Here is a 54,260-nt window from a genome sequence, read left to right on the forward strand (position 1 = left end):
TAAATTCAATTACTGAAATTCATTTTTAACTCAGCCCGGAGGCTTTGTCTTTTTAGAATTTTCAGGGTTGTTTCACTGTTTAGTTATCAATGTTCTTTGTGTTCCTCTGACAGGCTCTCTGGCGCGTCAGCAATATATATAATACTATATACATCTTTGTTTGTCAACACTTTTTTTATTACTAATTATTACTTAATTATTAGTCTATTAAAATGTTACAAACTACGGAGAAAGAGGGATTTGAACCCTCGCGCCGCGCAAACGACCTACACCCTTAGCAGGGGCGCCTCTTCAGCCTCTTGAGTATTTCTCCATCACTGAACTTTAGTTCAATATTTATTTATGCGTCAAACGCAAGGATTAGTATATCAAAACAAGTTTTACTTGTCAATGACTTTATTGCTATTTTTTTAATTTTTTCAAAAAATAGCAATATATAATCAGTAAATAATAAGTTATATTGTTGAAATATGTCTATATCACCTATATTCCTGCGTTTCTAATTTTCACAAAATTCTCTTGGAGCTGTTTCATAAAGATTATTACCTTCACAATCATTCACAACAATAACAGGAAAATCTTTTACATATAATTCTCTAATTGCTTCTGTACCTAAGTCATCATATGCTATCACTTTAGAACTTACGATGCATTTAGAAAGTAAGGCACCTGCCCCACCTACAGCTGCAAAATATACTCCGTTATTTTTAATAATAGAATCTATAACTTCTTTGTTTCTTTTTCCTTTTCCTATCATACCTTTTATTCCATGATCCAGCAAAAGAGGTGAGTATTTGTCCATTCTACTACTTGTAGTAGGTCCGGCTGATCCAATCACCTGTCCCTCTCTTTCAGGAGTAGGACCTAGATAATATATAATATTATCTTTTAATTCAAATGGCGGTTTTTCTCCTTTTATCATAGAATCATACATTCTTTTATGAGCGGCATCTCTAGCAGAGTATATAATTCCTGTAATATAAACATAATCCCCAGCTTTTAAGTTTTTAGTTATTTCTTCATTTATTGGAGAATTAATATATTTATCCACTTTTTTTCCTCTTTTCCATAATATTATGCACATTATTAATTTAATTTATTACTTCTTTAGTATAAATTAAAAGTATCTATAAATATAACAATAATCCTGATACCTTTATCTCTAATAAAATAATACTAAACTAATATTTGATTTATTTATATAATTCTTCTTACATGTCTATTAACATGACAACAAATATTGACTGCCACTGGCAAACCGGCTATATGTGTTGGATAGGTCTCAATGTTGACTCCTAGAACTGTAGTGTTTCCCCCTAGTCCTCCCGGTCCAATACCTAATTTATTTAATTTTATTAATAATTCTTCTTCTGTATCTCTAATATGTTTAATTTCTGAATGTTTATTTAAATCTCTTGTCAGTGCCTTTTTTGCTAAGTAGGTACATTTTTCGAAATTACCTCCGATTCCTACTCCAACAACCATAGGAGGACAGGCATTTGGTCCCGCATTTTTTACTGTTTCAATCACAGCTTCTTTTACTCCTTCAATTCCATCTGAGGGTTTTAGCATAAATACTTTACTCATATTTTCACTGCCGAATCCTTTTGGAGCTACAACAATTTCAACTTTTTCACCTGGTACAATATTATAATGAATGACTCCTGGTGTATTATCTTTTGTGTTTTCTCTTTCTATAGGATCCTTTACAATTGATTTTCTAAGATAACCTTCTTTATATCCTTGCCTGATACCTTCATTAATCGCAGCTTCAATGTCCAAGCCTTTGATATGGATATCCTGACCAATATTCATAAATACAACAGCCATTCCCGTGTCCTGGCAAATTGGTATCTGTTCATCTTTTGCTATTTTAATATTTGTTTCCAATTGATTTAATATTTGCTTTCCTAGAGTAGATTTTTCTTTGGCATAAGATTCAATAATAGCCGATTCAACATCTTTTGATAAAAAATAATTTGCTTCTATACACATTTCTTTGATATTTTGTGTTATATGTTCTGCATCTATAATTCTCATTTTTACTCTCCTGTAATTGTTATACTAAAATATTATATTAAATAGCTTCCTTAGTATTTAAGAATAGAGTGGTATTATATCTAAGTTTATTAAGGCTGATTTTCTTAATTAAAACAATAGATTTAATACCACTCTATTATAATTTTATTTAAAATTGTAATATAAAAGATTATAAAATTCAAATAAGAATCTTTTATAAACTATATTACTATAGATTTTAAATTAGAGAAGATTATCATCATTTGAAGGAATTACTATTTCATTATTTATATCTTCCTCTTCTAATTCCTTTTCAAGATTTTGAATTAATTCATCTTCTGATTTATTTTCACTTTCTCTGACTTTAGTGAATTTTGCTACGGATACGTCTGGATTTAAATTAATTAATTTAACACCGGAAGTAATTCTGCCAAGATCTGATATATCACCAACTGCCAATCTAATGATGATTCCTTCTGTAGTTATAATCATTATTTCATTATCATCATTTACTACTTTTACTCCTACAACATATCCTGTCTTTTCAGTGATCTTATAACATTTAACACCTTTACCACCTCTATGCTGCACTGTAAATTCGTCTATTTTTGTGCGTTTTCCCATACCTTTTTCAGATACAAATAATAAATAATCTCCTTGTGTATCCAGCTGCATTCCAATAATCTCATCACCTGAAACTATATTCATACCAATAACACCCATAGATGTTCTACCGGTAGATCTGACATCCTTTTCATTAAATCGGATACATTGTCCATATTTCGTTACCAAAATAATATCTTTCTTATTATTGGTTGATTTTACTTCAATTAAATCATCGTCTTCTCTTAAGTTAATTGCTTGAAGACCAGACTTTCTAATATTTTCATAATCTTTAATAGGAGTCTTTTTCACAATACCCTTTTTCGTTGCCATAAATAGGTATCTGTTTTCCTGATATTCTCTTAACGGTATGATAGCAGTAATCCTTTCTTCTGGTAATAACTGAAGAAGATTCACAATCGCAGTTCCTCTTGCAGTTCTTCCAGACTCCGGAATTTCATACGCTTTTAATCGATATACCCTTCCTTTATTAGTAAAAAACATAATATAATGATGAGTCGTTGTCATTAAAAGATCTTCGATAAAATCTTCTTCGATTGTCTGCATACCCTTAATACCTTTGCCGCCACGATGCTGACTCTTAAAATTATCAATTGTCATTCTCTTAATATAACCAAGTCTTGTCATAGCAATTACGGTATTTTCTTTTGGTATTAAGTCTTCCATTGAGATATCGAATTCATCAAATCCAATAGATGTTCTTCTGTCATCACCAAATTTATCACGAATTATAATTATTTCTTCTCTTATTACTGCTAAAAGTTTCTTACGATCTGCTAGAATTGCTTTGTATTCTGCTATTTTTTCCATAAGTTCTTTTAATTCTGTTTCAAGTTTTTCTCTTTCTAATCCCGTTAAAGCACGAAGTCTCATATCCACTATTGCTTGTGCTTGTACATCATCTAATCCAAAACGTTCCATTAAACTTATTTTTGCAATAGAAACATTCGCTGATGATCTGATAATGTGAATGACTTCATCAATATTATCAAGAGCAATCATTAAGCCTTTTAATATATGAGCTCTTTCTTCTGCTTTATTTAAATCATACTGGATTCTTCTGGTTACTACTTCTTCCTGATGTTTTAGATAATAATCTAACATCTGATGTAAATTTAAAACTCTTGGTTCATTATTTACCAGTGCTAACATAATAACACCAAAAGTATCTTGTAATTGAGTATGTTTATATAATTGATTTAGTATAACATTTGCATTGGCATCTCTTCTTAGTTCAATGCATATTCTCATTCCTGTACGATTAGATTCATCTCTAAGTTCAGTAATTCCATTAATCTTTTTATCACGAACTAATTCAGCAATCTTTTCAATCAATCTTGCCTTATTGACCATATAAGGTAATTCAGTAACAATAATTCTGTTTTTTCCATTTGGCATTGCTTCAATATCTGTTACTGCTCTTACTCTTATCTTACCTCGTCCAGTTCTGTATGCTTCATCAATTCCCCTGGTACCTAATATTGTTGCACCTGTAGGAAAATCCGGACCTTTCACAATCTCTAATAATTCTTCAATGTCAGTATCACGATTTTCCTCAATGTTATTATCTATAATTTTTACGACAGCATTAATAACCTCACGTAAATTATGAGGAGGTATATTAGTAGCCATACCAACAGCAATACCAGAGGTCCCATTTACTAAAAGATTTGGAAATCTGGATGGAAGTACAACTGGCTCTTTCTCTGTTTCATCAAAGTTTGGAATAAAATCTACTGTATTCTTGTTGATATCAGATAACAATTCCATAGATATCTTACTCAGACGTGCTTCTGTATAACGCATCGCAGCTGCACCATCACCATCTACAGAACCAAAGTTACCATGTCCATCAACTAGTGGATACCTTGTAGACCATTCCTGGGCTAAATTTACCAATGCTCCATAAATAGAACTATCTCCATGAGGATGATATTTACCCATTGCATCACCAACAATACGTGCACATTTACGATGTGGTTTGTCCGGTCCATTATTCAATTCTATCATTGCATATAATATTCTTCTTTGAACTGGTTTTAATCCATCTCTTACATCAGGAAGGGCACGTGCGGCGATTACTGACATGGCATAATCAATATATGATGTTTCCATTGTCTTTTTCAAATCGACCTCATGAACCTTATCAAAGATATTCTCGTCCATTTATATTCCTCCGGTTTTCTTGGCTTAATTAAAAATTCCCATATACTATATATCTAAATTTTTAACGTACTTTGCATTTGCTTCAATAAATTCACGTCTTGGTTCAACTTTATCTCCCATTAATGTTGTAAAAGTTAAATCAATTTCAGATGATTCTTCTTCATCTATGGTTACACGAAGAAGAACTCTTCTTTCTGGATCCATGGTCGTTTCCCATAATTGTTCTGCATCCATTTCCCCTAAACCTTTATAACGTTGAATTTTGTTATTACCATCTCTGCCTAGTTCAGTCAAAATTTTATTTAATTCTTCATCACTATAAGCATATTTTACTGTTTTATTCTTCTCTATTTTGTATAAAGGTGGCTGAGCTAAATATATATATCCTTCTTTTATTAATTCTGGCATAAAACGGTAAAGGAATGTGAGTAGTAAAGTACTTATATGGGCACCATCTACATCCGCATCTGTCATAATTATAATTTTATGATATCTTAATTTTGTAATATCAAAATCTTCTGAAATCCCCGTACCAAAAGCAGTAATCATAGCTTTTATTTCATTATTTACAAGTATTTTATCAAGACGTGATTTTTCTACATTAAGAATCTTACCTCTAAGAGGTAAGATAGCCTGAGTTGCTCTAGATCTTGCAGTTTTAGCACTGCCACCTGCAGAATCACCTTCAACAATATAAATTTCACAATTTTTAGGATCTTTATCTGAACAATCTGCTAATTTTCCAGGAAGAGTCATACTATCAAGAGCCGTTTTTCTCCTTGTTAAATCCCTTGCTTTTCTGGCTGCATCTCTTGCTCTTTGAGCTAAAATTGCTTTTTCACATATCATTTTAGCAACATTAGGATTTTGTTCCAGAAAATAAGTAAGTTGTTCACTTACTACGCTATCAACTGCTCCCCTGGCTTCACTATTACCAAGTTTTTGTTTTGTTTGGCCTTCAAATTGAGGTTCTGGTATTTTTATACTTATAATTGCAGTAAGACCTTCTCTGATGTCTTCACCAGAAAGGTTTGCTTCATTTTCTTTTAAATATTTTTGTCCTCTGGCATAGTCATTAAAAGTTTTTGTTAAAGCATTTTTAAATCCTGCAAGATGAGTTCCACCTTCAGGTGTTGTAATATTATTTACAAAACTATAACAACCTTCTGTGTATGAACTATTGTGTTGCAATGCAACTTCTACATACACCTCATCTTTTTTACCCTCACAATAAATAATACTATCATAAATTGGATCCTTATGTCTGTTAAGGTATTCCACATATTCTTTGATTCCACCTTCATAGTGGAATTCTTTTACTTTTTGCTCTTCTTCCCTGTCATCCCTTAGAACTATTTTAATATTTTTTGTAAGGAAAGCCATCTCTCTCAATCTTTGTTTTAATATTTCATAGTCATAAATAGTTTCTTCAAATATTTCTTTATCTGGTAAAAAAGTTACCTGGGTACCAACTTTATCCGTTTCACCTATTACTTCCAGTTTTTTTATTACCTTACCTCTTTCGTATCTTTGATAATGCTTTTTCCCATCTTGAAATACAACTACTTCCAGCCATTCAGATAATGCATTCACTACGGATGCACCAACTCCATGAAGTCCACCGGATACCTTGTATCCTCCTCCACCAAATTTACCACCGGCATGGAGTATTGTAAATACAACCTCAACTCCTGAAAGCCCGGATTTGTGATTAATACCAACAGGTATCCCACGTCCATTATCAATTACAGTGATGGAATTATCTTTATTAATTGTAATATCAATAGTATCACAAAATCCTGCTAATGCTTCATCTACGGCATTATCTACTATCTCATATACTAAATGATGTAATCCTTTTGTTGAAGTACTGCCAATATACATACCTGGTCTTTTTCTAACAGCTTCTAAACCTTCTAATATCTGAATCTGATCTGCACCATATTCTGTACTCATATATATCCTCCTATTTGTAAAATCTATATGGCTATATTAATCTCATTCATTATGAAATTAATATAATTTTATTATCTTTTTTCATTTATTACTGTTCCTTCAATCACTTTAAAGATTTTATTAATCTGAAATCGATTATTTATAAACTCTTCAAGACCAGTACAAGTAATAATCGTCTGGATTCCATCTATACTGTTTAATAAGTGATTCTGCCTGTTTCTATCAAGTTCTGATAGAACATCATCCAACAAAAGGATAGGATTTTCATTGATTGTATTTTTTACTAATTCAATTTCTGCAAGTTTTAATGATAACGCTGAAGTTCTTTGTTGACCTTGGGAACCAAAACGTCTAATATCATTATCACTTATAATAAAACACATATCATCTCTGTGAGGCCCCACATTTGTTGTTTTTAATTCTATATCTTTATTTTCAAATTTTTTAAGTTTATTTTCAAAATTATCCAATATGACGTTAGGTTCATATTTTATTATTAATTCTTCTTTGTCTCCAGTTAGCTTTCTATGTATATCAAAAACAATTTGATTTAACTCTTCGATAAACTCAGAGCGCCGTTTAATTATTTTTTTTCCATATTCCAATAATTGGATATTCCATATGTTTAGTGTATCCAATAATGATTTATTAAAACTTATTTGTTTTAATAAATTATTTCGCTGATTAACTATTTTATTATATTTTGTCAGATTATACAAATAAACTTTATCTAACTGGCATAATTCTAAATCAATAAATCTTCTTCTTTCACTTGGACCATTTTTAATTATACTTAAATCTTCAGGTGAAAAAAATACTAAATTGACCATACCAAATAATTCACTTGATTTTTTAATTGGCAACCCATCAATGGCTACACCTTTTGCTTTATTCTTTTTTAAGTGCATATCTATCTTGTGGATTATCTCTTTTTTTTCTATAAAAATTCTTATATGAGCTTCTTCTTTTTGAATTTTTATCACTTCTTTATCTTTACTGCCTTTATGAGATTTTGTTGTTCCACATAGATATATTGATTCAAGAATATTAGTCTTGCCTTGAGCATTATCACCATACAATATATTTGTCCCATTATTAAATTGCATCGATAATTTTTCGTAATTTCTATAATCACTTAACTCAAGAGATTTTATGATCATTTTAACACCTGTTTTTTCTATTTTGTTATTTTAATCTGCTCATTTTCATATTCTACAATATCACCATCAACTAGTTTTTTTCCTCTTTGGTATTCAACTTGTCCATTTACTTTAACTAAACCGTCTTGAATGACCATTTTAGCATCAACACCTGAACCTACCAGTCCAGCTGCTTTTAAAGCCTGTCCAAGTTTAATATATTCATCTCTTAATTTTATTGTTTCCATAATTTGAAACACGTCCTTTTCACACTAGTTAATATTTGCATTAATGTTCACTGGTAATATTAAATATATATACGTTTCCTCTTTATCCTTTATAAAACAAGGTGCTTTTGGATTAAATAAATAAATATCAACTTCTTCGTCATCAATAACTTTTAGAGCATCTATTAAAAAACGTGGATTAAATCCTATTAATATATCTTTTCCTTCTTTTTTGATATCAATATCTTCATTCATCGATCCAATATTAGAATTAATTTTTAATTCCATATTATTATCTGTAATATTAATAATAATAGGCTTTTTCTCATTTTCTTTAATTAAAAGAGTAGCTCTGTCAATACAACTTAAAAATTCTTTTTTATTAATTGTTAACTTAGTTTCATAGTCATTGGAGAGCATCTGGCTTATTTTATAAAATTCACCTTCTATTAATCTGGATAAAACAACAGTATCATCAAATTCAAATAATATATGTTTATCAGTAAAGAATAAATTAACCTGATCAGAAATTTCACCCGATAAGATTTTACTCACTTCATTTAAAGTTTTACCAGGAACAATCACTTTTATATTATCATAATTATCTTTTAATTTTATATTACGGATGGAAATTCTATGTCCATCTAAAGAGGTTACTTTTAATTCATCCTCATTAATCTCGAATAATTCACCTGTCATAATTTTATTGCTTTCATTATCAGAAATAGAAAATACAGTTTGTCTTATTATTTCTTTTAATGAAAATTGAGATATTGTAATATTTTTATCTTTCTGAATATTTGGTAAGAAAGGAAATTCCTCACTTGCTTTTCCTGATATATTAAAATTAGCCTTCTCACAAGTAATGGTAGCCTTATAATTACTATCTGTTTCAATTGTTACTTCATTATCTGGTAGTTTTCGAATAATTTCAGAAAATACTTTTGCATTAATTGCAATAATCCCATTCTCTAAAATATTACCTTTAACTATAGTTTCGATTCCAAGTTCCATATCATTAGATATTAATTTGATTACACCAGATTTGGCATCAATAATCAAGCATTCTAATATAGGCATTGTTGTTCTGGATGGTATTGCTTTTAAAACTATATTAACACTATTTAATAAATCATTTTTTTGACATATTATTTTCATAATTGTGTATAACTCCCTTCGAGGTATTTTTAGTATATAAATAATAAAAATTTAGTAGAAGCAGTAGTAGGGGGTGTTAATTTGTTGATAAGTGTTATTAAGTTAGTTAATAAGCTACTTTAATTTAAGAATAACCATGTGAACAAGTTTTAATTTTTTTATATGTAAATATCAAGTTATTCACAATGAATTTCAAAAAATAAAAAATTACACACAAAAACAACAGAATATCAACAACTAAATGTGAATAAAATTTAAAGCTATTGAGGACTTATTTTTTTACTTAATACTTCTACAGTATTTTGCAGCTGGCTATCCTTTTGGATATCTTTTGTAACTTTATCAATACCATGGAGAACTGTGGTATGATCTCTATTTCCAAGCTTTTTTCCAATATCAGAAAGGGATAATTCAGTTAAGCTACGGCATAGATACATACACATTTGTCTTGGATATGCTATATTTCTACTCTTTTTCGTAGAACATAAATCAGGAACTGTAATATTAAAATGTTCTGAAACAATCTCCATAATAAGTTCTGCAGTAATATTTTTCTGGTTATTAGGTGAAATTAAATCTTTTAAAGCTTCTTCTGCTAATTCAACATTAACTTCTCTTTTCTTAAGCCTTGAAAGTGCAACGATTTTAGTCAAGGCTCCTTCTAATTCTCTAATATTAGATTTTACATTTGTGGCAATATATTTCATAACTTCATTATCTATGGATAATCCATCTAATTCTTCTTTTTTCTTTAGAATTGCCATTCTTGTTTCATAATCTGGAGATTGAATATCAACGGTAAGTCCCCATTCGAAACGAGAGCGTAAACGATCTTCGAGAGTTTCAATATCTTTTGGAGGTTTATCAGATGATATGATTATTTGTTTTTTGGATTCATGTAAGGTATTAAAAGTATGGAAAAATTCTTCCTGTGTACTTTCCTTTCCTATTATAAATTGAATATCATCAATAAGCAGAACATCAATATTTCTATATTTTTCCCTAAACTCAGCGGTAGAGGAATTTTCATTACGATTACGGATAGATTCAATCAACTCATTGGTAAATTGCTCACTGGTAACATATAATACTTTTGCTTTAGGATTATGTTCTAATATAAAATGTGCTATTGAATGCATTAAATGAGTCTTACCAAGTCCAACACCACCATAAATGAACAAAGGATTATAAACTTCAGCTGGTGATTCGGCTACTGCTAATGAAGCAGCGTGTGCAAGGTTATTATTTGTTCCTACTACAAAAGTGTCAAATGTATATCTTGGGTTAAGAAAGGGATAAGGATTCTTTTTTGTAATTTCTTTCTTTGGTGATACTTCATTTTTAACTTCTATATTAGAAGTAGCACTTTCAAGAATAAAATCTAATTCATAATTTAGATTTGTAATTTCTTCAATTGCTACCTTAAGGGGTAATCCATATTTACGCTTTATGAAATTGATACTATCTGAACCAATTAATTTATCATCAATCATTATTGTAATAATATCATCAGATACAGAATATACTTTTAGTGGTAATAACCAAGTACGAAAAGAAACATCTGAAATATCATGTTCATTCTTAAGGGCTTCTAATATCTCATCCCATTTTTCTTGAATTATGTTTTTCATCATAATCCCCCTAATTATAAATTTTCATATAAATATATATTATAACATAATTGTGGAATTTTCAATGGTTATTATTAGTTCTTGTTGATAACTTTGTTTATATAATAGAAAGTTAGAAAAAATCGATTTGATTATCCACAACATTAAGCCTTACATCAACATATATGTGTATAAATTATCAAAAAGATAAACAATATTCAAATTACTAAAATATTAATGAAATTTTACATATTGTTTTAATAATTAACATTAATTAAAAAACTTATCCACAATTTATCAACAATTTGTGGATAAGTCAAATTTTCAACATGTGAATGAATTGTTTGAATGTATAATTGTGGATATTAAGGACGGGATTAAATTAATTTATATCCATATAAATTAATAGAAATCATTCATAACTAACAGAATAATCATATAGGGCTAATAAACTAATTAGAAATAGTAAGGATTTATAAATAGATAATTTTATTTATTTCTAATTAATCTAAATTTTAAAGATTGTATAATTATAAAATAAAATTAAATTGACAAGAATTACTTGACGAAATGGGATAATACTAATATAATAGAGCGTGATATTTTAATAAAATAGACTAAATACGCTTAACTATATATAGTTTGGTATTAATAAGGAGGTGCCCTCGTAATGAAAATGACATTCCAACCTAAGAAAAGATCAAGAGCTAAGGTTCATGGTTTCAGATCTAGAATGAGTACTGCTAATGGTAGAAAAGTATTAGCTAGAAGAAGAGCAAAAGGAAGAAATAAATTATCAGCTTAGGTCGCATTAACTGTGACCTTTTCTTCTCTCAACAAAAGGTTTTATATTAATTAATTTTAATGAACAGAATAACATTTGAAGTAAAATAATCAGGAGATTTTGAAGTTGTCAGAATCAATTAAAAGTAATAGTGATTTTCGTAATGTATATAATAACGGAAGATCATATGCAAACAAATATTTAGTTATGTATGTACAAAAAAATGGGCTGGACAGGAACAGATTAGGTGTATCCGTAAGTAAAAAAGTCGGAAACAGTGTGGTAAGACACAGAATTACCAGATTAGTAAGAGAAAGTTATCGGTTGAATGAGAATATGTTTAATAGTGGTTTAGACATAGTAGTAGTTGCCAGATCAGGAGCAAAAGGTAGAAGTTACAATGAGATTAGTAATGCACTCATACATTTGGGAAAAATCCATAAAATTTTAAAAGAGATGATGATGTCGTAATGAAACGATTTTTGATATTTTTAATTAAAATGTATAGAAGATTTATATCTCCTTTAAAGGGAAGGCCTTCTTGTATTTATGTGCCTACCTGCTCTTCATATGCAATAACAGCATTAGAAAAATATGGTGTAATAAAAGGAACCTATTTAGCAATAAAAAGAGTACTTAGATGTCATCCATTTGCAAAAGGTGGATATGATCCGGTTCCATAAATAAGGAGGAAATGTAATTGTTTAATGTATTTTTAACTCAGTATAGTGGTCCAATATTAGGGCCAATTGCGAGAATTTTGGGTATTATACTAAATATGATATATGAATTTTTAGATATATTTCATATAGCAAATGCAGGTTTAAGTATTATTTTATTTACTTTTATTGTAAGGGCTTTAATGATACCTTTAACAATTAAACAACAGAAGTTTTCAAAGTTATCATCATTAATGAATCCGGAATTAACTGCCATTCAGGCAAAATATAAAGGTAAAAAAGATGAAGCTTCATTAAAAAAACAACAGTTAGAGACTCAGGCAGTCTATCAGAAATATGGAGCTAGTCCAACAAGCGGCTGTCTTCCAATGTTAATTACATTACCAATTATGTTTGCTCTTTATAGAGTAATCTATAATATACCGGCATATGTTGACTCTATTTATGGATTATATGAAAATATAGCTTCAGGTATTCAAGGAATCAGTGGTTATAGTCCAGTTATGATGGATTTTGCTAAAGAATTTAGTATACAGACATCTAAGTGGGATGATATAAGTAAACTTTCAACAAATCATGTAATTGATATATTATCACAATTCCAAAGAGGAACTTGGCAGGAATTAACAAGTAAATTTCCTAATATTACAGAAGTAATCCAAACAAATTCAGCAGAAATAATTAAACTTAATAGTTTTTTAGGTGGCTTAAATATTGCAGATAAACCAGGGCTTACCTGGCCGGGAATTTTAGTTCCTATTTTTGCTATGGCATTCCAATTTATACAGGGAAAACAAATGGAAACACAAACACCGGTGGATCCTAATAATCCTACTGCAAATACAATGAAAACAATGAATACAGTAATGCCTATTATGTCAGGTGTATTTTGTATATCATTACCTATTGGTGTTGGCCTATACTGGGTAGCAGGTAGTGTATTCCAAATTATTCAACAGTTTTTTATTAGTAAATACATGGAAAAAGTTGATGTAAATGAATTAATTGCTAAGAATGTAGAAAAAGCGAAGAAGAAAAAAGCGAAACTTGGTGTTAGTCCTGATGCATCATTAGAAGATTTAGCAAAAAAACAAACAAAATCAATTTCAGAAACAACAAATGTATCAAGTAAAACTGCAAGTTATGCAAACTTGAAAACAAATAATGAATCTTCCAATAAAAATAGTAATGTATCCTTTAAGAAAGGAAGTATAGCAGCAAATGCTAACCTGCTTAACAGGGATAAAACCGATAAGGGGGATAAATAATATGATGGATTGGGTCGTATATTCAGCTAAGACAGTGGATGAAGCATTAACAGAAGCTCTGATAGAAATGAACACAACCAGTGATAAAATTGAATATGAAGTGATTGAAAAAGAAACAAATGGAATTTTAGGTTTCTTTAGTAAGCCAGCTAAAATCAGAGTTAGAACTAAAAATACAATAGAAGGTATTACAAGAACTTTTTTAGAAAAACTTTTTAAAGCTATGAATATTGATTCTAAAATAGATATTGTTTATGATGAAGAAAATGGATCTATTGATATTGATATAAGCGGTGAAGATATGGGCATTCTTATTGGTAAAAGAGGACAAACATTAGATTCACTTCAATATTTAACAAGTCTTGTAGTTAATAAGGAAAGTAATAGTTATCTTAAAGTAAAAATTGATACAGAAAATTACAGGGAAAGAAGAAAAGAAACTCTTGAAAATCTTGCTAAAAACATTTCTTTTAAAGTAAAAAGAACAAAAAGAGCGGTTTCTTTAGAACCAATGAATCCTTATGAAAGAAGAGTAATTCACTCAGCTTTGCAAAATGATAAATTTGTGGAAACACATAGTGAAGGTGAAGAACCTTTTAGAAGAGTTGTAGTAACTTTAAAGAAAACAGCAAACAGTTATAAGAGTAATACAAATAAAAGTTATAATAAAGACTATAATCGTAGTTATAAAAGAGATAATAATTATTCAAAAGAAAGTAATAAAGAAAAATCATATTTTAATAATACAGATGATAATGTAAAATATGCTCAAGTAGAAAGAAACAATGATTAATCATTAATTTTAAATTATTAGATATTAGAATAATTATATTATTAAGGGATAGCGATATGAAAATGGCCGATGGAAATATTTCTATCGGCTATTTATATATTATGCTAAATAAAAGCAGTACAGATTGATTTTATTTAGTTTGGAGGAAATTTTATGAGAACAGAGACAATTGCTGCAGTAGCGACCGCTATGAGTAATGCTGGTATTAGTATTGTTAGAATAAGTGGCAGTGAAGCGATTGATATTATTAGTAAAATATTTAAACCGAAGAACAAAGATAAAGATATTAAAAAAGCCAACAGCCATACGATTCATTATGGATATATCATTGATGGATCAATTACTATAGATGAAGTTCTGGTATTAATAATGAAGGGACCAAATAGTTATACAAGGGAAGATATTGTTGAAATAGATTGTCATGGCGGAGTAACAGTAACAAAAAGAATTTTGGAAACAGTATTAAAATATGGAGCAAGAGCTGCAGAACCAGGAGAATTTACAAAAAGAGCTTTTTTAAATGGAAGGATTGATTTGTCACAGGCAGAGGCTGTAATAGATATTATTAATTCCAAAAACGAGTATGCCTTAAATAATGCCATGAATCAATTAAAAGGAAATATACTGACTAAGGTAAAAGATATCAGAGAGAATATCTTACATGATATAGCTTATATTGAAGCAGCTTTAGATGATCCTGAACATATTAGTTTAGAGTATTTTAGTGAAGAACTATTAATTCATATAAATGATAATCAAAAAGAATTAAGGAGACTTCTAGATTCTGCTGATAATGGACGAATCTTAAAAGAAGGTATAAAGACTGTTATACTAGGGAAACCAAATGCAGGAAAATCTTCTTTATTAAATATTCTTGTTGGAGATGAAAGAGCGATTGTAACAGATATTGCCGGAACAACAAGAGATACATTGGAAGAATCCATAAATATTAATGGAATTAGCTTAAATATTGTTGATACGGCGGGAATAAGAGATACAGAAGATGTTGTTGAAAAAATTGGTGTTGATAAAGCGAAGAGTTTTGCAAATTTTGCGGACCTTATTATATATGTAGTCGATGGTTCAACTACCCTTGATAAAAATGATCGGGAAATCATAGAAATGATAAAAGATAAAAAAGCGATTATTTTATTGAATAAAACGGATTTAGATATTATAACAAGGGAAGAAGATTTGAGAAAATATTTGACACAGCCTATTGTTTTAATTTCAGCGAAAGAAAATAAAGGAATTGATATTTTAGAAAATTTATTAAAAGATATGTTTTTTAATGGAGAGATATCATTTAATGATGAAGTATATATAACAAATATACGACATAAAGAAGCATTAAAAGAAAGTATTAATAGTTTGGAGCAGGTGGAAAAAAGTATAGAAGATAATATGCCAGAAGATTTCTATTCTATTGATTTAATGAATGCATATGAAGAGCTTGGTCATATTATAGGAGAATCTGTAGAAGATGACTTAGTTAATAAAATCTTTCATGAATTTTGTATGGGTAAATAGTAAATGTGTTTTTTAGAGGGAAAAGAGGAAATGTAATGTCATATATTTATGAAGATTATGATGTAGTTGTAGTTGGAGCTGGTCATGCAGGATGTGAGGCAGCATTGGCATGCGCCAGGTTATCATTAAATACTATTTGCTTTACAGTTAGTATGGACAGTATTGCTTTAATGCCATGTAATCCAAATATCGGGGGTAGTTCAAAGGGACATTTAGTAAGAGAAATAGATGCGTTGGGCGGTGAAATGGGTAAAAATATTGATAAGACATATATTCAGTCAAAGATGTTAAACCAGTCGAAAGGCCCTGCAGTTCACTCTTTGCGTGCTCAGGCAGATAAACAGGATTATAGCAGAGAAATGAGACTCACTCTTGAAAATACGCCAAATCTTACTTTAAAGCAGGCAGAAATTGTAGAAATATTAATTGAAGATAATAGAATAACAGGAGTTAAAACATATTCAGGAGCGATATATCCCTGTAAGGCAGTTATTTTAACAACAGGAACTTATTTAAATGCAAGATGTGTGTATGGAGATGTAAGTAATTATACAGGACCTAATGGTTTATCCTCAGCTAAATTTCTAACAGATTCTTTAAAAAACCTTGGTATTGAGATGTACCGTTTTAAAACCGGGACACCAGCCAGAATTGATAAAAGATCCATTGATTTTAGTAAGATGGAGGAACAATTAGGAGATGAGAATATCGTACCATTTTCATTTACTAATAAGCAGGAAGATATAAAAAAAGAACAGGTATCTTGTTGGTTAACATATACAAATGAGACAACTCATGAAATTATTAGAGCGAATATTAATCGTTCTCCATTATATAGCGGAGATATTAAAGGAACAGGACCAAGATATTGTCCTTCTATCGAAGATAAAGTAGTGCGTTTTTCAGATAAAGAGAGACACCAGGTATTTATTGAACCAGAAGGTAATTATACAAATGAAATGTATGTTGGAGGTATGTCCAGTTCCCTTCCGGAAGATGTTCAATATAATATGTATCGATCCGTTGCTGGATTAGAAAATGCTAAAATAGTAAGAAATGCATATGCTATAGAATATGATTGTATTAATCCTAATCAGTTAAAAGCCACATTAGAATTTAAAAATATCCATGGTTTATATAGTGCAGGACAATTTAATGGAAGTTCAGGATATGAAGAGGCAGCTGCACAAGGATTAATCGCTGGTATAAATGCATCCTTATCAATTCTTAATAAAGATCCGATTGTATTAAATCGCTCTGAAGCTTATATAGGTGTACTAATTGATGATCTAGTTACAAAAGAAAATCATGAACCATATCGAATGATGACTTCCCGGGCCGAATATCGTTTAATATTAAGACAAGATAATGCTGATCTAAGACTTACTAAGATTGGATATCAAGCAGGATTAATCGATCAAAAACGATATGATAATCTTATTTTAAAAGAAAAGCAAATTGAAGAAGAAATTATTCGTTTAGAGAATACCAATATAGGTGCAACGAAAGAAGTTCAGAAATTATTAGAATCTTTAGATAGCACACTTCTTAAAACAGGAACTACTTTAGCTGAATTGGTGAAGAGACCTGAATTGGATTATTATCTAATAGCACCTATAGATAATAAAAGACCTGAATTATCGGAAGAAGTTATTGAACAAGTTAATATTAATATAAAATATGATGGATATATTAAAAGACAATTAAAACAGGCAGAACACTTTAAGAAATTAGAAAATAAGATAATTCCTGAAGATATTGACTACGAAAATATTCAAAGTTTACGATTAGAGGCAAAACAAAAATTGGCCCGGATCAGACCTTTATCTATAGGACAGGCTTCAAGAATTTCAGGTGTTTCTCCTGCAGATATTTCAGTACTATTAGTTTATATGGAACAATTAAAACGAGGATGAAATCTATAGAAATAAAGATAGGTGGTAAGATTATGAAAGATGCTAATATGTTAATTAACGAGTTAAGAAAAATAAACATTGAATTAAGTCAAAATCAGATAGATCAATTATTAACTTATTATGATTTACTTATTGAAAAAAATAAAGTAATGAATCTTACCGCTATTACAGAATTTAAAGAGGTAGTTTATAAGCATTTTATTGATTCATTAATATTAAATAGAATATGTGATTTAAAAGAACCATATAGTATTTTAGATTTAGGTACGGGTGCCGGTTTTCCTGGAATTCCTCTTAAAATTGCATATCCTAATTTAGAAATTATACTTCTAGATTCCTTAAATAAAAGAATTAAGTTTTTAGATGAAGTTATTCTAAAGTTAAACCTGAATAATATTAGGACAATTCATGGAAGAGCAGAGGATTATGGAAATGATCCTTTGTATAGAGAGAAATTTGATTTATGTGTATCAAGGGCGGTAGCAAATCTTTCTACATTATCTGAATATTGTCTCCCTTTTATAAAAAAGGGAGGTAAGTTTATACCTTATAAATCAGGAAATATCAATGAAGAAATTAATATCTCTAAAAAAGCAATTAAAGTTTTTGGCGGTAACTTAGAAAAAGTTGATACTTTTATTATACCAGGAACAGATATTGAAAGATCACTGGTAGTTATAAGTAAAGAAAAGGCAACACCAAAAGAATATCCAAGATCTGCAGGAAAACCACAAAAAGAACCGATTATGGGGGATTAATATGATACAAGGAAAATACTTATATTTTACAGATGATTTATCGGAGTTAATAAAAATAAGAGAGAAAGTTCTTCATAACAAGGAATATTATCCTAAAAATACAGATAAAAATAATATGGACGAAAGCTCAGTTCATGCTGTAGTTTATGCTGATGACAGGCCTGTTGCAACAGGAAGAGTACATTCAGAGAAACAAGTATATTATATTGATGAAATAGCTGTTTTAGAAGAAGAACAAGGAAAAGGATATGGAGATTTTATTGTAAGAATGCTCATTGATAAAGCATTTATATTAGGCAGTGAAGAAGTAGTTGTATATTCACCGCCAGAATTAGAATTATTTTTTAAAAAAATAGGTTTCAGAATATATGGAAATGATATAAATAACAATGAACATGTTTTTATAAAGTTAAAAATATGTCAGGAAGATTTACTAAAAAAATGTCGAAAACAAGGATAAGTTTTCTTATTAAAAAATGATGATAGGAAATGGTAAGAAAAGAACATATTTTTAATATCAAAAAATGTCGACAGGTACAGGAAAAGGAAAAATATGGTCAAAAATTGTAAAAACATCATTTTTTTACTATTAATTTGTATTTATTAACAAAAATAAATATTTTTACTATTTATCTTCCAAATTCTTCGAATTTGTTGTAATATATATATAGTTGATATATTTGTTAATAATTAAATTATGAGGATTTAGGGTATAATGGGTAAAGACGATATTACAATAAACGACAATATTAGAGAAAATTCTAAAAAAATGGAATCATATTTAAATGAAATAGCAGATTATTTTTCAAATGAGTCAAGTGTTTTGAAGTTAAAAGCAGATGAAACAACAATGAATATAAATAATTTGCAGGATGATTTAGATATTACATTTGTGAATGAGAATGAAAATTATAATTTATTTTCTCCAATGGATAAAAGTGTATTAAATCAAAAAGAAAAGTTAAAATCTGAAGTCTCTTTATACAAACTACAACTCAATGAATGTATGGAAGAAATTGAGCGCCTTAATAGAAATAAAGAAAATATAAGTAAAGTTAAAAATTATATCATGATGTTAGAAGATGTAATTAATCAAAATTGTAAGTCTGTTTCTAATATAACTCATGTTGAGAAAAGTGATAATAAAAAGGATATCTATAAAGGTATTCAAATTTTAAATACACAAGAGTTAGAAAGAAAACGTATTGCCAGGGACCTACATGATTCAACTGTTCAAAACCTTACTAGTTTAATTCACAAAACTGAATTATGCTCAAAATATGTGGACATAGATAATATAAGAACGAAACTTGAATTAGAAATTATGAAAAAGACTATTCGAACAACAATTAATGATATGAGAGAGATAATATTTAATTTGCGTCCTATGTCTTTAGATGATTTAGGATTAATTCCAACAGTTGAAAGATATATAGAACAAATAATGAATAATAATGATATAAAGATAATATTTACTTATTTGAAGGATGAAAATAATATTTATTCAATTATCAATTTTACTCTATTTAGAATTATCCAAGAGGCTTGCAATAATGTATTAAAACATGCAAATGCCAATACTATAAAGATTCATTTAACTTATAACGAGTCTAATATCAATCTTTCAATAGAAGATGATGGGATGGGCTTTGATATAACCAATCAACTGAAAGAGAAATATATGACAAACTCTAATTTTGGATTATCTATTATGAAAGAAAGAGTATATTTATTATCAGGACAAATTCATATAGAATCGAACAAGAATCAAGGAACAAAACTTAATATTGATATACCTATGAATTCTTATATGGAGGATAAAGAATGAATATTAATATAGCTATAGTAGATGATCACAATGTAGTTAGAGAAGGAATTAAACAGCTTTTAGAGATTGATGGAGAAATAAAAGTAATAGGAGAAGCAAGAGATGGAATAGAGTGTTTAGAAATGTTAAAACATACAATTCCTGATGTTTTATTATTAGATATCAATATGCCTAATATGAATGGTTTACAAGTACTTGAGAAAATCAAAGCTAACTTAATTAAAGTTAAAATTCTCATACTTACAATTCATAATGAAGTAGAATATTTAATAAAAGCTGTAAACATTGGAGTAAATGGATATGTATTGAAAGATTCTGATTCCGCTGATCTTAAAAAAGCAATATGTGCGGTATATAATGGAGAAACATATATACAACCAAACCTGACTCCTCTTTTAAAAGAAAGTTTAAGAAAAAAAGCAGAAATTAAAGCAAGGGAATCTGATTTACTTACAAAAAGAGAACTTCAAGTATTAGAGTTATTATCTGAAGGATTGCTAAATAAAGAAATAGCTTATAAATTGGATATAAGCGAAAAAACAGTGAAAAATCATATTTCTAATATTTTTAAGAAAATCAATGTTTCAGACAGGACTCAAGCTGCAGTTTATGCAATAAAGAATAATATAGTTGATATTTTGTAATTAGTATATTTAAAGGTATAATGTTTCACGTGAAACATTATACCTTTTTATTTTATAAAATAAATCCTTATTAATAAAAAGTGATTATGCCAAACAAAAAAGTTTATAATTTAAGAATAAGAAAACTTCAATATTTCACTATTATAGATTATAGTTCTATTTTAGTTATGAAGTATATATCTACAATGAGATAATACAAGTGATTTTCATTAAAATAAAATGTTTCACGTGAAACATATAGGTTAAATAGAATATTACTTACATATATATTCTATAACTCATTATTTAATAGAAATAAAAACATATAGTTTATAACATTTATTATCAAATTTAATTCTAATGAGTAGATATATAGGCGGAATAGTGATATAATGTATTTTGCAAGCTACAAAGAAATAAAAGAAAACTATAAATAGGAGGGGGGATATAATGGGAAGAATCATAGCAATTGCAAATCAAAAAGGTGGAGTAGGAAAGACAACTACGGCAATTAATTTATCTGCCTGTTTAGCTGAAAAAGGTAAAAAGGTATTGACAATAGATATAGATCCACAGGGAAATACATCTAGTGGTCTGGGATTAGATAAGAGTAAAATAGAGAATACAGTATATGAATTAATTATTGGGCAATGTGAGGTTGAAGATTGCCTACAGGTTAATGTAATTGAAAATCTATCTATTTTGCCATCTAATGTAAACCTTTCGGGAGCCGAGATTGAATTAATAGGTACAGAAGAAAGGGAATTTATATTAAAAGGTAAAATTGAAAAGATACGAGATGATTATGAATTTATTATCATAGATTGCCCTCCTTCATTGAATGTATTAACTGTAAATGCAATGACAACAGCAGATACAGTATTAGTACCCATACAATGTGAATATTATGCTCTTGAAGGACTCACCCAATTAATACATACTATAAATCTGGTCAGAGAAAGACTAAATCCCAACTTGGAATTAGAAGGCGTCGTATTTACCATGTATGATGCAAGGACTAATTTATCTCTTCAAGTTGTAGAAAATGTTAAAAACAACTTAAAACAAGCAATCTATAAAACGATTATACCGAGGAATGTAAGATTAGCGGAATCCCCAAGCCATGGTCTTCCAATTAATTTATATGATCCTAAATCAGCAGGTGCTGAAGGATATCGTGATTTAGCAGATGAAGTAATTGAGAGAGGAGAAAAAGAATGGTAGCCAAAAGAGGATTAGGTAAAGGCCTTGATTCGATGATTCCTGAAAAAATAGGTAATATTAGTAAAGAAGAGAAGAAAACAGAACCGAATAATGTTTCACGTGAAACATTAATAAATATTAATGAAATCGAACCAAATAAATCTCAACCAAGAAAGAATTTTAATGAAGATGGAATTCTCGAATTAGCTGATTCTATCAAACAGTACGGTATAATTCAACCATTAATTCTCCAAAAAAAAGATAAATATTATGAGATAGTAGCAGGTGAACGTAGGTGGAGAGCGGCCAGAGCAGCCGGATTGAAGAAAGTTCCTGCAATTATCAAAAATTATACAACACAAGAAATAATGGAAATAGCCTTAATTGAAAATATTCAAAGGGAAGATTTAAATCCTATTGAAGAGGCAATAGCATATCAAAATTTAATTAGCGAATTCAACTTAAAGCAGGATGAGGTGGCTGAAAGAGTTTCAAAAAGTAGAACAGCAATTACTAACTCCATGAGATTGCTTAAACTGGATAGAAGAGTTCAGCAAATGCTAATAGATGATATGATATCCAGCGGACATGCCAGAACAATTCTTCCTATTGAGGATGGGGATGTTCAATACCATATAGCAACAAAAATTTTTGATGAAAAACTGAGCGTGAGAGAAACAGAAAAATTAATTAAAAATCTTAACAAAAATCCAATTAGTAAAAAACAAGAAGTAGATAATAGTATATATATTTATAAAGACTTAGAAGAAAAAATAAAAAGAATTATTGGTACGAAGGTAACCATTAATAAAAAGTCAAAAAATAAAGGAAAAATAGAGATAGAATATTATTCTGAAGAAGAATTAGAACGAATTATAGATTTGTTTGAAAATATGGAACAATAAGAAGTGAGGAGAAAACAGCAATGAATTATTATCTAGAGTTAATAGATTTATATAGTGCATATATTATAATTGGAATTATGAGTTTTATACTTTTGTTATTAATATTATTAATTATCAGTAATGTTAAATACAGTAAATTAAATAGGAAATATAAAAGTTTCATGCAGGGGACAAGTGGTGAAAGTATAGAAAGAATAGTATTAGATAAATTTGAAGAGATTAATGAATTAAAAAAAGAAACGAATATCATCAATACTCATCTAAAAAAGATTGATGAAATATTATCGATTACCTATCAAAAATCTGCAATTGTAAAATACGATGCATTTAAAGAAATGGGTGGTAAATTAAGTTTTGCTCTTGCACTGTTAAATGAAGAAAACAATGGATTTATTATTAATTCTATGCATAGCAGTAGAGAAGGTTGTTATACTTATATCAAAGAAGTTATTAAAGGGGAATCTTTTGTACAATTGGCAGAAGAAGAAAAGCAAGCATTGGAAGAAGCAAAAAATAGTAGAAAATATATGTAATAAAAGAGAGGTCAGCATATACTGTATGCTGACCTCTCTTTATTTAATATAGTGTAATTCTAATTATATAAAATTATTGGACTTTGTAAATTTAATCAGATTACCTATTTATTTAGTTTTCTTAGGAACATTTCCTTTACCATAATATGCGACTTTATAAATATCTTCTAATTCAGATACTAATGGTAAACGAGGATTTGCAGTTGTACATTGATCTCCAAAAGCTAAATCTGCAAGTGGAGAAACTTTAGATAAGAAGTCTTGTTCATTAATACCATATTCTTTTAATGTAGCTGGTATTTCAAGATATTCATTTAATTCTTCAACCATTTTAGCAAATTGTTCAACCGCATCATCATTGCTCTTTGGATTATATCCAAGTTTCTTCATAAGAACAAAAATTTTATCTCCAACAATATAATTCTCGTATTTTGGCCATGCAGTAAACTTAGTAGGATTTGCAACACCATTGTATCTGATTACATGTGGTAAAAGAATAGCATTTGCACAACCGTGAGGTACATGGAATTCTCCTCCTAGTTTGTGTGCTAATGAATGGTTGATTCCAAGGAATGCGTTTGTAAATGCCATACCTGCAATTGTTGATGCATTATGCATTTTTTCACGAGCAACAGGATCGCTTGCCCCATTTGTAAAGGATCTCTTAAGATAAGTAAATACCATTTCAATTGCGTGAATTGCAAGTGCATCTGTATAATCAGAAGCAAGAATAGAAACATAAGCTTCATATGCATGGGTTAATACATCCATCCCTGTCCATGCAGTAGATTTTTTTGGAACTGACATAACGAAATCCGGATCAATAATCGCAACATCTGGAGTTAATTCGTAATCAGCTAATGGATATTTTTTGTTTTCTTCCTTGTCAGAAATAACGGCAAATGATGTTACTTCTGATCCAGTACCAGATGTTGTAGGTATAGCAACAAGCTGTGCCTTATGTCCAAGAGTAGGGAATTTGTAAGCTCTCTTTCTGATATCTAAGAATTTAAGTGACATATTTTTAAAATCTGCATCTGGTTGTTCATAAAATAGCCACATACCCTTTGCAGCATCAATTGCAGAACCGCCACCTAAAGCAATAATAACATCAGGCTGGAATTTGTTCATTGATTCCACCCCTCTTTTGATTGTGTCAAGAGAAGGATCTGGTTCAACTTGGTCAAAAATTTCACAATGTACATATTCTTCACGTTTTCTTAACTGATATAGAATCTTATCTACATAACCTAATTGTGTCATAGAAGGATCTGTTACAATAAAAGCTTTTGAGATTCCCGGCATTTTTTGAAGATAAGCAGTTGAGCCTGATTCAAAATAAATTTTGTTTGGAATCTTAAACCATTGCATATTATTTCTCCTTTTTGCCACACGTTTTATATTTACAAGATCAACAGCAGATACATTATGAGTAGTTGAGTTACCGCCATAAGATCCGCAGCCTAACGTAAGAGATGGCATATTGGTATTATATAAATCGCCGATAGCACCATGAGTAGAAGGTGAATTTACGATAATACGACCTGTCTTCATTCTATTAGAGAATTCTGTAATAACCTTTTCATCAGTTGAATGTAATACAGATGAGTGGCCCATACCACCATTATGCAGCATATCTTCACAGAGCCTTAAACCGTCTTCGACGTCTTTAGCTTTTACTACTGCAAGTACAGGAGATAATTTTTCTTTAGAAAGTGGGTAATCAGCACCAACACCGCCTAATTCAGTACATAATATCTTTGTATCTTCCGGAATACTAAATCCGGCTAATTTAGCAATATATGCAGGAGATTTACCAACGATGTCTGGATTAACTGCCATTTTTTCTAAATTAATAACAACTGGTTCAAGCTTTTTAATTTCTTCTTTGGTTGCAAAATAGCAGCCAGCTTTTTTCATTAATTCAATAACTTCTTTATAAACAGGTTCTTCAATAATTGCTGCTTGTTCAGAGGCACAAATCATACCATTATCAAAAGATTTTGATAATACTAAATCATTTACAGCTCTTTTTAGAACAGCAGTCTTATCAATAAAGCAAGGTACGTTACCAGGGCCTACACCAAGAGCAGGTTTCCCTGATGAATATGCTGCTTTAACCATTCCTGGACCGCCTGTTGCAAGAATACAAGAAACACCTGTATGATTCATAAGAACGGATGTTGCTTCGATAGAAGGATATTCAATCCATTGGATACAGTTTTCTGGGGCACCAGCTTTAATTGCTGCATCTAATAAAGTTTTAGCTGCTTCAGTAGAACACTTCTGTGCACTTGGATGAAAACCAAATATAATTGGATTTCGTGTCTTAATACAAGAAATAATTTTAAACATTGTTGTTGAAGTAGGATTAGTAACCGGAGTAACACCGGCAACAATGCCAATAGGTTCAGCTACTAACATATAATCTTCTTCATCATTATCTTCGATAATACCTACAGTTTTTTGATATTTTATTGAATGCCAAATATATTCTGTCGCAAAAATATTTTTGGTTATTTTATCTTCGTATACTCCTCTGCCAGTTTCTTCAACTGCCATTTTCGCAAGTACTTGTTGTTTCGCAAGTCCTGCAAGAGCCATTTCATGAACTATGTTATCAATGGTAGCTTGATCTAACTCTAGAAACTCGTGTAATGCAACTTGAGCTTTTTCAACTAGGCTATTTACATGTTCTTGAGGTGTTGGTTGTTTTTTCTCTGCCATAAATATTATCCTCCTATAATTCATCAATCCATAAGTGAAATGATAACAATATAATAATGTTAAAAATTTAACAATTTGATTACAATAACAATATATCATACCTGTTAAATATTTGTCAAAGAAAATTTGCTAAAAATCGATCTTAAAAATATACAAATTTAATAAATAAAAAAAATATTTATATACAAAATAAACAAAACAATTGACATTTCTCTTGTATACATAGTAATATGTATAATATTGTACAAAATAAATTAATAAAACAAGTAAATATGTAGAAAAGATATTTAATAATAATGTATTATTGAAATAAACTCATATGGCGAGTAATATAATCATATGAAGGAATTTTTTATAAAATAGAAACTTTTATAATTATTTATAAATACTTAGAAACAATAAACTATGTCTTGGAGTGAATTAGATCAGCTTAATTCACAAATGGTGTATGAGATGAGAAAAATATCCTTAAAAGCACTAAAGGGAAATGAAAAATTAGCAATGGACTTGATCAGTGAATCAGGTATTATTTTAATGTCTAAAGGAAGTACAATAAAGAAAGAGTATATTTCCAGACTTAAAGAATTAAGTATTGATTATCTATATATAGAAGACGAATTATCTAAGGGAGTCAAGGTTGATGAGATCCTTGAAATACAAATTAAAGATCAGTGTCAAAAAACAGTAAAAGATATTTTAGAAAGATTCACATACAGTGCCGCTTCAGAACTTCAAACATTGACTTGTGTTGCAGAAGAAATTATTCTTGATATATTAGAAGAACCAGAGGTTATGTATAATATTTCGGGAGTAAGAAAAAAGAGTGAGAGCACTTATGCCCATTGTGTTAATGTATGTACTTTATCAGTTCTGGTAGCAATAAAAATGAAGCTTCCTGCAAATAAAGTTCGTGAAATAGCAATCGGAAGCTTATTACATGATATTGGATATAATTATATTGCGAAAGATTATTCTGATGTAGATATGTCAACATTAAATCCTAATGAAATCAGAGAAATCAAGAAACATGTGATATATGGATATTCAGCAGTGGAGAAAGAAGCCTGGTTATCTTCTGTATCAAAAGATATTATATTGACCCATCATGAAAGGATTGATGGATCTGGTTACCCGTTTCATTTGAATGATGACAGGATTAAGCTGGGAAGTAAAATCGTAGCTGTATGTGATGAGTTTGATAGTAAAGTATATGGTTTTTATACAGACAAATTAAAAGTACATGAAACAATTGAATATATAATGAGTTTAAGTGGAATCAAATATGACTTTTCTGTAGTTAAAATTTTTTATGAGTCAGTTGCAGCTTACCCAAATGGAACGACTGTTATTACAAATGAAGGGGAAACAGGAATTGTACTCAGACAAAATAGAAAATGTCCTACAAGGCCAATTATAAGAATAGTAATTGATAAAGATGGAAACAACTGTAATGAGTGGATTGAGAAAGATCTTACCAAAGATTTAACTTTATTTATTAACGATACAATCGAATCCTATTAACAGGTAAGGTCAAAGTGCTTGCAAATTTAAAGTTAATCGTATATAATGAACAGATAAACATAGTAAAATAGCGTAGATGAAAACTAAGATTTAAAAGCATGAAAGAGAGTTGGCGGTAGGTGCAAGCCAATATGCTTAAGAATCGTTCCACTTTCGTAGCTGCTAACGATGAGTTAGAAGGATTGTACCCTTTATCGTACTTCTTGAGAGGCTAATGAAATTAGCAATTTGGGTGGTATCGCGGATTCTTTCGTCCCATTATTTGATGCAATAGTGACATATATGAGATAATCAAAATTCTTATATTTATCAATTGTACAGATAGGGTATGAAAGAATTTTTTTATTTAATTTAAATATTAATATGTATGCAGACTATGAGATTTTTAATAATGAGATTTCTCATGGAAATATAATAAATGCGAAAAATTTAGGAGGAAATATTATGTTGGACATTAAATTATTAAGAAGTAATTTTGAAGAAGTAGAGAGAAGATTATCTACGAGAAATGAAGAATTTGACTTAAGCAAATTCAAAACGTTAGATGAAGAAAGACGTAAATTATTAGGAGAAGTTGAAGTTCTTAAGAATGAACAAAATAGTGTATCCAAACAAGTTCCTATCTTAAAAAAAGAAGGAAAAGATGTATCTGGAATTTTAGAAGAGATGAAAAAACTTTCTGATAAAATTAAAGAATATGACGTTAAAATCAAAGAAGTTGATACAGAACTTGATAATTGGATGCTTACCATTCCTAATCTGCCTCATCCATCTGTACCACAGGGAAAAACAGATGAAGATAATTTAGAAATTCGTAAATTTAGTGAACCTACAAAATTTAATTTTGAACCAAAAGCCCATTGGGATCTTGGTTCCGATTTAGGAATTATAGATCCAGAAACAGCAGCGAAAACAACTGGTGCAAGATTTACATTTTATAAAGGATCAGGTGCAAGATTAGAGCGTGCCATTATGAATTTCTTTTTAGACTGCCATTCTGAAAAACATGGTTACACAGAAGTATTTCCACCATTCATGGTAAGTAGAGAAAGTATGACGGGCACAGGCCAGCTTCCAAAATTTGAAGAAGATGCATATAAAGTAAATGGCGATGGAAAAGAATATTTCCTTGTACCAACAGCAGAAGTTCCAGTAACTAATATGTACAGAGAACAAATATTAGATGGTAATACATTGCCTATTAAGCATGTTGCCTATACAGCTTGTTTTCGAGCAGAAGCAGGATCTGCAGGCAGAGATACCAGAGGACTCATTAGACAGCATCAATTTAACAAAGTAGAATTAGTTAAGTTCACAAAGCCTGAAGATTCCTATGATGAACTGGAAAAATTAACTCGGGATGCAGAAGAAGTATTACAATTATTAGGACTTCCTTACAGAGTCGTAAAAATTTGTGTTGGAGATTTAGGTTTTACTGCAGCATTAAAATATGATATTGAAGTTTGGATGCCAAGTTATAATCGTTATGTGGAAATTTCAAGCTGTAGTAATTTTGAAGACTTCCAGGCAAGGCGCGCTAATATAAAATATAAAGATAATGTGAAAGACAAAGCAAAATATGTTCATACTTTAAATGGCAGCGGCGTTGCAATTGGACGTACAACAGCAGCAATCTTAGAGAATTATCAACAGGAAGATGGAAGCATTCTTATTCCAGAAATATTGAGACCTTACATGAATGGAATTGATGTAATTAAATAACCAAAAATAAGATATAGACAAATGTATTTATAAGTGCTATAAATACAATATAATAAAGAAAGCAGGTGATGACTATGCATAGTTACCTACGAGCAATAGGATTTAGCAAAGTTAATACAAGAGCAGACCTCGACAAAATAATAGGCATGGTCATGGACCAGCCGACTGTATCATATGTAACCAGTAAGAGTGAGAAGACCGTCCTAACAGAAATATCAAGAGATTTTTCTGAGAGAATGGGTATTACTCTTCGGGGAGAATATGATGAGAAAGGATTTTTTCACCTTGAACACTATTTTCCACATTTTAGAGGCCAGGTAATTAGCACAAAAGAAGAAGTTGCAATAAATAAAAGAGTAGATACAGACGCTTATACAGGTATGTGCGATGATATCAGGCTTGGGGTATCCCTTATATTCTATCTGCAAAATGTCATAGACTATATCGACTTAAAGAAAGAAAAAGGGGACCATTCCATTATGGCACCAATTACTTTATCCGGTTTGTCTACCAGTGGTAAGATTCTTTTTGGAATAAATAAAGATGAAAAAGAAAAAGAAAATAAAACACTGGAAACAAAGAAGAGAAATAAATTAATAGCAGATGCAAGAAATGGAGATCAAGAAGCAATTGATAGCCTTACCATTGATGATATTGATTTACTTGCAACAGTTTCCAGAAGAGCGAAGCAGGAAGATATTTATTCTATTGTAGATACGTCATTTATTCCTTATGGGTCTGAATCAGATAATTATTCTATTGTGGGAACTATAATGGATGTTAAATTAATTCAAAATGAATTAACGAAAGAATCTATATATGATTTAATCATAGAATGCAATGATTTAATTTATGAAATCTGTATTAATAAAATTGATATTCTTGGGGAACCAGAGGTAGGAAGAAGATTCAAGGGAAATATATGGATGCAGGGATTTATTAATTTTTCAGAATAATATTGACTATCTTGCTTTAAAATAGTAGAATAAATACGTTGTTTTATATGTATTTATAGCTCAGCAGGATAGAGCGACCGCCTCCTAAGCGGTAGGTCGGCGGTTCGAATCCGCCTAAGTACATGAAGAGGACTATCTAAATTCTTATTGGAATTTAAATAGTCCTTTTTCTTTTTATATGAAGCTTTATTGATATTTTTATAAATCAGTAAAATCATGGTCAAAAGATTTTTTTGGATATCTTCTGCGGGATCTATAAAGTTTTCGATATTTTCTTCTTGGTTTTTCTACAAGAAAATAATAAAGAGAGCCAATGAAAAGAAAAACAAAAACAATACCACCAATCACAAAAACTTTTTGATTTTTCTCAATATGATCTTTTATTGTAAGACCATCGTCATAAGTAATAGAAGCTTTTTGCAATTTCACAGTAGCTGAATTATCATATAGTATATCAGCAGTCCCCACTAATTTTCCATCAAATTCATAAGTCACATTTCCAATAACATTGATACCTTCATTCAAATTTGAGCTATCGTTATAATTGATGGATCTTTCCGTTTCAGATAATTCAACAGAATTAGGAAGGATGATAATACCTTTATTGCTTATTTTTAATGGTAGGTTTTCTGTATCAAATAAATTATTAAATTTGCTAAAAAGAGATAAGTCTTCAAAGGCTTTAGCATTTTCATTATCAGTAATTTTGTAGGCTGTATAATTACTGAAACCAAAATCTAATAATTTCTTTGTATCTGTATACTGAGCTTGTCCATTATCTTCATTCATTATTATACATATTAAATCCATATTATCCCTGGATGCAAAAGTAGCTAAATTGTATCTGGCTAATTGTGTGAACCCGGTTTTACCACCAAATGCACCATCATAATGATAAGATGTATTTCTAACCATTTTATGATGATTATAAATTGGACGGGATTGCTTTTGAATATTTGTTGGAGGAATTACATAATTAGTAGTAGATGTAATTTCCCTGAAAGAATCATATTTTAATAATTCTTTAGATATAAGAGCCAAATCATAGGCACTTGTATAATGCTTTTCATCAAATAATCCATGTGGATTAATAAAATTAGTATTCTGGCAGCCAAGTTCTTTGGCACGTTTATTCATAAGATTGGCAAATTCATCAACGCTTCCCGATATATGTTCTGCCACAGCATAAGATACTTCATTTGCAGAAGCTAACATAATACCATATAAAGAATTTTCCATTGTCAGCTTTTCACCTACATCAATACCAATATGGCTGCTTCCACGTTCGATATTAAAGACAGAATCTCTTGAAAAAGTAACAATATCATCCATAGATGAATTTTCAAGTGCCAATAAAGTGGTCATTAATTTAGTTGTACTAGCAGGATAATTTTTTTTGTGGATATTTTTCTCATATAAAATCAAACCTGTGGATGCTTCCATAACAATAGCAGATTTGGCACTTATACTCGGGCCTTTTGGCCAGACAGATGCTTCTTTTGCTGCACCAGCAGGTAATGTATTTAAAGATAAGGAAGCTACTATTAAAAAAAATGCGGCTATTCGTTTCATATGAACTCCTTTATGTAATCTTTCCAACAGAAAGCTTATTTTTATTAGTATTTGATATTTTTAAAAAATAATTCGGTAAATATACAGATTCTTAAATTCAAGGAAATAAAATACAAGTTAATTATAGAATATTTTTATAGTGGTATCAAGTGAAAAAGTATTAAATTTGTCGTAAATATGACTCTTTGCCTCAGTAATTAAAAATACCTTGTGATATTAATGTTTATATGTGTCCCAGCCAGAAGATGGACATATAAACAATTAAACCACAAGGTTAAATAAAACATTAGGCAAAGCGTCATAGGATAATCGAAAACTAGTATTTACTGACACCAGCAGCCTTATTTCTTTTGATAACTTTAAGTCTGGTAAATTCTTCACGTTCCTTCTCTTCCAGAGCATTACTAATTTCTGTAGTTAAGGCTGTAAAGTGAGGGATAGTGATATTTTTTAAAGCATTTGCACGCTTTTGTGTTTTTTTAATATTTGTAGCTAAACGATAGGCTGAATTTTCAACCATTGCAAGTCGTATGGAAAGTTCTTTCACTTTATTAAAATGACGACATGCTTCATCCAGAGAAAGCTTAGTATTATAATAGGCATAAGTAGGTTTAAAACTTGTATTCTCAAATTCTACAAGTGGAATTTCAGTACCCATAATACTTCTGGTTTTTATTGTAATACTGTTTTCTTCCGGAACGGACCTGCTCAGCTCCTCTACATTATTGATCCCCATTTCAATATTTGCTTTTTGAAGTGCAAGGTAAGCTTCTCTGAAAGTTATATCTATTTCTGTTTGTATATCTTTTGCCTTATCAATTAATTCCATAAGCTCTCGAATTAGGATATTACGTTTTTTATCCATAAGTTCATAACCTTGTTTTGATAAAGCAAGGGAATTCTTTGCAAGTATAAGGTTACCCTTGGTAGGGAAAGTATTAGGATCCATAACATCACCTCTTAGGCTTACTGTGATTCATTATCATTCATCATCTTTTCTGAATTAGCAATTTCTCTGATCTTATAATATTTATCAAGAATCTTAGTATCAACACGATCTAATTCTTCTCTTGGGAGAATAGTTAACAGTTCCCAACCTTTATTTAAAGTATCCAAGATACCTCTATCTTCATTTCTTCCCTGTGCGATAAATTCATTTTCAAAAGAAGAGCCAAATTGTAAATATTTCTTATCAATTGGGGATAATTCATCTTCACCAATAACACTGGCTAAGGCTCTTGCTTCACCAACTCTTGCATAGGAAGAGAATAGCTGGTTGGCAAGATCCTGATGATCTTCTCTCGTATAGCCTTCACCGATACCATCTTTCATTAGACGGGAAAGAGATGGGAGAACATTAATAGGTGGATAGATTGCTTTTTGATGCAGTGACCTGTCAAGAACAATCTGACCTTCTGTAATATATCCTGTTAAATCAGGAATTGGATGAGTAATATCATCATTTGGCATTGTTAAAATAGGAACCTGGGTAACGGAGCCTGTAGAACCTTTCACAATTCCTGCACGTTCATATAATGTTGCCAGTTCACTATAAAGGTAACCAGGATATCCTTTTCTGCTTGGAATTTCTCCTTTAGAAGAAGAAACTTCACGCATAGCCTCTGCAAAAGAAGTCATATCCGTTAAGATGACGAGTACATGCATATTCTTTTCAAATGCAAGATATTCTGCCGCAGTCAGAGCCACTTTAGGGGTAATTAACCTTTCTACAACAGGATCATTGGCAAGATTTAAATACATGACAACGTGGGAACTTGCGCCACTTTCTTCAAATGTTCTTCGAAAGAATTCAGCTACATCATGCTTGACACCCATAGCAGCAAAAACGATGGCAAATTCTTCAGAAGAGTTATCACCCAGAGAAGCCTGCTTAACAATCTGCGCAGCTAATTCATCATGAGGAAGACCATTTCCAGAAAAGATAGGGAGTTTTTGCCCACGAATTAATGTTGTAAGGCAATCTATGGTAGAAATTCCTGTTTTTATATAATTACGAGGATATTCTCTGGAGCAGGGATTCAGCGGTTCCCCATTTACATTTCGGGTTTCTTTAGCCAGAATATTCCCAAGCCCATCGATTGGATGCCCTACGCCATTAAATATACGTCCAAGGATATCTTCAGAAAGAGCTACCTCCATTGGATGTCCTGTTAATTTAGTGTGCGTATTTTTAAGAGACATCTCCTCTGTTCCTTCAAATACCTGGATTACTGCTTTTCCCTCATATATTTCAACGATACGTCCCAGTTTGGTCTTGGTACCTTCTACTGTTATTTCCACAATTTCTTCAAAAGAAGCATCCTGAACACCTTCTAATACTACAAGGGGTCCATTAATTTCACTTAAGCCTAAATATTCAACTGACATAATAACCCCTCCTTTTATCCATTGGTCTTGATGAAACGTTCATAAAATTCATCTATCTGCTTGATATAATCATCAAATTTTTCTAATTCATCATTTGCCACATCATATTTAATAGAAATAACTTTATCAAACACCGCGTCTTCCCGGATCAATGACATTGGCATATTAAGAGCTAACAGCTGTTTTGCCTTTGTATATAAGTATAGGATGACCCTCATCATCTTTAATTGCTTTTCCATTGGTACATAAGTATCAGAAGGATGATACGCATTCTGCTGAACAAATCCTAATCGAATTACTTTTGCTATTTCTAAAGTAAGTTTTTGATCATCTGGCAGAACATCGCTGCCAATTAATTTAACAATTTCATTTAACTTACTTTCTTCAGTTAAGATGCTAAGGAGCTGATTTCTGCAATCCACAAAGTCAGTTCCAACATTATTGGAATACCATGGTCCTAAGTCGGAGATATATTCACTATAACTTGTTAACCATTGTATTGCAGGGAAATGCCTTGCATAAGCCAAAGATTTATCCAGTGCCCAGAAACAGCGAACAAAGCGTTTCGTATTCTGAGTTACAGGTTCAGAAAAATCTCCACCTTGAGGGGATACTGCTCCTATGATAGAAACGCTGCCTTCCGTGCCATTTAAATTTCTCATAAAACCGGCTCTCTCATAAAAGGCAGATAATCTGGAGGCTAAATAAGCAGGGAATCCTTCTTCTGCAGGCATTTCTTCAAGGCGGCCAGATAATTCACGGAGAGCTTCTGCCCAGCGTGATGTTGAATCTGCCATGATAGCAACGTGATATCCCATATCACGATAATACTCAGCAAGAGTAATACCAGTATAAATACTGGCTTCACGTGCAGCAACAGGCATATTAGAAGTATTTGCAATGAGAGTAGTTCGATCTAAAAGAAGATTACCTGATTTGGGATCTACTAGTTTAGAGAAATCTTCTAATACTTCCGTCATTTCATTTCCACGTTCTCCGCATCCTATATAAACTATAATATCTGCATCTGACCATTTTGCTAATTGATGTTGTGCCATTGTTTTTCCTGTACCAAATCCTCCAGGGATTGCAGCAGTCCCACCTTTTGCAATAGGGAACAATGTATCAATAATACGCTGGCCTGTAATTAATGGACGATCAGAGGAATAACGTTTTGTAATTGGTCTTGGAATACGAATTGGCCATTTTTGAGTAAGGGTAAGTACTTTTTCATTACCTTCATTATCTGTAATTGTTACAATAGGATCATTTATAGTATAAGATCCATCTGAGGCAACTTTTGTTACAGTGCCTTCTACATTAGGAGGAACCATTGATTTATGAATGATAGCAGATGTCTCAGGAACTTCAGCTATGATAGTTCCACCATAAATGTAATCACCAATGTTTACAGTAATATGAACATCCCAAAGTTTTTGGGTATCCAGAGAAGATACATTAATACCTCTTGAAATAAATGCTCCGGACTGTTTGGCAACCTCCTTTAAAGGTCTTTCTATACCATCAAAAATATTACCGATAATACCAGGTGCCAAGGTAACAGAAATTGCACTTCCTGTTGATATTACTTCTTCGCCTGGCTTTAAACCTGTAGTTTCTTCAAAAACCTGAATGGTTGTTGTATCTTTTGTAAGACTAATTACTTCGCCTATTAATTTCTGTTTACCGACTAAGACCATCTCTGACATCTTAAATCCAAGATTACCTTTTAAATAGACAATAGGCCCATTAATTCCATATATATTACCTGTTAATTCCATTTGGAGCGACCCCCATTTTATATTTTTTGTATGAAATGAAAAAATCAATTATGATTGTAATTCAAATTTTTCTTTTTCTTCATTTATTTTTGTAGAGAAAGAATTATCAATTAATATATTTTTCGAACTGATTACTGCTCTGGTACCACCCAAAAAATCTATAGTACTTATTGTAAGTAAAGCATTGGTCCTCTTCTCTAGTTCAGCTTTTTTCTCTTCGTCAGAAGGATTAATATAAATAGTTATTGCATCCTGTTTAGAAAAATTCACCGCATCCCTGATTTGTTTTTCTAATAAGTCTATATACTCAGGAGTCTTCATAAATTCTTCAATCTTACGTGTCACATCATTAAATAAAATAGCGGATAGTTCTTTTGATTTTTCATTGATTAATCTTCTCATATCAAGAGTCTCTGTAGAAAGAGTTTTATTCTTTTCACGATTAAGATTTTTCACTTCCATCTCAAAGAAGTTTTCTGCTTTTCTTAGAGATTCTTGTTTATGCTCTTCATATATTTCTCTCAAAGATTTTTTATAATCATTAATAATTTCAACTCTTTGTTTTGCAGCATCTTCCATTGTTGCATTATAAAAATTGTCTAATTTTTCGTCTAAGGTCATTTTAATCACCTGCTTTAATATTATAATTTTAATCCGATTGCTTCATTTATATAGGAAGTTATAAAATCTGGTTTACGGCCAGTTCCATGCCTGTCAGGAATTTCGATAATTAATGGAAGTCGCCTATGTAGCTTTACATCATCAATAATTTCGGGAAATTCTCTGCTAAATTTTTCAGTGATAAGTATAATACCTATTGTTTTATCCGATACTGCTTTTTCCAATTGTTCTTTCAAATGTTCTTTGGAATGTATAACAACACCTTCCACGCCTGCTAAACGCATGCCAGTATAAGTATCTACATTATCGCTAATAAGAAACATACGCATAATTTAAAACATCCTTTCGCTATACATTCAAGGTAATAACTAACCTAAAATCATAAATGAAATAAGCATTCCATATAAAGCAACACCTTCTGCAAGAGCAACGAAAATAAGTGCTTTACCCATAACAGAAGAATCTTCACTAAGTGCACCTAAAGCAGCTGAAGAAGCACTTGCAACAGCAATACCGGCACCTATTGTTGACATACCTGTAGCCAGTGCGGCTGCAATATATCTTAATCCTTCCGAAGCTCCTGCAGCAACAGTAGCATCTGCAGCAGATACCTTTCCGCCAAACAACATAATATTACCTATAATCAGCATGCTGAAAAATAAAAACACATTAAAACCTAAGGCAGTTTTAAAGGTACCTTTCTTTTTCTTTTCTGATAATAAGAAAGAGCCAAAAGGTATAATAATACTTAAAAGAAGTGCAGTTATTAAAATTATTTTTGTCATGATAAGTTTCCTCCTGAAATTACATAAAGTTTGTTAAGTATGTCATGAATAAATTCATGATCTTGCCGTATTCACCCAAATGCTTTATTACTGGCTTATATTTATAAATATTATAATTGATTTTTATATGCTTTAAATTCTTTACCGTTTCCCTTATAGAAACGACTGAACATTTCATAATATTCTAACCTTAAAACCTGAATTCCAACAATTAAGCCTTCCAGACAGGCAACAAATATATTGCCAAGAATTATTATAAGGAAATTCGGATTTTCTTCTGCTTTTCCAAGCATAAGAACAACGGACATCATTCCGGCATGGCTTAAGGCAAAGGCGCCAACACGTACAAATGAAACAGTATTCGTAATATAACTTAATAATACTTCAAAGAGCTCAAAGAAAGATTCTAAGAAAAACATCCCTTTATTTCCGGGAATAAGGTCTTTCTTTTTCTCAATTAACCTGGTCAATGGCTCCCTTAAGAATATTAATAATAATGGCAATCCAATTCCAGTTCCTGATAAAACAATACTAGGTAATGTATTACCTGATATTGCAAGTAATACAATTGCAATTACGACTATATAAAAAACCAAACCGGCAATGCCATTTGTATCAAAGAAGATTTTCTCAATATCTCTGGCTTTGATTCCATTGATAATACTAATAATCATTGCAATAATTATTAGGAATACACCAAAACCAATGGCAGTGTATAATACGGTCATGGTATCCTTCATTGGATTTACCCATACCGGGTGAAGAATTTCTTCAAATCCAAAGATACTTCCATATAGAAAACCAAAAATAGTAGAAAAAATTCCAGCACAGGATATGATGGCGGCAAGATTTAATTTTTTTCGTTTATACAATAGATAACCGCCTAATACAAGGCAAAGTCCTTGTCCTACATCACCAAACATCATACCAAACATAAATGAATAAGTTAATGCCACAAAAATGGTTGGGTCTATCTCATTATATGCAGGCAGACCATACATTTTAATAAACATTTCAAATGGTCTGAATATCTTGGGATTTTTTAATTTTGTAGGAGGTTTCGATGTGGTATTTTCATTGATTTCCTCTATGAAGCAATATACATCCGGGTCATTTTTAATTTCTGATAGTAATCTTTTCGTATCCCTTTCTGATATCCATCCGCAAAGGATGTAAAAAACCTGTTGTTTATCTTTGGTACATGCAGCAAGTTTTCTTACATCAAAATTCTGAGAAAGACTTGAAAGTATCTTATAAGCAAGTAAAATGTCATCAGCATCTTTTTTTAACTTACTTTTAATCTTTTTAGCTATTATTTTGCGCTGGATATTCATTTCATCAATTTGAATATTCAGTGCTTCATAAGCCTCTTGCGGAGTTCCCTCGTATTCATTTGGGAGCATTATCCTTTCAAAATGTAATGAAGCAAAGATAGCATCAATTTTTATTGATAGAGACGCAGGGACAAAATAGATACCCCATACATAATTTTCATCATTATTACATTCAAAAAATACGGTATTTAAATTATCATACGCATATTTGGAGAATTTATCATAATATTCATATGGTATTTTACCAAATCTGAATTTTATAAATTTAAAGTTTAATATCTTCTTTATTTCAAAATCCATGGATCGAAAAGGCTCAATTTGACTTGTTAATTCTGTCAAATGCGTACGCTTTGTTTTTAGATCCAGTCGTTCATCATTTAAGTCATCAAGCATAGAAAGAGAGTTTTCTAAAATCTCTTTTGCCTCTTCAGGCGACATTTTTCGTTTGGCCGGCATATTATCTGAACCGATTTTCTTTATGAGCTCTTCCGAACGATTTAGAATATCCTTATATGGGTTTGCTTCAATAAAAGGAGTTAAATCGTGGACAGAACTGAGTTCTGATAATGCATTTTCAAGATGTATCTCGTATTTTTTAAGATATACTTCTACGACTCGATCAATGTCTTTTTTAGGCCCTGTAATGCTTAAAAACTTCATTTTCTCAATCACAAGCTATACCTCCATAATGAATTTTAGGCTGATATTATTATAATACATATGCTAGTATTTCTTTTGGTTCTAACTGATATCTAATACACTCCAATGCAGTTGTAAGCTTATCAATTTCTTGTTCTTTTAAGAAAAGATAATTAAGGATAGGAGATATACTGGATGGATTTTTCTTACTATTATATTTATATATTGTACTCATTAACTTTCTAAAAATCAACTCAATGCTTTGTTCCTCAATCAAGTCATTGATAGAGTGATAATAGGTACTATTTAGATAATTTAAAAATTCTTCAATGGTTCCGGTTTCAATTAGATCTGCTAACTGCTCTTTTTTTAATTTATAGCTGATAGGAATAATAATTGATAAAATAGTGGAATTATCCACATCGTAGAATTTTTTGGAGCGGTATATCCACATAATATTCTGTAAATCAATTTGTTTTCCTAAACAATCGCTAAATATTTTAAGTTCAGATCCTTTTAAATACTTATCTTTTAGCCGCCATACGGTTTTATAATAAAATACATCCAACTGCATCTCATAATCAAACAGTGTATGATGATTCGAGTGATACAGAGTAGTAAAAAAAGTATGATAGATAGATCCTTTTAAATTCAATATAAATTCTTCCATAGATCTGGATGCTACCAGGGCATCAATTTTTAATTTCGAGTGACTTGTGAAAAAATCATAGAAAGATGCTAAATTATAAGTATTATCCTGATTAAAAACACGTAATAAACAACCTTTTAATATATTTACTTCATATCTAAAAAATATTAATTTGAGAATACTGCGCTGGTGCTGATCAGAAAACCTGTATATTTTTGCAAAGTCTTTATAAACAGCATTGATTATGATTCTTTCAATTTGACCTCTATGAAGAGATTTCTCATCTAAATTATCAAATAAATCGTGGTAAGACGGTTGTTTCTTTAAAAAATTAATGAAATCAGGAACATTGGTAATTGTTGATATAAAATTATAATCCTCCATACTTATAAGATTACTGCCCAAAGTTTTCACTTTAGTAACAATTCCACTGTAGGATAGTAAATTACCGTTCATATCATCACACTCCAATTATTTTGTGGAATATTTCATCAATCAGTTCATTATGATTATTAGAAAATTTACTTTCTAACTTACTAATTTGATGATTACAATCGTCTGCCAGATTCTTTCTTTCTTCCTCTAAACTTAAATTAATCTTATATTTTATCTCCTCTAATTTCTTGTTGTTGTCATTCATGATTTTCTCATCAAGCTGCTTCATATCTTTTTCTAACTGATTATGCAAATGTTCTTTCTCTATTGAAGTACTTTCAATAATTTTAGCTGCTTTTTCTTCTATCTCGGATAAAAGAGAAATTACCTTTTCCATATGATAACCTCCAATAATAATAAAATCTTTTGTTTTTTAACATTTGATAATATCATACACCTTTTTTGTAAAAATTCTATAGTAAATTAAAAGATTTTTTGAGTATGCCATAAATAAGTATAAAATTAAGGGAAAAACCTATATATTATTCATAAGAAAAGATTTGACTAAAAAATTTTTTATCATTATAATGTAACAATGATTTAAGTAATATTAAGGAGAAAAGATAATGCGTTTGCGTAACATTAAAGGTTCAAGGGAAAAGATACAATCCAATGAATATGTTGTACAGGAACCTGAACAATATAAAGGAAGATGGAAAGAATTTTTTAATAATGATAATCCAATTCATGTGGAGATCGGAATGGGCAAAGGAAAGTTCATTACAAGATTAGCCCATATGAATCCAGATATTAATTATATAGGAATTGAAAAATTTTCAAGCGTTTTAATTCGTGCCCTTGAGAAAAGACCTGAACTTGAAACGAATAACCTTATATTTATCCGGATGGATGCAGAATATATTAATGATGTTTTTGATAGAGATGAGATTGAGAGGATTTATCTTAATTTCTCAGATCCATGGCCAAAAGACAGACATGCAAAAAGAAGATTAACTTCAAAAGAGTTTTTTGCAAGATATGATAAACTTCTTAAAAGCCATGGCCATGTTGAATTCAAGACAGATAACAGAGAGTTGTTTGATTTTTCTTTAGAGGAAGTAGAATTGGCTTCCTGGAAATTAAGAGATGTGACTTTTAATTTACATGACAGTGAGTTTGCGGCCGGTAATATTATGACTGAGTATGAAGAAAAGTTTTCACAAGAGGGAAAACCCATCAATCGTCTGGTAGCTTTTCGCTAAAATAATATAGTTAATAATAGATTTTAATAATTACAAGTAATAAAATCTTATGCAACTTAGAATATTTACAGCTATATAATAATAGTGTAATATAAAAGAATAGAAGGATGTAAGTAATTGAGTAATAAATTTAAGAACCAGATTGCAAGATCGCTTAGCTGTAATACCCAATTAAACAGAAAAGTACTTAAGCTGAAAAAATCCTGGGATGAAGTACAATGCTTACTTTCGGCTATGTGCCCTAAAAAGAGGGAATGCAATAAAAATTGCAAAAGGAAGTAGAGATAAAATATTCTTCACTAATATTTTCTTTTTATTAGGATAGAATATCAATTAACCAAAGAAAAATGGAGGTAATGATATGGCATTAAAATTTACAGATGAAAATTTTGAACAAGAAGTACTTAATTCAGACCAATTAGTACTTGTCGATTTTTATGCTGATTGGTGTGGACCGTGTAAAATGATGGCTCCAATTATAGAAGAACTTGAAGGAGAATATGATGGAGTTGCAAAAGTAGGAAAACTGGATGTAGATGGTTCTCCGAATACAAGTGCAAAATATAAAGTAATGTCTATACCAACTATGTTATTCTTTAAGAATGGTGAGGTAGTAGGTTCTATAGTAGGTGCCGTTCCAAAAACTCAGATCACGGATGTTTTAGATCAAAACAAAGAATAAATAAATGTTAAGTTAAAGTGTTACAGTTAAGCCATAAAGCTTGAATTCGCTTTGCAACTTCTCGCTTAGGCTTAACTGTAACATTAAAATAAAAAACTTATAAAAAGTCCTTGCATTTCTAAAAGGTATATTATATAATAGTCCTTGCGTTAATCATATGCGCTTCTAGCTCAGCTGGTAGAGCACCTGACTCTTAATCAGGGTGTCCAGGGTTCGAGCCCCTGGAGGCGCACTTATAAAGTCTTAGTTTGACGAACACAGAGTCGTTGGGTTAGGGCTTTTTTTTGCGTGATCAGGTCTAAGGCCTGCACAATGAAAGTTTCGAACACAATCTAGTCTACAGTTTTTATATAACTTCTCTTTATTTCCTATTGACAAATGTTATAACATTTATTACAGTATAAATATATAATGATATAACATTTGATAAAAGGAGTAAAAAATATGGAATTTAATCCAGGATTTGATATTGAAGCTAAAGAATCGCCACTTAATTTTCAATATGGAGACCAGGTATTTGGAGCAAAACCAGAATTAAGAACAATAGATGCTGTTAGAAAATCTTTGAAGAATCCTTTTGCAAAAGGACCCAAAGTATTATATTGCATAAGTATGGATGTAGGTGAAAAAAAGGATTTACCATTGATGAAAAAAAGAAACTTGCTGTTTGGGGCAGTAACTTATGCAGCAGGAGTAGTTGGAGATGAACCTGTGAGATCACAGGGCCATATTCATGCTATTTCATCTAGTTGTAATGATTCCACTTGTGAAGTTTACGAAATATGGGATGGTGAGGCATACATATATATGCAGGAGAGCGGTAAGGATGATGCAGGAGAATGTTATGGGGTTCACGCTAAAGCTGGGGATGTTGTGATTGTTCCACCTGGTTGGGTACATGCAACAGTTAATGGAAACATTCATAAGAATATGACTTTTGGAGCATGGTGTGTTAGAGACTATGGATTTGATTATGAAGATGTAAGAGCACATAATGGAATTGCTTTTTTCCCAATTGTAAAAGATGATGAAATTGTTTGGGAGTTTAATAAGAAATATAGCAGTGGAAACATTACCATTAAAGAAGCACGAGAATATCCTGAGTTTGAAATTGAAAAAGGAAAACCTATCTATACTCAATTTCAAGAGAATCCTGATAAGTTTTTGTTTGTATCGAAACCAGCAATAGCTAAAGAAATATGGGAGTCGATGAAAATATGAGAGTTGTAAACAGAAAAGAGAATTATATAATAGATGATATTTTAAAAGGAGAATTAGTTGAAACTTCAATAAAATATTATGCCGAGGCAAAAGAATTTTATATGAATGAAGATAAATCATTAAAAGATGACACAAAGATGTATGATGTTTATCAATATACCTTAGAAGATGGAAGCGAAGTTGGACATTTATGTTGGGGGCTTACAGTCATGTATCCAGTTTTAATTAATGGGGAATGTAATATGACCAGAGGGCATTTTCATTTAAATGAAACCTGTGGGGAATTTTATTATGGAGCACAGGGAAATGGATTATTAATGTTAATGGATGCCCACGGTAAAACATGGGCAGAAGAAGTCTTTCCTGGATCTGTTCACTATATTAAGGGGGCATTGGCTCATCGTTTAATCAATACTGGAGATAAAATTTTTAAAGTGGTAGCTTGTTGGCCAATTGCTGCAGGTCATGATTATGAAAGGGTGGAAAAACAACCCTTTGGTTATCGCGTGTTTAAATATAACAATAAATTAGAACATAAAGAAATAAGGAGATAAAAACATGGGAAAATATAATAAACATCCAAAAACAGTTATTAAAGGTTATGAGAATTCATGTATACTAGGCTATAAAGATATCTTAAAAACACTTTGTGCCAATGATATAAAAGTATTAGTCATAGATACATATCCAGGTGTTAATGATGAGGAAGTAATAATGCAGCTTGAAACATTAAATCCTTCTTTATTTATTAATATGAAAGATATTTTCAAAAGTGAAGAAGTAATTACTGAACAATTAAAATATCATTTAACAGATGATCGGGTATTTGGAAAAATGTATTTTGGAGAAATTATGGACTTCATTGATGAAGACCGTCTTCAAGAAGCAAAAACCATGGTTGCACAAAACGAAGGTTTCGTGATTGTTTATGGGTATGGTGCTTCATTAATTACTAAAGGTGATATATTGGTTTATTTAGATATGGCCAGATGGGAAATTCAAATGCGTTATCGTCAAGGCCTGGGAAATTATAAGTGTTCTAACTTTGATGAAGATGTATTAAAAAAATATAAACGAGCATTCTTTATTGAATGGAGAGTTGCGGATAAACATAAAATGACAATTTTTGATGAAGTTGATTATTTTATTGATACTAATAGAAAAAATGATCCGAAAATGGTGAGTGGTGAAGCGCTAAGAGAAGGTCTAAAGCAAATTTCAAGACAACCATTTAGAACAGTTCCTTATTTTGATCCAGGTGTCTGGGGAGGACAATGGATGAAAGAAGTATGTGATTTAGATCGTACAAAAGATAACTTTGCATGGAGCTTTGATGGTGTGCCAGAAGAAAATTCATTATTTTTGGATTTTGAGAATGGAGTCATTGAAATCCCAGCCATGGATTTAGTTTTATATCAGCCTAAATCATTGCTTGGAGAACAAGTATATGCAAGATTTGGGGCAGAGTTTCCAATTCGATTTGATTTCTTAGATACTATTGAAGGGCAAAATTTAAGCTTACAAGTACATCCATTAACGGAATATATTAAAAAACAATTTGGAATGAGTTATACACAAGATGAAAGCTATTATATTTTAGATACAAAAGAAGATGCAGTAGTGTATTTGGGGCTTAAAGATAATGTTGATCCAGAGGAAATGATTCATGATTTACGTAGAGCAAATTTAGGAGAAGGTACTTTTAATGCAGAAAAGTATATTAATAAATTTCCGGCAAAGAAACATGATCATTTCTTGATTCCGGCAGGAACATGTCATTGCTCAGGAACGAATACTATGATCTTGGAAATTAGTGCAACGCCATATATATTTACCTTTAAGCTATGGGATTGGGGCCGTGTTGGTTTAGATGGAAAGCCAAGACCTGTACATATTGACCATGGAAAAGAAGTTATTCAATGGGATCGTACAACGTCTTGGGTTAAAGATAATTTAGTGAATAGGATTTATGAAGTGAAAAGAACAGATGCATATGTAGAAGAACATACAGGACTTCATGAATTAGAATTTATTGAGACAAGAAGATATTGGATAGAAGAAGAGGTTACAATTCAAACAAAAGGAACAGTTAATATGTTAAACCTTGTGGAGGGAACACAAGCAGTGATAGAAAGTCCAAATAATAAATTTTCACCATATTTTGTAAACCATGCCGAAACATTCATTCTTCCTGCAAGTGTTAAAGAGTATGTTATCAGGCCAGTTGTAGAGAATGAAAAAATTGGTATTATCAGAGCTTATGTTAGATAAAACATTAGAGAAGAAAAAAGACAGTTTAGAGTCAAGCCAATATAATAGCAGAAAAAATACTTGAAAAAACACAAGACAAATGTTGTATTGTTATATCATTTAATGTATAATATACAGATATAAAGAGGTGATAATTTGAAATTAAAGACAAGTTTAGGTGATAAACCATTATGGAGTCAAGTATATGATATATTGGTTGATAGAATGAATCAAGGTGTTTATGAGGCAGGTAGTATTCTGCCACCAGAAGTACAAATAATGGAGGAGTTTGGTGTCTCTAGAATTACTGTAAGACAGGCAATGGATAGATTGATTAGTGAAGAATTAATATCCAGAAAAAGAGGAAAAGGCACGGTTGTTTTGGAAAGAAAAGACAGAGCATCAACGGTCTTCCAATCCTCCTTTGATAAAGTAACTGAAGTACAAGGGAATATTAATAAAGAAGTACTTTCAGTGAAAATGGTTACTCCTTCTCCAGAAGTAAGATATGCTTTTGAACTTTCAGAAAATCAGTTAGTTTTAGAATTAGTACGTTTAAATAGAGATAATCATGGGAATGTTTTAACAATCCATTATTCATATTTAAACCCTATAACTGAATTAACAACGAAGGATGATTACTCTATATCACTATATAAGGTTTTGACACAAAAAGGATATCCTATAGAAGCCGTAATTGAGGAAATTACTGCAAAAATTAGTGATGGAAAAGAAAAACAGATTTTTAAATTAAGAAAAGATGTAGCTATTATAACTCGTTTGCGCAAGGGATATAATGGCAAGCAGCTAGTGGAGTATTCAATATCTAAGTATAACAGTGAAGGTTACACATTAATTATTAATAGCAACTAACGAAAACTTTTAGGCATACAATTTTTTAATTGACAAAAGCCCTTAAAAAACATATAATAAATTTATAAAATATAATGTCATGACATTATAAATATATAATCATGTTGGAGGTGAGAAATGAAACAAATTTTGTTAGTGAGTCATGGTTATATGGCATATGGTACTCATGAAGCTGCAAAAATGATTATCGGAGATATAGACTATCTTGACCATCTATGTTTATCCGCGGATAAAGATGTAGAAGTTTTTAAAAATGAGATACGTGAGAAACTTATAAAAATTAATGATGCTAAGCAAATTATCGTTCTTGCTGATTTATTAGGTGGATCACCTTATACAACAACGTTAGCATTATTAGATGAACTAAATTTAACAGAAAAATCATTTGTAGTAGCAGGAATGAATTTATCCCTCATTATACAGGTTGCTTTAATGGAGAATAGTTTAACAGAAGCGGAATTAAAAAGTATTATTGAGGAATCTAAATCATCAATGGTTATGTTTGAGCAGAATAATAATGATGATGATGACGAATTATAGGAAAGGAGAAGGATATGGCAATTAGTTTTATAAGATGTGATGATCGTATTATTCACGGACAAATCGTAGTTAGATGGTCCACCGAGTTTCCATGCGATGGGATTATAGCAGTTAATGATAAAGCAGCTACAAATGATGTTATTAAGTCGGCTTTAAAATCAGCATCAAATAAAAAGACGTTTATTTGGACCTATGATCAATTTCTAACAAAAATGGAGGAGGCAGTAAAAAGCGAAAAAAATTATTTTGTTATTACTAAGGAGCCAATTACAATGGCTAAATTATTAGTTGATAACAAAATGAAAGTAAATGTGAATACATTGAATATCGGTCCTCAAAGCGCAAGAGAAGGTACATTTAATGTTAATAAAAATGCTGATATTACAAAAGAAGAAATTCAGGCATATGAACGTATTCACCAAGCTGGCTATAAAATAAATTTTCAATTAGTACCAGATTTTAGCAAAGTAGAATGGAAAGATGTAAGAGAAAAATTATTGGCTTTATAGGAGGAGAAAAAATGGAGATTGGTGTTTTTCAGGCAATACTTATTGGTGTTTTATCTTATCTGGGGTCCTTATCGTGTCCATGGCTGTTAGGTCTAACAGGGGGATGGTATACGATTTCAAGACCATTAATATCAGGTTTTTTAATTGGATTAGTTTTAGGTGATGTAACTACTGGTATCATAGTAGGGGTAGCAGTTCAGGTAGTATTTATTGCTCTGGTAACACCAGGGGGACAAATGCCACAAGATTTAAATTCAGCAGCTTATATTGGTGTTACGCTAGGTATATTAATGGTAAAACGAGGGGGAACAGTGGAATCAGCAGTCTCTGTTGCAACAGCGGTTGGAGCAATCGGTACCATCTTCCATAACTTTATGATGTTTACAAATACTTTCTGGAATGCGGCAGCTACACAGGCAATAAAAAAAGGAAATTACAAAGGGTTATTTTTGAATCACTGGGTGCTTCCTCAAATTGTCCAGGCATGTTATCGTATTATTCCAACATTCGTAGTCTTATATTTAGGGCAATCTTATGCAGGGGATATTATTGCTATGTTCCCTGTTGATAGCTTTATTATGCGTGCTCTCACTGCTTTGGGCGGTATGTTACCAGCAGTAGGAGTAGCTATCTTATTAAAACAAGTAACGAAAAAGGATATCGATATTATCCGTTTCTTATTAGGCTTTGCATTAGTTGCTGCCCTGGGAATGAATATGATTACATTAGCGATTATTGGTGCTTACTTTGCTTATAATCACTTTGTATATACTGCACAATCAATTCCTGCAGTAGCAGCAGGAGGCATGGGTGATGATTTAGAGGAGGAGTTATAATATGAAAAAGATTAGTAAAAAAACTCTAAGTAAAGTATGGTTCCGTTGGATGTGTGGAAACTTATCTTCTATGTCATTTCAATGGTTAGCATCATTTGGGTTTAGTGATTCTATGGTTCCGGCTATTAAAGAATTATACGGTGATAACAAAGACGAGCAAATTGCAGCATTACAAAGACATGCAGCTTTCTATAATACAGAGCCCCAATTAGGATGTATCATTAATGGTGTGGTTTGTGGTTTAGAGGAAGAACGGGCAAATGGAGCAGATATTGATGATGAAGTCATCAATGGTATAAAAATTGGTTTAATGGGTCCGTTAGCAGGTATCGGAGATGCAATGGTACCGGGTATGTTAGTGCCTTTATTATTAAGTATTGCAATCGGATTATCTAATGGCGGCAATGTATTAGGTCCTATCTTCTATATCATTACATACATGGCAAGTGTGACGATAGGTACATATTATCTATTTTTTAAAGGCTATCAATTGGGAACCAAATCAATTGATCTAATTGTAGGAGAAGCGGCACAACGTATTCGTGAAGCATTTAATCTATTAGGAGCAATTGTAGTAGGAGGGGTAGGTGCCTCTTATGTGGCAGTTAATACAGCATTGCAAATTAGTACAGGAAATGAGGAAGCACCGGTAATTATCAATAATGTACTAAATGGAATTTTCCCCAAACTATTATCTCTGGTTGTTGTTTTATTCTGTTGGTGGTTAATGTCTAAGAAAAAAGTATCAGCTTTAAAAGTAATGGGAATTTTAGTAGTAATAGCGATAGTTGGTGTGAGCATTGGATTCTTCTAATATAAATGATGATGTAAATATAAGGGAAGTAAATAAAAAATTGATAAATGCTTTTTTGGAGAAACAATGCGTATCTCCTGAATCAGCTATATTTTTAGAAACGATAGACTTATCTATCCCTTCAAAATTAAAATATTACTTAGTAGAGGAGTTTGTCAGATCAGACTTTGTCCGGGTATTACCAGATGGAAAAGTATATTTTCTAAATAAAAAGTGGGAAAAAGAGAAAAAGAAAACACAGGCTATATATCTCTTAATTATGATTTTTCCGATTATTTTAGGAATCTTATTAATCATTTTTTCGTGACAAAATCAATATCATATGATAAAAATTATTTTGCCCTTGACAGCATGTTTTTCATGCTGTCAAGGGTAAAATGGAATAAAGGTCAGACATTGACACGACCATTAAAAATAGAGGTGTATTAAAATGAAAAATATAATAATATTCTTTGACATTGATGGTACGCTAATTGATTGTTCAAAAGGAATTACGAAACCTACTGATAAAACCGTATATACCTTGAAAGAAATGCGTGATTCAGGAGCAATGTTGTTTATTACCAGTGGAAGACCATATTGCCTTATTAATAAAGAAATTCGTGAACTAGATTTTGATGGATATATTACCTCAAATGGTATGTGTATTCTTATGGAAGGTAAGGTCATTAATAGTAAAATAATAGGAGGTTATATAATTAAAAAATTAATTTCTTTGTCAAATGAATATAACTTTGGATATCATTTTGAGACACCAACTTCTCTTTATACTAGTTCTAACAATAGAAAGTTTATTAATGATTATTTTATTAGGTATAGCTTGCCCCTATCAATACAAAATGAAAACTTTGAAGAAATTAGTAAGATTGTTAATAAGATTTCAGTTTACTTAAAAAAAGATGAGGATATTAAAATTATTTCGAAAGAACTAAATATGCTTACATTTCACAAAGTGGAAGATTGTGTATATGAGGCTTGTTACGACTATATAAGTAAGGGAAGCGCAATAAAAGAAGTGATAGAAATTTTGGATATTAAGGATTGGGAAATGTATGCATTTGGTGATGGAACAAACGATATTGAAATGATGCAAATTGTTGAAAATTCAATCGCAATGGGCAATTGCCATCCACAATTATTAAAATATGCAAAGTATCAAACAGCCTCTGTAGATAAAGAGGGAATTTATGAATTTTGGAAAGCTCATAATCATCAAGAGAAACTTGATTCAGATGTGGTTTGAACCACATCTGAATTTTTAAATAGCAGAAGAATATATCAAAATAGCAGGATATCTGTTATTCGTATAATAAATCATTTCTTAATTCAACTTTGAAACTATATTTATCACCACGTACAACTGAGGCAGTATATTCTACCATTACATTCTCTTCATAGCTATAACGCTCTAATAAGGTGCATGGAATACTGGCAGTGATATTAAGTAATGCCCGGTCCTTTACATTAGGTATAATAGGCTTGAAAGTCTCCGTAGCACGATCTACCTGCAGACTATATTTTTCTTTTAAAAAAGTGTATAAAGAGCCTGTCTTAAGTAATTCTATATTTAATTTAAAAAAACGATTTTGTGGAAGATACGTTGTTTCAATCATAAGTGGATAATCTTTTACAGATCGAAGTCTGATTAACTTATGAAATCTGTCGTTGGTACTATATCCTAATTTTATAGCTAAATCTCTGTCTAAAGTAATTAATTCATAATCAATTACTTCATTATGGATTAGATTATTACTGTTTTTTAGTTCATCGGTAAAAGAATAGAACTTAAAAAGAGATTGTTCAAAAACCTGAGGTTTTACAAAAGTACCATTTCCGTGGATGGTATATATATAATTATGTTCTTTTAATGTTTCTAATGCTTGTCTGATTGTAGAACGACTTACATGATATTTTTCAGCAAGATTTCTTTCGGTAGGTAATGGAGAATTCTCCGCGTATTCCCCATTTTGTATGGCGAGTAAAATACTGTCGTATATTGTCATATATAAAGGCGAATTAGACATATCATCATCCTTCCGGTTTCTTTTTATTCTAATTATACATGAACTGGTATCAATAAATCAAATTGCTTATTATATTCTATTTCATATTTGTGAGGAAAATGCATACCACGTAAGAATTGGTATGCAAAATGACTAAGGATTTCTAAAGTATTGGTCTGTAATTGGTAGAATTGTTGAAAATGAGGGTATAAAATGATAGTATTACGTAAAAGATGTATAAAAAAGAACTATTAATAACGAGTAAGAAAGGAGCAGGCTATGGGAGAACCTAATATACTTCTGACACGAATCGACAATCGTCTCATTCACGGACAGGTTGGAGTAACTTGGACTATGACTTTAGGTGCGAATCTCATTCTTGTGGCTGATGATGTTGTTGCTGATGATACATTGCAACAGCAATTAATGAGTGTAACAGCTCAATCTTCTGGTGCGGGAGTAAGATTTTTTACGATTCAAAAAACAATCGATGTGATTCACAAAGCATCACCAAATCAGAAAATATTTATCGTATGCAGGACACCTCAGGTGGTAAGGAAACTAGTGGAAGGGGGCGTTCCGATAAAAGAAGTGAATGTTGGAAATATGCACTTTGACAAAGGGAAACATGCTTTAAGTAAGAAAGTTTACGTAGATGACAAGGATTTGGAGGATCTACAGGCAATACAAGCAGCGGGGGTTGAAGTCTATATTCAGGATGTTCCGGGAGATATGAAAGAACATATAAAGTAAAGCTTAATACTAGGGAGGGTTTACAATGGAAATAACTTTATTGCAAGGAATTGCACTAACTATTATGGCAATTATTGTAGGAATTGATTTTTGGCTTGAAGGGCTCTTTATTTTTAGACCAATTATTGTATGTACTTTAACAGGAATCATTCTGGGAGATGTACAGATTGGTCTGATCACGGGAGGATTAACAGAATTAGCATTTGCCGGCTTAACTCCTGCCGGAGGAACACAACCACCAAATCCGGTTCTGGCTGGTGTTATGACTACAGTTATTGCCCATTCAACTGGTTCAGATGCAGCAACAAGTGTTGCATTAGCATTACCATTCAGCTTCTTGATGCAGTATATTATCTTATTCTTCTATTCTTCTTTTTCTTTATTTATGAGAAGAGCAGATGAATGTGCTAATAACGCAGATGCAAAAGGATTGTTTAAACTTAACATGTTAACAACAATTATTGTTGGTGTTACATATGGTGTCGTTGTATTCTTATGTGCTTATGTAGCGCAGGATGGTATGCAGGCATTAGTTCAAGCAATGCCTGAATGGTTAACACATGGATTCCAGGTAGCCGGAGGTATTCTTCCTGCAGTTGGTTTTGGTATGTTATTAAAAGTAATGTTAAAGATAGAATATGTACCATATCTACTGATTGGATTTTTAATGGCTTGCTTCTTGACTTTATCAAATCTGTTACCAGTTGCTATTGCAGGAGCTGCATTAGCTTTAATCGGTTTCAACCGCGATAAGGATATTGCAAAATTATTGTCTAATATAACAGTTAGTAAAGGAGATGAAGAGGATGGAATCTAAAGATAGTAAGAAAGTATTGACCAAGAAAGACATTACAAATTTAGGGCTTACCTCTGGTTTGCTTCAGGCAAGTTTCAATTATGAAAGAATGCAAAGTGGAGGATTTACATTAGCACAGCTTCCGGCATTAAAGAAGATATATAAAGATGATAAAGAAGGCCTTGCCAATGCAATGAATGATAATCTTGAATTCATCAATACTCATCCCAATCTGGTTGGTTTTCTTATGGGTCTTTTAGTGTCTCTGGAAGAAGCCCATGAGAACAGAGAGACCATAAAAGGTCTTAAAGTTGCACTGTTTGCACCTTTGGCAGGGATTGGTGATGCAATTTTCTGGTTTACATTATTACCAATCATAGCAGGTATTTGTGCATCTATGGCTATGGATGGAAATGTTTTAGGACCAATCCTATTTTTCTTAACTTATCTTGTAGTGTTTGTTTTACGTATTGTCTGGACTCATCTGGGATATAACCTTGGCGTAAAAGCAATTGATAAGATAAAGGAATATTCGACGATTCTATCAAAGGCGGCAACTATATTAGGGGTTACAGTAATTGGTGGATTAATTGCATCCTATGTAAATATTAATATATTAACTGAAATAGTTGTTAATGAATCAAAAACCGTACTTTTACAAGCTGATTTTTTTGATAAGATATTTCCGAAAATATTACCATTTGGTTATACCTTTTTAATGTTTTCTCTATTGAAGAAGAAAGTGAGTCCGATTGTATTAATTGTTTCTACATTTGGTTTATCAATACTTTTATCTTTCTTGGGAATTCTTTAATCAGAGAACATTTTACATAATAACAGGAGACCAACTATGAATAGTCAATAGAAAAATTAAAGTTTTTTCAAGAATCTTTGAACTAAAAAAGTGTATAGTAAACAAAGCATCAAAAGG

Annotated in this window: 52 protein-coding genes, 3 tRNA genes and 1 other annotated feature; of the genes, 34 read left to right on the forward strand and 21 right to left on the reverse strand. The window is 31.0% G+C overall.

What is annotated here, in order from left to right:
* Window positions 1-225: 225 nt before the first annotated feature.
* The 9 genes from EDD66_RS17220 to dnaA all read right to left on the reverse strand — a co-directional run bounded on the left by EDD66_RS17220 (window position 226) and on the right by dnaA (window position 10,920).
* Window positions 226-313 (reverse strand) — tRNA-Ser (locus tag EDD66_RS17220).
* 186 nt (window positions 314-499) lie between these two features.
* Window positions 500-1,051 carry a Fe-S-containing hydro-lyase gene (locus EDD66_RS17225; protein WP_123610836.1) on the reverse strand — a complete coding sequence of 184 codons (552 nt, stop codon included), beginning with the start codon at window positions 1,049-1,051 and terminating at the stop codon, window positions 500-502.
* A 146-nt stretch (window positions 1,052-1,197) separates the two neighbouring features.
* Complete coding sequence (locus EDD66_RS17230) at window positions 1,198-2,040, reverse strand: fumarate hydratase (protein ID WP_123610837.1); 843 nt, start codon at window positions 2,038-2,040, stop codon at window positions 1,198-1,200.
* 222 nt (window positions 2,041-2,262) lie between these two features.
* Window positions 2,263-4,809, reverse strand: coding sequence for a DNA gyrase subunit A (gene gyrA, locus EDD66_RS17235; RefSeq protein ID WP_123610838.1), 2,547 nt, complete (start codon window positions 4,807-4,809; stop codon window positions 2,263-2,265).
* Window positions 4,810-4,854: 45 nt separating this feature from the next.
* A complete protein-coding gene (gene gyrB / locus EDD66_RS17240) occupies window positions 4,855-6,765 on the reverse strand; it encodes a DNA topoisomerase (ATP-hydrolyzing) subunit B (protein ID WP_123610839.1) in 1,911 nt (636 codons plus the stop codon).
* 71 nt (window positions 6,766-6,836) lie between these two features.
* Window positions 6,837-7,925 carry a DNA replication/repair protein RecF gene (gene recF, locus EDD66_RS17245; RefSeq protein ID WP_123610840.1) on the reverse strand — a complete coding sequence of 363 codons (1,089 nt, stop codon included), beginning with the start codon at window positions 7,923-7,925 and terminating at the stop codon, window positions 6,837-6,839.
* Between the two features lie 17 nt (window positions 7,926-7,942).
* Complete coding sequence (locus tag EDD66_RS17250) at window positions 7,943-8,152, reverse strand: RNA-binding S4 domain-containing protein (protein WP_123610841.1); 210 nt, start codon at window positions 8,150-8,152, stop codon at window positions 7,943-7,945.
* A gap of 24 nt (window positions 8,153-8,176) precedes the next feature.
* Window positions 8,177-9,289 carry a DNA polymerase III subunit beta gene (dnaN, locus tag EDD66_RS17255; RefSeq protein ID WP_123610842.1) on the reverse strand — a complete coding sequence of 371 codons (1,113 nt, stop codon included), beginning with the start codon at window positions 9,287-9,289 and terminating at the stop codon, window positions 8,177-8,179.
* 260 nt (window positions 9,290-9,549) lie between these two features.
* Complete coding sequence (dnaA, locus tag EDD66_RS17260) at window positions 9,550-10,920, reverse strand: chromosomal replication initiator protein DnaA (protein ID WP_123610843.1); 1,371 nt, start codon at window positions 10,918-10,920, stop codon at window positions 9,550-9,552.
* Window positions 10,921-11,569: 649 nt separating this feature from the next.
* On the opposite strand from dnaA, the gene rpmH reads away from it, so the two are divergent.
* From rpmH to EDD66_RS17330, 14 genes are all read left to right on the forward strand, one after another.
* Window positions 11,570-11,704, forward strand: a complete 135-nt coding sequence (rpmH, locus tag EDD66_RS17265; RefSeq protein WP_123610844.1) for a 50S ribosomal protein L34 — start codon at window positions 11,570-11,572, stop codon at window positions 11,702-11,704.
* 99 nt (window positions 11,705-11,803) lie between these two features.
* Window positions 11,804-12,154: a ribonuclease P protein component gene (gene rnpA, locus EDD66_RS17270; RefSeq protein WP_123610845.1), complete on the forward strand. Its 351-nt coding sequence runs from the start codon at window positions 11,804-11,806 to the stop codon at window positions 12,152-12,154.
* Window positions 12,154-12,366: a membrane protein insertion efficiency factor YidD gene (gene yidD / locus EDD66_RS17275; RefSeq protein ID WP_123610846.1), complete on the forward strand. Its 213-nt coding sequence runs from the start codon at window positions 12,154-12,156 to the stop codon at window positions 12,364-12,366. Before rnpA ends, yidD begins: the two co-directional genes overlap by 1 nt.
* 17 nt (window positions 12,367-12,383) lie before the next feature.
* Window positions 12,384-13,631: a YidC/Oxa1 family membrane protein insertase gene (locus EDD66_RS17280; protein ID WP_123610847.1), complete on the forward strand. Its 1,248-nt coding sequence runs from the start codon at window positions 12,384-12,386 to the stop codon at window positions 13,629-13,631.
* Between the two features lie 4 nt (window positions 13,632-13,635).
* A complete protein-coding gene (gene jag / locus EDD66_RS17285; protein WP_123610887.1) occupies window positions 13,636-14,424 on the forward strand; it encodes an RNA-binding cell elongation regulator Jag/EloR in 789 nt (262 codons plus the stop codon).
* A 153-nt stretch (window positions 14,425-14,577) separates the two neighbouring features.
* Window positions 14,578-15,954: a tRNA uridine-5-carboxymethylaminomethyl(34) synthesis GTPase MnmE gene (gene mnmE / locus EDD66_RS17290; RefSeq protein ID WP_123610848.1), complete on the forward strand. Its 1,377-nt coding sequence runs from the start codon at window positions 14,578-14,580 to the stop codon at window positions 15,952-15,954.
* Between the two features lie 35 nt (window positions 15,955-15,989).
* Window positions 15,990-17,870, forward strand: a complete 1,881-nt coding sequence (gene mnmG / locus EDD66_RS17295) for a tRNA uridine-5-carboxymethylaminomethyl(34) synthesis enzyme MnmG (RefSeq protein WP_123610849.1) — start codon at window positions 15,990-15,992, stop codon at window positions 17,868-17,870.
* A gap of 32 nt (window positions 17,871-17,902) precedes the next feature.
* The gene (rsmG, locus tag EDD66_RS17300; RefSeq protein ID WP_123610850.1) at window positions 17,903-18,628 is read left to right on the forward strand and encodes a 16S rRNA (guanine(527)-N(7))-methyltransferase RsmG; all 726 of its coding nucleotides are present in this window, start codon (window positions 17,903-17,905) and stop codon (window positions 18,626-18,628) included.
* Window position 18,629: 1 nt separating this feature from the next.
* Window positions 18,630-19,088, forward strand: coding sequence for a GNAT family N-acetyltransferase (locus EDD66_RS17305; protein ID WP_123610851.1), 459 nt, complete (start codon window positions 18,630-18,632; stop codon window positions 19,086-19,088).
* Window positions 19,089-19,343: 255 nt separating this feature from the next.
* Window positions 19,344-20,456, forward strand: coding sequence for a sensor histidine kinase (locus EDD66_RS17310; RefSeq protein WP_123610852.1), 1,113 nt, complete (start codon window positions 19,344-19,346; stop codon window positions 20,454-20,456).
* On the forward strand, window positions 20,453-21,100 hold the full coding sequence (locus tag EDD66_RS17315) for a response regulator (protein WP_123610853.1): 648 nt from the start codon (window positions 20,453-20,455) through the stop codon (window positions 21,098-21,100). Before EDD66_RS17310 ends, EDD66_RS17315 begins: the two co-directional genes overlap by 4 nt.
* Window positions 21,101-21,529: 429 nt before the next feature.
* The gene (locus EDD66_RS17320) at window positions 21,530-22,303 is read left to right on the forward strand and encodes a ParA family protein (RefSeq protein ID WP_123610854.1); all 774 of its coding nucleotides are present in this window, start codon (window positions 21,530-21,532) and stop codon (window positions 22,301-22,303) included.
* Window positions 22,297-23,187 carry a ParB/RepB/Spo0J family partition protein gene (locus EDD66_RS17325; RefSeq protein WP_123610855.1) on the forward strand — a complete coding sequence of 297 codons (891 nt, stop codon included), beginning with the start codon at window positions 22,297-22,299 and terminating at the stop codon, window positions 23,185-23,187. The genes EDD66_RS17320 and EDD66_RS17325 overlap by 7 nt, the downstream gene beginning before the upstream one ends.
* Before the next feature lie 20 nt (window positions 23,188-23,207).
* Window positions 23,208-23,720, forward strand: coding sequence for a DUF4446 family protein (locus tag EDD66_RS17330; RefSeq protein WP_123610856.1), 513 nt, complete (start codon window positions 23,208-23,210; stop codon window positions 23,718-23,720).
* A gap of 108 nt (window positions 23,721-23,828) precedes the next feature.
* On the opposite strand, the gene adhE is transcribed toward EDD66_RS17330, so the two are convergent.
* Window positions 23,829-26,447 (reverse strand): bifunctional acetaldehyde-CoA/alcohol dehydrogenase, encoded by a 2,619-nt coding sequence (adhE, locus tag EDD66_RS17335; protein ID WP_123610857.1) that lies wholly within the window; start codon window positions 26,445-26,447, stop codon window positions 23,829-23,831.
* Window positions 26,448-26,900: 453 nt separating this feature from the next.
* Here adhE and EDD66_RS17340 point away from each other — a divergent pair, with 453 nt between their 5' ends.
* The 4 genes from EDD66_RS17340 (at window position 26,901) to EDD66_RS17355 (ending at window position 30,769) form a co-directional block, all read left to right on the forward strand.
* A complete protein-coding gene (locus tag EDD66_RS17340) occupies window positions 26,901-27,968 on the forward strand; it encodes an HD-GYP domain-containing protein (RefSeq protein ID WP_170164411.1) in 1,068 nt (355 codons plus the stop codon).
* Window positions 27,969-28,032: 64 nt separating this feature from the next.
* Window positions 28,033-28,229, forward strand: a binding site (T-box leader).
* A 183-nt stretch (window positions 28,230-28,412) separates the two neighbouring features.
* The gene (serS, locus tag EDD66_RS17345; protein WP_123610859.1) at window positions 28,413-29,690 is read left to right on the forward strand and encodes a serine--tRNA ligase; all 1,278 of its coding nucleotides are present in this window, start codon (window positions 28,413-28,415) and stop codon (window positions 29,688-29,690) included.
* A gap of 74 nt (window positions 29,691-29,764) precedes the next feature.
* The gene (locus EDD66_RS17350) at window positions 29,765-30,646 is read left to right on the forward strand and encodes a DUF3881 family protein (RefSeq protein WP_123610860.1); all 882 of its coding nucleotides are present in this window, start codon (window positions 29,765-29,767) and stop codon (window positions 30,644-30,646) included.
* Between the two features lie 49 nt (window positions 30,647-30,695).
* Window positions 30,696-30,769, forward strand: a tRNA-Arg gene (locus EDD66_RS17355).
* A 75-nt stretch (window positions 30,770-30,844) separates the two neighbouring features.
* On the opposite strand, the gene EDD66_RS17360 is transcribed toward EDD66_RS17355, so the two are convergent.
* From EDD66_RS17360 to EDD66_RS17405, 10 genes are all read right to left on the reverse strand, one after another.
* Entirely contained in the window at window positions 30,845-32,218 is a 1,374-nt protein-coding gene (locus EDD66_RS17360; protein WP_123610861.1) for a D-alanyl-D-alanine carboxypeptidase family protein, read from the reverse strand.
* 316 nt (window positions 32,219-32,534) lie between these two features.
* Window positions 32,535-33,167 (reverse strand): V-type ATP synthase subunit D, encoded by a 633-nt coding sequence (locus EDD66_RS17365; RefSeq protein WP_123610862.1) that lies wholly within the window; start codon window positions 33,165-33,167, stop codon window positions 32,535-32,537.
* Between the two features lie 17 nt (window positions 33,168-33,184).
* Complete coding sequence (locus EDD66_RS17370; protein WP_123610863.1) at window positions 33,185-34,606, reverse strand: V-type ATP synthase subunit B; 1,422 nt, start codon at window positions 34,604-34,606, stop codon at window positions 33,185-33,187.
* Window positions 34,607-34,620: 14 nt separating this feature from the next.
* On the reverse strand, window positions 34,621-36,387 hold the full coding sequence (locus tag EDD66_RS17375) for a V-type ATP synthase subunit A (RefSeq protein WP_123610864.1): 1,767 nt from the start codon (window positions 36,385-36,387) through the stop codon (window positions 34,621-34,623).
* Between the two features lie 48 nt (window positions 36,388-36,435).
* Complete coding sequence (locus EDD66_RS17380; protein ID WP_123610865.1) at window positions 36,436-37,008, reverse strand: V-type ATP synthase subunit E; 573 nt, start codon at window positions 37,006-37,008, stop codon at window positions 36,436-36,438.
* 20 nt (window positions 37,009-37,028) lie between these two features.
* Window positions 37,029-37,337: a V-type ATP synthase subunit F gene (locus EDD66_RS17385; RefSeq protein ID WP_123610866.1), complete on the reverse strand. Its 309-nt coding sequence runs from the start codon at window positions 37,335-37,337 to the stop codon at window positions 37,029-37,031.
* Window positions 37,338-37,376: 39 nt separating this feature from the next.
* Window positions 37,377-37,793 carry an ATP synthase subunit C gene (locus EDD66_RS17390; protein WP_123610867.1) on the reverse strand — a complete coding sequence of 139 codons (417 nt, stop codon included), beginning with the start codon at window positions 37,791-37,793 and terminating at the stop codon, window positions 37,377-37,379.
* A 110-nt stretch (window positions 37,794-37,903) separates the two neighbouring features.
* The gene (locus tag EDD66_RS17395) at window positions 37,904-39,799 is read right to left on the reverse strand and encodes a V-type ATP synthase subunit I (RefSeq protein WP_123610868.1); all 1,896 of its coding nucleotides are present in this window, start codon (window positions 39,797-39,799) and stop codon (window positions 37,904-37,906) included.
* A 37-nt stretch (window positions 39,800-39,836) separates the two neighbouring features.
* A complete protein-coding gene (locus EDD66_RS17400; RefSeq protein ID WP_123610869.1) occupies window positions 39,837-40,871 on the reverse strand; it encodes a V0D/AC39 family V-type ATPase subunit in 1,035 nt (344 codons plus the stop codon).
* Window positions 40,872-40,875: 4 nt separating this feature from the next.
* The gene (locus EDD66_RS17405; protein WP_123610870.1) at window positions 40,876-41,187 is read right to left on the reverse strand and encodes a hypothetical protein; all 312 of its coding nucleotides are present in this window, start codon (window positions 41,185-41,187) and stop codon (window positions 40,876-40,878) included.
* Window positions 41,188-41,416: 229 nt separating this feature from the next.
* Between EDD66_RS17405 and trmB the strand changes: the two genes are divergently transcribed.
* From trmB to EDD66_RS17470, 13 genes are all read left to right on the forward strand, one after another.
* The gene (gene trmB, locus EDD66_RS17410) at window positions 41,417-42,052 is read left to right on the forward strand and encodes a tRNA (guanosine(46)-N7)-methyltransferase TrmB (protein WP_123610871.1); all 636 of its coding nucleotides are present in this window, start codon (window positions 41,417-41,419) and stop codon (window positions 42,050-42,052) included.
* A 361-nt stretch (window positions 42,053-42,413) separates the two neighbouring features.
* Window positions 42,414-42,734: a thioredoxin gene (trxA, locus tag EDD66_RS17415; RefSeq protein ID WP_123610872.1), complete on the forward strand. Its 321-nt coding sequence runs from the start codon at window positions 42,414-42,416 to the stop codon at window positions 42,732-42,734.
* Between the two features lie 159 nt (window positions 42,735-42,893).
* Window positions 42,894-42,966, forward strand: a tRNA-Lys gene (locus tag EDD66_RS17420).
* A gap of 212 nt (window positions 42,967-43,178) precedes the next feature.
* The gene (locus EDD66_RS17425) at window positions 43,179-43,955 is read left to right on the forward strand and encodes a glucose-6-phosphate isomerase family protein (RefSeq protein WP_123610873.1); all 777 of its coding nucleotides are present in this window, start codon (window positions 43,179-43,181) and stop codon (window positions 43,953-43,955) included.
* Window positions 43,952-44,509, forward strand: a complete 558-nt coding sequence (locus EDD66_RS17430) for a glucose-6-phosphate isomerase family protein (RefSeq protein ID WP_123610874.1) — start codon at window positions 43,952-43,954, stop codon at window positions 44,507-44,509. The genes EDD66_RS17425 and EDD66_RS17430 overlap by 4 nt, the downstream gene beginning before the upstream one ends.
* Window positions 44,510-44,513: 4 nt before the next feature.
* Window positions 44,514-46,226: a class I mannose-6-phosphate isomerase gene (locus EDD66_RS17435; RefSeq protein WP_123610875.1), complete on the forward strand. Its 1,713-nt coding sequence runs from the start codon at window positions 44,514-44,516 to the stop codon at window positions 46,224-46,226.
* A 135-nt stretch (window positions 46,227-46,361) separates the two neighbouring features.
* Window positions 46,362-47,078, forward strand: coding sequence for a GntR family transcriptional regulator (locus EDD66_RS17440; RefSeq protein ID WP_123610876.1), 717 nt, complete (start codon window positions 46,362-46,364; stop codon window positions 47,076-47,078).
* 117 nt (window positions 47,079-47,195) lie between these two features.
* Complete coding sequence (locus tag EDD66_RS17445) at window positions 47,196-47,618, forward strand: PTS sugar transporter subunit IIA (protein WP_123610877.1); 423 nt, start codon at window positions 47,196-47,198, stop codon at window positions 47,616-47,618.
* A gap of 14 nt (window positions 47,619-47,632) precedes the next feature.
* The gene (locus EDD66_RS17450) at window positions 47,633-48,127 is read left to right on the forward strand and encodes a PTS system mannose/fructose/N-acetylgalactosamine-transporter subunit IIB (protein WP_123610878.1); all 495 of its coding nucleotides are present in this window, start codon (window positions 47,633-47,635) and stop codon (window positions 48,125-48,127) included.
* An 11-nt stretch (window positions 48,128-48,138) separates the two neighbouring features.
* The gene (locus tag EDD66_RS17455) at window positions 48,139-48,963 is read left to right on the forward strand and encodes a PTS mannose/fructose/sorbose/N-acetylgalactosamine transporter subunit IIC (protein ID WP_123610879.1); all 825 of its coding nucleotides are present in this window, start codon (window positions 48,139-48,141) and stop codon (window positions 48,961-48,963) included.
* A gap of 1 nt (window position 48,964) precedes the next feature.
* Window positions 48,965-49,777 carry a PTS system mannose/fructose/sorbose family transporter subunit IID gene (locus EDD66_RS17460; RefSeq protein ID WP_123610880.1) on the forward strand — a complete coding sequence of 271 codons (813 nt, stop codon included), beginning with the start codon at window positions 48,965-48,967 and terminating at the stop codon, window positions 49,775-49,777.
* Window positions 49,764-50,084, forward strand: coding sequence for a hypothetical protein (locus tag EDD66_RS17465; protein ID WP_123610881.1), 321 nt, complete (start codon window positions 49,764-49,766; stop codon window positions 50,082-50,084). Before EDD66_RS17460 ends, EDD66_RS17465 begins: the two co-directional genes overlap by 14 nt.
* Before the next feature lie 123 nt (window positions 50,085-50,207).
* Window positions 50,208-51,020 carry an HAD family hydrolase gene (locus tag EDD66_RS17470; protein ID WP_123610882.1) on the forward strand — a complete coding sequence of 271 codons (813 nt, stop codon included), beginning with the start codon at window positions 50,208-50,210 and terminating at the stop codon, window positions 51,018-51,020.
* Window positions 51,021-51,075: 55 nt separating this feature from the next.
* Here EDD66_RS17470 and EDD66_RS17475 read toward each other — a convergent pair whose 3' ends face one another.
* On the reverse strand, window positions 51,076-51,801 hold the full coding sequence (locus EDD66_RS17475; RefSeq protein WP_123610883.1) for a GntR family transcriptional regulator: 726 nt from the start codon (window positions 51,799-51,801) through the stop codon (window positions 51,076-51,078).
* Window positions 51,802-52,059: 258 nt separating this feature from the next.
* Here EDD66_RS17475 and agaB point away from each other — a divergent pair, with 258 nt between their 5' ends.
* The 3 genes from agaB to agaD are packed head-to-tail and all read left to right on the forward strand — an operon-like array spanning window position 52,060 to window position 54,143.
* A complete protein-coding gene (gene agaB / locus EDD66_RS17480) occupies window positions 52,060-52,533 on the forward strand; it encodes a PTS galactosamine transporter subunit IIB (protein ID WP_123610884.1) in 474 nt (157 codons plus the stop codon).
* Window positions 52,534-52,558: 25 nt separating this feature from the next.
* The gene (gene agaC / locus EDD66_RS17485; RefSeq protein WP_123610885.1) at window positions 52,559-53,350 is read left to right on the forward strand and encodes a PTS galactosamine transporter subunit IIC; all 792 of its coding nucleotides are present in this window, start codon (window positions 52,559-52,561) and stop codon (window positions 53,348-53,350) included.
* A complete protein-coding gene (gene agaD / locus EDD66_RS17490; protein ID WP_123610886.1) occupies window positions 53,340-54,143 on the forward strand; it encodes a PTS galactosamine transporter subunit IID in 804 nt (267 codons plus the stop codon). The genes agaC and agaD overlap by 11 nt, the downstream gene beginning before the upstream one ends.
* Window positions 54,144-54,260: the final 117 nt, after the last annotated feature.

The organism is Mobilisporobacter senegalensis, from assembly GCF_003752155.1.
In the GTDB taxonomy this organism is placed as follows: domain Bacteria; phylum Bacillota; class Clostridia; order Lachnospirales; family Lachnospiraceae; genus Mobilisporobacter; species Mobilisporobacter senegalensis.

Coding starts and splice junctions, on each gene's coding strand:
- EDD66_RS17230 (WP_123610837.1), bottom strand. CDS start 2,040: ATGAGAATTATAGATGCAGAACATATAACACAAAATATCAAAGAAATG.
- gyrA (WP_123610838.1), bottom strand. CDS start 4,809: ATGGACGAGAATATCTTTGATAAGGTTCATGAGGTCGATTTGAAAAAG.
- gyrB (WP_123610839.1), bottom strand. CDS start 6,765: ATGAGTACAGAATATGGTGCAGATCAGATTCAGATATTAGAAGGTTTA.
- recF (WP_123610840.1), bottom strand. CDS start 7,925: ATGATCATAAAATCTCTTGAGTTAAGTGATTATAGAAATTACGAAAAA.
- EDD66_RS17250 (WP_123610841.1), bottom strand. CDS start 8,152: ATGGAAACAATAAAATTAAGAGATGAATATATTAAACTTGGACAGGCT.
- dnaN (WP_123610842.1), bottom strand. CDS start 9,289: ATGAAAATAATATGTCAAAAAAATGATTTATTAAATAGTGTTAATATA.
- dnaA (WP_123610843.1), bottom strand. CDS start 10,920: ATGAAAAACATAATTCAAGAAAAATGGGATGAGATATTAGAAGCCCTT.
- rpmH (WP_123610844.1), top strand. CDS start 11,570: ATGAAAATGACATTCCAACCTAAGAAAAGATCAAGAGCTAAGGTTCAT.
- yidD (WP_123610846.1), top strand. CDS start 12,154: ATGAAACGATTTTTGATATTTTTAATTAAAATGTATAGAAGATTTATA.
- jag (WP_123610887.1), top strand. CDS start 13,636: ATGGATTGGGTCGTATATTCAGCTAAGACAGTGGATGAAGCATTAACA.
- mnmE (WP_123610848.1), top strand. CDS start 14,578: ATGAGAACAGAGACAATTGCTGCAGTAGCGACCGCTATGAGTAATGCT.
- mnmG (WP_123610849.1), top strand. CDS start 15,990: ATGTCATATATTTATGAAGATTATGATGTAGTTGTAGTTGGAGCTGGT.
- rsmG (WP_123610850.1), top strand. CDS start 17,903: ATGAAAGATGCTAATATGTTAATTAACGAGTTAAGAAAAATAAACATT.
- EDD66_RS17305 (WP_123610851.1), top strand. CDS start 18,630: ATGATACAAGGAAAATACTTATATTTTACAGATGATTTATCGGAGTTA.
- EDD66_RS17310 (WP_123610852.1), top strand. CDS start 19,344: ATGGGTAAAGACGATATTACAATAAACGACAATATTAGAGAAAATTCT.
- EDD66_RS17315 (WP_123610853.1), top strand. CDS start 20,453: ATGAATATTAATATAGCTATAGTAGATGATCACAATGTAGTTAGAGAA.
- EDD66_RS17320 (WP_123610854.1), top strand. CDS start 21,530: ATGGGAAGAATCATAGCAATTGCAAATCAAAAAGGTGGAGTAGGAAAG.
- EDD66_RS17325 (WP_123610855.1), top strand. CDS start 22,297: ATGGTAGCCAAAAGAGGATTAGGTAAAGGCCTTGATTCGATGATTCCT.
- EDD66_RS17330 (WP_123610856.1), top strand. CDS start 23,208: ATGAATTATTATCTAGAGTTAATAGATTTATATAGTGCATATATTATA.
- adhE (WP_123610857.1), bottom strand. CDS start 26,447: ATGGCAGAGAAAAAACAACCAACACCTCAAGAACATGTAAATAGCCTA.
- EDD66_RS17340 (WP_170164411.1), top strand. CDS start 26,901: ATGAGAAAAATATCCTTAAAAGCACTAAAGGGAAATGAAAAATTAGCA.
- serS (WP_123610859.1), top strand. CDS start 28,413: ATGTTGGACATTAAATTATTAAGAAGTAATTTTGAAGAAGTAGAGAGA.
- EDD66_RS17350 (WP_123610860.1), top strand. CDS start 29,765: ATGCATAGTTACCTACGAGCAATAGGATTTAGCAAAGTTAATACAAGA.
- EDD66_RS17360 (WP_123610861.1), bottom strand. CDS start 32,218: ATGAAACGAATAGCCGCATTTTTTTTAATAGTAGCTTCCTTATCTTTA.
- EDD66_RS17365 (WP_123610862.1), bottom strand. CDS start 33,167: ATGGATCCTAATACTTTCCCTACCAAGGGTAACCTTATACTTGCAAAG.
- EDD66_RS17370 (WP_123610863.1), bottom strand. CDS start 34,606: ATGTCAGTTGAATATTTAGGCTTAAGTGAAATTAATGGACCCCTTGTA.
- EDD66_RS17375 (WP_123610864.1), bottom strand. CDS start 36,387: ATGGAATTAACAGGTAATATATATGGAATTAATGGGCCTATTGTCTAT.
- EDD66_RS17380 (WP_123610865.1), bottom strand. CDS start 37,008: ATGACCTTAGACGAAAAATTAGACAATTTTTATAATGCAACAATGGAA.
- EDD66_RS17385 (WP_123610866.1), bottom strand. CDS start 37,337: ATGCGTATGTTTCTTATTAGCGATAATGTAGATACTTATACTGGCATG.
- EDD66_RS17390 (WP_123610867.1), bottom strand. CDS start 37,793: ATGACAAAAATAATTTTAATAACTGCACTTCTTTTAAGTATTATTATA.
- EDD66_RS17400 (WP_123610869.1), bottom strand. CDS start 40,871: ATGAACGGTAATTTACTATCCTACAGTGGAATTGTTACTAAAGTGAAA.
- EDD66_RS17405 (WP_123610870.1), bottom strand. CDS start 41,187: ATGGAAAAGGTAATTTCTCTTTTATCCGAGATAGAAGAAAAAGCAGCT.
- trmB (WP_123610871.1), top strand. CDS start 41,417: ATGCGTTTGCGTAACATTAAAGGTTCAAGGGAAAAGATACAATCCAAT.
- trxA (WP_123610872.1), top strand. CDS start 42,414: ATGGCATTAAAATTTACAGATGAAAATTTTGAACAAGAAGTACTTAAT.
- EDD66_RS17425 (WP_123610873.1), top strand. CDS start 43,179: ATGGAATTTAATCCAGGATTTGATATTGAAGCTAAAGAATCGCCACTT.
- EDD66_RS17430 (WP_123610874.1), top strand. CDS start 43,952: ATGAGAGTTGTAAACAGAAAAGAGAATTATATAATAGATGATATTTTA.
- EDD66_RS17435 (WP_123610875.1), top strand. CDS start 44,514: ATGGGAAAATATAATAAACATCCAAAAACAGTTATTAAAGGTTATGAG.
- EDD66_RS17445 (WP_123610877.1), top strand. CDS start 47,196: ATGAAACAAATTTTGTTAGTGAGTCATGGTTATATGGCATATGGTACT.
- EDD66_RS17450 (WP_123610878.1), top strand. CDS start 47,633: ATGGCAATTAGTTTTATAAGATGTGATGATCGTATTATTCACGGACAA.
- EDD66_RS17455 (WP_123610879.1), top strand. CDS start 48,139: ATGGAGATTGGTGTTTTTCAGGCAATACTTATTGGTGTTTTATCTTAT.
- EDD66_RS17460 (WP_123610880.1), top strand. CDS start 48,965: ATGAAAAAGATTAGTAAAAAAACTCTAAGTAAAGTATGGTTCCGTTGG.
- EDD66_RS17470 (WP_123610882.1), top strand. CDS start 50,208: ATGAAAAATATAATAATATTCTTTGACATTGATGGTACGCTAATTGAT.
- EDD66_RS17475 (WP_123610883.1), bottom strand. CDS start 51,801: ATGTCTAATTCGCCTTTATATATGACAATATACGACAGTATTTTACTC.
- agaB (WP_123610884.1), top strand. CDS start 52,060: ATGGGAGAACCTAATATACTTCTGACACGAATCGACAATCGTCTCATT.
- agaC (WP_123610885.1), top strand. CDS start 52,559: ATGGAAATAACTTTATTGCAAGGAATTGCACTAACTATTATGGCAATT.
- agaD (WP_123610886.1), top strand. CDS start 53,340: ATGGAATCTAAAGATAGTAAGAAAGTATTGACCAAGAAAGACATTACA.